The sequence below is a fragment of the Nonomuraea typhae genome, from assembly GCF_009760925.1.
Taxonomy (GTDB): domain Bacteria; phylum Actinomycetota; class Actinomycetes; order Streptosporangiales; family Streptosporangiaceae; genus Nonomuraea; species Nonomuraea typhae.
In genome coordinates, this window is sequence record NZ_VRLV01000021.1 from 1 (window position 1) to 53,973 (window position 53,973).

Here is a 53,973-nt window from a genome sequence, read left to right on the forward strand (position 1 = left end):
CGCTGTCCCTGTCGTCCTCGGTCGTCGACTCCTCACCCTTCTCCACCAGCGGCGCCCTCGTCGTCGCCAACTCCCAGGAGAGCGAGCGGGACTACATCTTCCGCGGCCTCATGCGATGGGGATTCAGTATGATCGTCTTGGCGCCCCTGCTCACGTGGCTGCTCTTCCTGGCTCCCCAGTGGTCCTAGACGAGGCGTCGTCAACGCCCATCGGCCCTTGGAGACGGCGGACATGTCGGAACCGCGCTCGAGCAACGGCGTGCAGTCGCTGGAACGAGCGTTCGGGCTGCTGGAACTGATGGCCGAAGCAGGCGGCGAGTTACCGCTCAGCCGCCTGTCGGCCCTGTCCGGGCTGCCGCTGCCGACCATCCACCGCATCATGCGGACCCTCATGGCGTCCGGCTATGTCCGGCAGCTTCCCTCGCGCGGCTACGCGCTGGGACCACGCCTGATCCGGCTCGGTGAGACCGCCTCCGGCATGTTCGCCACCTGGGCCCGGCCGATCCTCGCCGACCTCGTCGACGTGGTCGGCGAGACCGCCAACATGGCGGTGATGGAAGCGGACCGGGCCGTGTACGTCGCGCAGGTCCCCTCGACCCACTCGGTGCGCATGTTCACCGAGGTAGGCCGCCGGGTCTACCTTCACTGCACCGGCGTGGGCAAGGCCCTGCTCGCTCAGCTCCCGCCCGAGGACGCGCGGGCGATCGTCGAGCGCGCGGGCATGCCGGCGCAGACCCCCAACACCATCACCGACCCCGACCGGCTCATGGCCGACCTGGACGGCATCAGGCGGCGGGGCTACTGCGTGGACGATGCCGAGCAGGAGGCCGGGGTGCGGTGCGTGGCCGTGTCGGTCGCCGGTGCGCCCACGCTGTCGGCGATCTCCGTGTCGGGTCCGCAGGGGCGCATCGGCGCCGAGGCGACCGAGATCATCGTGGCGCAGCTGCAGGCGGCGGTACCCCGGCTGCTGGCGGAGATCGTCTGACCCCGGCTGACGTGCCTGTTTCGAGGCCGCCGGGCCCGTCCGTGGTGATCGGCCTCAGTTGAGGAAGTCCCGCAGCGGCATGGCACGGCTCGGGTGCCGCAGTTTGCTCATCGTCTTGGCCTCGATCTGCCGGATGCGTTCCCGGGTGACCCCGTACACCTTGCCGATCTCGTCCAGGGTCTTCGGCTCGCCGTCCGCCAGGCCGTACCTCAGGGCGATGACGCCCGCCTCGCGCTCGGTGAGGTTGCCCAGGATCTCCCGGAGCTGTTCGCGCAGCAGCTCGTGGCCGATGATGTCCGTGGGGTCGCCGGCTTCGGCGTCCTCGATGAGGTCGCCGAGTTCGGTGTCGCCCTCGTCGCCGAGCTGGGTGCTCAGGGAGACCGGCGTGCGGGCGTAGCCCTTGATCTCCTTGACCTTCTCGGCGGTCAGCTCCGCGCGGAGGGCGATCTCCTCGTCGGAGGGTTCGCGGCCGAGTGACTGGAACAGCTCGCGCTGTGCCCGGCTCACCTTGTTGATCAGCTCGTTCATGTGGACCGGGATGCGGATCGTGCGGGACTGGTCGGCCAGCGCCCGGCCGATCGCCTGCTTGATCCACCAGGTGGCGTAGGTGGAGAACTTCAGCCCCAGCTTGTGGTCGAACTTCTCCACCGCCCGCATCAGCCCCGTGTTGCCCTCCTGGATGAGGTCGAGCAGGGGCAGGCCGCGTCCGGCCTGGCGCTTGGCGATCGAGACGACCAGGCGCAGGTTGGCCTCGATCATCTGGTCCTTGGCCAGGCGGCCGTGGGCGGCGATCCACTCCAGGTCGGCGCGGTCCTGCGGGGACAGGGCGTCGCGCTCGTGGTCGAGGCGTTCCTGGGCGAACAGCCCGGCTTCGATGCGCTCGCCGAGCGCCACCTCCTGCTGGGCGTCGAGCAGCCGGATCTTGCCGATCTGCTTGAGGTAGTCCTTGACCGGGTCGGTCGTCGCGGTCGTGGTGGTGGCTGCCATGGGGACCTCCCGGTGGTGAGCGGACGTGCGGCGGGCGGCGGTGGTGCGGGTGACGGTCAGTTCGGCTCCTGGTGGGCGGGGGTCAGTACGAGGCGCGGCGCGGGACCGCGGTGGATCGCCGCGTGAGGTACGGCCGGGCCGCAGGGCTCAGGTCACGAGCCGGTACGGCGGAGCGGCGCGGTGACCGCGGGCCGTCGAGACGGGTGGTGGTGGCGCCGGTGATGGAGGTGGGCAGTTTGATCGGGATTGACTCTTGCATGCGAACCCTTCAGCTGTGCGAAACTTGCGACGATGGTAAGATTAGGTCAGAGTCATCAACTCGTCAAGAGGAAATTTATGTCGGACGTAAAAATGCTCGGCCTGAGGGAGCTGAAGAAGCGGGAGACCCGCCAGGAGATCTCCGACCAGGCCACCCGCCTGTTCATCGAGCGGGGCTTCGAGGTGACGACGATCGCCGAGATCGCCGAGGCCGCGCGGGTGGCCAAGAAGACCGTCACGAACTACTTCGCCCGCAAGGAAGACCTGGCCTTCGACCACCACGAGGAGTTCGTGGCCACCCTGGCCGGCATCGTGGCCGGCAGGCAGCCGGGCGAGTCCGCCCTGGCCGCGCTCGAGAGGGTCTTCCTGGAGGCGGCCGAGCGGCAGGACCCGATGCTCGGCTTCACCCGCGGCGGGTTCGCGGAGATGATCGTGCGGTCGCCGACGCTCGTGGCCCGCCTGCGCGAGCTGATGGAGCAGCGGGAGGAGGCGCTCGCCCGCGTGCTCGCGGCGGAAACGGGCGATGAGGGAGCCGTGCCCCGGGCGGTGGCGGCCCAGCTCGCCGTGCCGTACCGGATCTTGCTTCAGCAGATCATGGAGCTCACGCTGGAAGGGGTGGACAACGCGCGGATCGCCGAGATCGTGGCGGCGTCCGGGCGCGAGGTGTTCGCGCTCATGGAGCCGTCGTTCGGGAGCTACGCGGTCCGGTGAACCGGCTCCGCCGCCGTCCGGCCGCTTCGGCGGGTAGGTTGGCTGACGGCCGGTTCGGGGGTCACGGCCGGTCGGGAGACGTGGTGAGACAGCGGCCCTTCCTCGCCGCCCGGATCGACCAGTGGGCACGCCGGCATCCCCGGCGGCTGGATCTGGCGCTGGCCGTGCTGCTCTGGCAGGAACGCCAGCCGCGGCTGCAGGTAGCCGCGCCAGCCGACCTCTTCGGCGAACGCCAGGATCGGGCCGGTGACGCAGACGGCGAGCACCGATTGCGGCCAGTCGCCCTGGACGGAGAACCGCTCGAAGCCGAGCACGACGGCGGCCGTGGTGGCGAGCAGGCAGACCCCGGCGGTGGTGACGGCCGCGACCGGCCACGTCCGCAGGCCGAGCCGTCCCAGCCCGAGCCGCCGCCAGCCCTCGCGGGAGTACCCCTCGCGGGTGACGACGAGCCCAGCCTTCCCGAAAGCCTGGTCCGGGCCATCCACCCCCGATCGGAACCGCATGCTCCCGGGACTAGTACCGCGGTCGCAGAGGTTCTAGCACTCGCCGCGCCACGTCACGCTCTGCACCCAGCCGCCGCCGTTCGGCACCTCGTCATCAAGGGAGAAATTCTCCTTGCTTCCGTCGTAGTAGTAGTGAAGACAGGTGCTGTGCCGCGTGCTGCCCGTGTACCACACCACCTGAATGTGGTCCTGTCCCGGATCGCGGTTGCCGTTGTTGACCAGGTAGCGGAAAGACTGCGCGCCCGACCAGTTCCCTTCCGATTTGCGGATGACGCTGTAGGGCGTGTCATAGGCGCACCAGTTTCCGGCCGGGCAGTTGGGCACGTTGCCGCTGGCCGACGCCGGGGCGGTGGCGGACAGAAGGGTGGCGGCCATGACCGCGGCCATGGTGAGAGAACGGCGCATGGGGATCCTTTCGTGGTCGGGGTTCAGCATTCGCCGCGCCAGGTGACCGACCTCAAACGGGCGATGCCGGGTTCGAACTGCCACTCGCCGGGGCCCGGGTTGTAGTGCAGGCAGCGGGAGTGCCATTGGCCGTCCTTCACATAGCCGACCTGGATGTGGTCCCGCCAGGGGTCGTAGTTGCCGTTGTTGATGATTCCGCTGAACTCGACGTCGCCGGTCCAGTTGCCCTCACTCATGGGGCCGTAGCCGTACCCCCAGTTGTAGGCGCACCAGAAGCCGGATTTGCAGTACGGCAGATCGGGGCCCGCCTGCGCGGGGGCCGAGGCGCCGGCCACCAGGACGGCTGCGAACGTCAAGGCCGCAGCCACACGGCGAAGTTTCATCGATGGCCTTTCCTGTCGAATCCTCGCGGCTCACCCTAGGAAGCACTTCTGGCGCCGCCCATCCTTTGCGTTGTGCCGCAAATGATCTCGATGAGAGGGTGACGGCGTGATCCGCATCCACCTGTCCCAAGGCGACCTCGGGAACGTGCGCGTGAGCGCGCGGGCCGACCTGCGCAACGAGTTGCTCCTGGGTGCCGCCCTGGTCGCCGGGCGCGCTCCCGCGGGCCGGCTGGCCGAATGGCGGCGCGGTGCGCTCGGCGGCCTGGGCAGGGGCGTTCTTCCCCTCACCACCCTGTGCCGGACGTTGCACACCCTCCCGGACTTCTACTGCGGTCACGCCGAAACCGATCTCACCGTCAGCGACGAGTCCGCGGCTCACTACGCCGATCGCATGCTCCGCCGGCGGTTCGCCACGCCGTACATCATGGCTTTGGCAGACGGCAGCCCGGTCGCGCTCGCCGCGCTCAACGACGCCGTCGCCGCCTTCAGCGCCGCCGCCATCGTCCCCTGGGAGAGCCGCATCGCCTCGGCGGTGAGCGCCGCGGGCGCCGAGATCGGCGGGCGGATCGCCCGCCTCGGCGTGACCGGCGCGCTCAACACCCTGCACCCGGCCATCAGCGCCGATCACACGAGCGTCTCCGTCGGGACCGTCAGCGACGGCGACCTCGACCTGGACGGCCGGATCCTGCTCATCCAGCCCACTTCGCTCGCCGTACGGCCGGCCGTCTGCGTCAAGCACCTCGGCCACCTCGTCGTGCACGTTCCCGCCGGGCGGGACCTGCGCCAGGGACGTCCCCCTCGGGCGCTCGCCAACCTTCTGGGGCCCCAGCGGGCGGCGGCGCTGGTCACCATCGCCGCCAACCCGGCCATCACCACCGGCGAACTCGCCCGCGAGCTCGGCCTCTCGCCCGCCGCCGCCTCCAGGCAGGCAGGCGTGCTGCGTGAATCCGAGCTGATCACCACGGAACGTGCGGGGAAGACCGTCCACCACGCCGTGACGGCTCTGGGCGCCGCGATGATCGGGGTTCCTGGCGGTGTTCCGTCACCCTCAACACCCTCATAACGAGCCAGTCACGAATCCCCGCAAAGCTAGCCGAACCGGAAAACGACCTTCACATTGACGGCGAGCTCTTTCCGTCACACGGGAGGTTTGCGTGAAACGCGTCATCATGGTCTCGGCAGTCGCCTTACTCGTCGGCGCCGCCCTGACCTCACCGGTGCAAGCTCAGCCGCAAGGCCAGGAAACCGAATACGTGGTGCTGTACAAGGAGGGCGCCACCGGCGGACGGCAGGCGGTCGAGGCGGCGGGCGGCGTCGTCCTCAAGGAGAACACGGCGGTCGGCCTGGCCACCGTGCGGACCGGGCGGGCGGACTTCGCCGCCGCGCTGGCGAAGGACGGGGCGATCGAGGGAGTCGCCGGGAACCGGGTCATCGGGCAGGCGCCGCCCCTGGCAAAGGCCACGGGTACGGCCCGCCGTACCGACGCCGTGGAGAAGGAGGGGCGAGAGGCCGGAGGCGCCCGGGGAACGGCCGGAAAGCCGCGGCCGGACGCCGAGCCGCTGGCCGAGCTGCAGTGGGACATGAAGCAGATCCACGCGACCGCGGACGGATCCTACCGATACGACCAGGGGAGCCGCGGAGTCACCGTGGCGATCCTGGACACCGGGGTGGACGGCACCCATCCGGACATCGCGCCCAACTTCAACGCCGCGCTCAGCCGCAACTTCACCACCGACATCCCGGCCGACGCCAACGGGGCGCCGGTCGACGGGCCGTGCGAGGCCGAGGCCGACCGTTCCTGTGAGGACGCGGCCAACGTCGACGAGAACGGGCACGGCACGCACGTGGCCTCGTCCATCGGCTCGCCGATCAACCGGCTGGGCATCGCGGGCGTGGCGCCCAAGGTGACGCTGGTGAACCTGCGCGCCGGGCAGGACTCGGGGTACTTCTTCCTGCAGCCCAGCGTGGACGCGCTGACGTTCGCCGGCGACCACGGCATCGACGTGGTCAACATGAGCTACTACATCGATCCGTGGCTGTTCAACTGCACGGACAACCCGGCCGACTCCCCGGAGAACCGGGCCGAGCAGGGCGTGATCATCAAGGCGACCCAGCGGGCCCTGGACTACGCCCACCGGCGCGGGGTCACGTTGGTGGCGGCGGCCGGCAACCAGGGCGCCGACTTCACCAAGACCTTCGTGGACACCACCAGCCCCGACTTCGCCAGCGAGCCCGGCGAGGCGCCGTACTCGCGGACCGTCCCGCCGAGCTGCGTCCATCTGCCGGGGGAGGGCAACCATGTGATCGCCGTGTCGGCTCTGGGCATCAGCAAGCGCAAGTCGTACTTCTCCACCTTCGGCAACGGATACATCGACGTGTCGGCGCCCGGCGGTGACGTCTACGACACCCCGGCCAACACCCGCGACGTCACCAAGGCCACGCTGTCGGCCTACCCCGAGCAGCTGGCCAGGGAGAACGGCGAACTGAACCCCGACGGCACGCCCAACGTGGACTACGTGGTCAGGGACTGCAGGGGCACCACGTGCGCCTACTACCAGTACCTGCAGGGCACCTCGATGGCCTCGCCGCGCACCGCCGGCGTGGCCGCGCTGATCGTCAGCAGGTACGGTCACCGCGACCCCCGGCACGGCGGCAAGACGCTGGCTCCCGCGATCGTGGAAAAGGTGTTGAAGGGCACGGCGACCAAGACCCCTTGCCCGACGCCGCCCGCTTTCACCTACACCCGGCACCTCCCCAACGGGACCACGGTGACGGCCACGCACCTGTGCGAGGGAAACCGGGGCGGTAACGGCTTCTACGGCGCCGGTCTCGTCGACGCGCTCAGAGCGGTCCGCTGAAACAATCCCGGCCGGGGCGCTGTTTCGCGCTCCGGCCGGGTAAAAATACCCGAATAGAAGGTTTGTGGCGCTTGACGTTTGCCTGCGGCGGCGAGTCAGGATGAGAGAAACAAAAGAACGGAGAAACAGCGGGAGGATCTTATGCTTAAAGAAGCGTCCGCTGTAAGCGCCCTGGTGGTCGCCGTCGCACTCTTCCCTTCGACGGACGCGCCGGTACAAGCCGCCAAAGTCAGCGCCGCGCCCTGCAGCCAGGCATTCGCACACGCACCGAACTGCCAGTGGTGGGAGAAGGACGGCCAGAAGTGCCTGTACTGCAAGCAAAAGAAGAAGAAGGGCGGCGGCTGGAAGAAGAAGTACTGCGAGTGGAAGGGAAAGGAAGACGCGGACACGATCGACTGCACATGGGCGGCGTCACCGACCCAGACCAAGCCGAATCGCTTCTGCAAGACCTGCGTCAACGAGAGGACCGGGAAGGTGGTCTCCAGGGAGTGCTCCTGACGGTCCGGCGCCGGGCCGAGGGCCTTCCGTCTTCGGCCCGAGGGCTTCCGGACTAGGACGAAGGGCCGAGCCGTACCGAGGAAGTGTGCTTGTCCCGCCGCGGTTAGCGTGGACATGACTTCAACTCCGGTTCCGCGCCACGACAGCGTCGTCCACTACGAGATCGAGGGCACCGGGCCCGGCCTGGTGCTGGTGCACGGCGTGGGCGGGGGCGCCGCCAAGACGTTCGGCAACATCGCCGGTGAGTTCGGCGGGACGGTCATCCGGCCGGACCTCAGCGGCAGCGGCCAGACCACCGACGACGGCGGCGAGCTGACGCTGGACCTGCTCTCCGCCCAGGTGATCGCCGCCATCGAGGCGTCCGGCAAGGGCAGGGTGGATGTGCTCGGATTCTCGCTCGGCGCGGTCGTGTCGGCGGCGGTCGCGGCCGAGCGTCCCGACCTGGTGCGCAAGCTGGTCCTGGTCGGGGGCACGGCCACGACGACGGGCCCGCGTGACAGGTTCAACTTCACGCTTTGGCGCGATCTGCTCGCGGCCGACCCTGAGACGTTCAAGCGGTTCGGCACGTTGCAGGCGTTCAGCCCGGCGCTGCTTGACGCCTTCGGGCACGAGGGGCTGGCGCAGTCGCTGAAGGACGACTGGGCTCCGGGCACCGGGCGGCAGCTCGCACTGTCGATCGGGCTGGACATCCGGCCGCTGCTGGGGAAGATCGAGGCGCCGACCCTGGTCGTCGGGCTCGCGGACGATCAGGCGATTCCGGTGGAGGGGTCGCGGGCGCTGCACGCGGGCATCACGGGCAGCCGGCTGGTGGAGGTGCCGGGCGGGCACATGGACTGGCTGGTTCAGCCGGGCCAGGTGCTGCCGCACGTGCTCGACTTCCTCGGGAGCCGACACCCCGACGCCGAGTAACCCGCAGGGGAAGCCGGCTGAGGGCACGCGTCACGCACTGGCCGGCGGTTGCGCGAGCTCGGCCGCGACCTCGACGGCGATGTCGATGGCTCGGCCCGCAAGCGGTGAGTGGGTACGGCCGGCCCGCCAGTGCAGATAGATCTCCCGCGGCGGCGGGGACGGCCGCAACTCGTGGACGCGGAGCCTGTCGTCGGCCTGGACGCCGGCGCCGCGGATGGCGAGCCAGGGCAGCACCGCCGATCCCAGGCCGGCGCGCACCATCGACAACAAGGTGTCGTTGACCGCCGAGCGGAACACGATCTGCGGACGGGCGCCGCTCCGGGCGATGGCCTGCTCCATCCCGGGCTGGGAGCAGATCAGCGGCCAGGCCACCATCGGCGCGCCGTCGAGCAGCTCCAGCGGGACCGGGCCGTCGGGGAAGGCTCCGGCGCCGGCCACCAGCAGGTAGGGATCGTCGAGCAGCTTGAGTCGCTCGACGTCGCCGTCGACGGGGCCGTCGTAGAACAGCAGGTCGAGGTCGCCGAGCTGCGGCTGGTCGGGTTCCTCCTCGGACAACCTGATGTCGCAGCCCGGGTGCTCGTCCCGCAGCCGCCGTACGACCGAGGGCAGGATGACGTTGGACACACTCTGAAACGTGCCGATGTCGATCCGGCCGTCTCCCGCCTTGAACCGCTCCACGGCCTCGGCCAGCGCCTCCGCCTTCGCCAGCAGGTCACGGCCGTGGTCGAGGACCACGGCGCCGAGCGGGGTGAGCCGGACCGACTTGGGACCGCCCGGCCGGTCGAACACCAGGCCGCCGACGGTCCTCTCCAGCGCGGCGATCTGCTGGCTCACCGTCGACTGGGTGTATCCGAGCCGGGCGGCCGCCCGCCCGAACGACCCTTCCTCGGCGATGGCGGCCATGGCGGCCAGGTGGCGCAGTTCGATGTCGGTCACGACTCCCAACCTAGCATCGCTTCTAGCGATCGCATCGATCGAAAATAATCGCTTTTCACGATGGAGTCGGGCGGCTTAGCGTTCCGAGTCCCTGGCATCCTGTCCGCCGCCTGGTCCGGCGAGCCGGTGCGCCATCACGGCGAGCACTACACCGTCGACGACCTGACCTTCCTGCCGCGGCCGGTGCAGCGGCCCGGCGTGCCCGTGTGGGCCGCCGGATTCCCCGGCAACGTCAAGCCGGTCCACCGGGCCGCCCGGCTCGACGGCTTCTTCCCGGCCAACCTCGACCACCCCGACCAGCTCGCCGAAGCCGTCGCCACCCTCACCGGCCTGCGCCACGGCGACATGGCCTCCTACGACGTCGCCGTCGGCCTGCCGCTGACCGCCGACCCCGAGCCGTACGCGAAAGCCGGCGCGACCTGGTGGCTGCCGGAGTTCGAGCCGGGTGTACGGCCGGCGGTCGTCCGCGGCGTGATCCGGGACGGCCCGGCGAGATGAGAAGGCCCTTTCCTCCTGGGGAACAATCCGCTAGTGGCCGGCATCGGCCACACGGCCTGCGGAACCCCTGGGAGCTCACCCATGAACCTCGAACATGTACTGGTCACCCGCGACGCCGACTTCGTGACGATCACGATGAATCGGCCCCAGCGACGCAACGCCCTGTCGCTGGCCCACCTGCACGACCTGACTACCGCGTTCGGCGCCGCGGGCGACAGCGACGCCGCGGGAATCATCCTGGCCGGAGCCGGCCCCGTCTTCAGCGCCGGTCACGACTTCGCCGACGTCGCGGAAGCCGACGAGGCCGCGGTACGCACCCTGCTGGACACCTGCCTCCACCTCATGGAGCTGATCGAATCCGTACCGCAACCGGTCATCGCCCGCGTCCACGGCCTGGCCACCGCGGCGGGCTGCCAGCTGGTCGCCACCTGCGATCTCGCCGTCGCCGCCGATTCCGCCGGATTCGCCGCACCCGGCGGTAAGGGCGGCTGGTTCTGTCACACCCCGATGGTCGCCATCGCCCGCAACATCGGCCGCAAACGCGCCGCCGAACTGGCCTACACCGGTGACACCATCACCGCCGCGCAAGCTCTGGACTGGGGGCTGGTCAACCACGTGGTGCCGGCCGCGGACCTCGACGCCGCCGTCGACGACCTGCTCAGCCGGGCCACCCGCGGCAGCCGCGCCTCGAAGGCCCTCGGCAAGCGCACCTTGAACCGGCAACTGCATCTGCCACAGGCCGACGCCTACCAACTCGCCACCAAGGTCATGGCCGAGTCCTCGCAGTCGGCGGCGGCCCGCGAAGGGATGGCGGCGTTCCTGAACAAACGGCGGCCGGAATGGAAGGACTGACGTCTACTCGCGCTGACGGCGCAGCCGTGTGTTGAGCCGGGCGGCCTGGCGGGTGAGGTGGTCGCGTTCGGGGAGGCTGGTCGCCGCTTGGGCGGCTTCGGCGTAGAGCCGTGCCGCGCTCGCCAGGTCGCCGTCACGTTCGTGCAGGTAGGCCGAGACCGCGGCGTGGCGGGGGAGGGCGGGGTCGAGTTGGGCCAGGGCGATCAGGCCGGCTCTCGGGCCGTCGGCCTCGCCGACCGCCACGGCTCGGTTGAGGCGGGCCACCGGGTTGTCGGTGAGGCGGACGACTTCGTCGTACCACTCGACGATCTGCACCCAGTCGGTCTCCTCGGCCGTGCGTGCGTCGGCGTGGAGGGCGGCGATGGCGGCCTGGGCCTGGAACTCGCCCAGGCGGTCGCGGGCGAGGGCGGCCTGGAGTACGGCGACGCCCTCGGTGATCAGGCGGGTGTCCCACAGGCCGCGGTCCTGCTCGGCGAGGGGGACGAGCCTGCCGTCGGGGGTGGTTCGCGCCGGACGGCGGGCGTGGTGGAGCAGCATGAGCGCGAGCAGGCCCGCCACCTCTTCGTGCTTGGTCTTGGCGGTCAGCTGGCGAGTGAGCCGGATCGCCTCGCCGGCGAGGTCGACGTCGCCGGAGTAGCCCTCGTTGAAGACCAGGTAGAGCACGCGCAGTACCGTGGCGAGGTCGCCGGGCTGGTTGAACCGCACGCCCGAGATGGTCCGCTTGGCGCGGCTGATCCGCTGAGCCATGGTCGCTTCCGGCACGAGGTAGGCCCGCGCGATCTGACGCGTGGTCAGGCCGCCGACCGCGCGCAGCGTGAGCGCGACGGCCGAGGCCGGCGTCAGGGAGGGGTGCGCGCACAGGAAGTACAGCTGGAGCGTGTCGTCCACCGCCTCCCCAGAGCCGGGCGGGGGCTCGGCCTCGACGCGTACCTCGCGCTGCCGCCGGGAGGCGTCGGCGCGGGCGGCGTCGAGGAACTTGCGCCAGGCCACGGTGACCAGCCAGCCCTGAGGGTCGCGCGGCGGGTCGTCCGGCCACACGCGCACGCCCTCGACCAGGGCCTCCTGCACCGCGTCTTCGGCCGCCGCGAAGTCGGCTCCGCGACGGACGAGGATGCCGATCACGGTGGGGGTCAGGCTCCGCAGCAGGGCCTCGTCCGCCACCGTGTGCACGTTCATGGCAGAAAACTACCCGAAGGGGTCACTCCGTGATGGTGGGCGGCTCCGCCAGGAACGGCCGCACCTCCAGCCACTCGTGGATCGGCTTCCCGCCCGCGCCCGGAGCCGCGGACAACTCCGCGGCCAGTTCGAGCGCCCGCTCGTAGGTCTCGACGTCGATCACCATCCAGCCGGCGATCAGGTCCTTGGTCTCCGCGAACGGGCCGTCGGTGACCGGCGGCCGCCCTTCGCCGTCGTAGCGCACGAACGTCCCCTGCGGGGCGAGCGCCTGGCTGTCGACGAACTCGCCGGTGCCCTCGAGCTGGGCGGCGAAGTCCTCCATGTACTGCACGTGGGCCGTCAGTTCCTCCGGCGTCCACTGGTCCATCGGCACGTCGTTGACCGCTGCCGGGGCGCCCCGGTAGTGCTTGAGCAGCAGGTACTTGGCCATGGTGTTCTCCTTCGTGAGCTACGTACCGGTGTTCACCGCGGGGACGGAACCGGGGCCGGGATTTCGACGCCCTCGACTTCAAGAACATAATTCTAGTCGTTGGCTCTTCGGCCGGCGCTCTTGATGCGATCGAGCAGGGGCGGGCTCCAGTGGGTGCCGTAGGCCGCTTGGAGCTGGGGGAGTCGCCAGTCGTCCCCGGTCACGATGCTGCGGCAGAGGCTGCTGCCGCAGCGGCAGTTCATCGACCACGTCACAACGCCGGTGTGGGTGGCGTAGTCGATGGTCAGTTCTTCGCCCGGGGTGATGTCGCGCCGGGCGATCAGGGTGGTCGCGCCGCGGTGCCAGAGGGTGGGCGCGCAGGAGTGGTTGCCGTAGCGGACTGGATGGGCGGGGTCGAGCAGCAGGCGGACGCCAAGGGCGTCTCCAGGTTGACGATCATGCCGACCTCGTGAACATGCGCCAGACGAAGAAGCGGGGGTCGTGAACAGACCCGAGAGGTGGTGCGGTGTCACCGCCTGGAATCGCACCAATCCACCTATACCACCGCATTAGGCATCTGGCTCCTAGTGCTTGAGGAAGGCGGCGAGCAGCGGGTTGACCTGCTCGGGGGCGTCCTCGTGAACGTTGTGGCCGGCGCCGGGGACGACGTGCACCGCGGCGCCGGGGATGCGCCTGCCGTACTCCTCCGCGTAGGACGCGGGCAGCCACTGGTCGGCTTGCCCCCAGATCACGAGGGCGCGGGCGCGGAGCCGGGCGAGACCGGCGTCCGTGGCGGTGTAATCCTGGCTCCGGACGAGCCGGACGAACGCCTCTCGCCGGTCCGGGCGCGACATCCAGTGCCAGGTCTCGTCCACGACCTCGGGGGTGACGCGGTCCTGGTGGGCGAAGGCGGTGCGCAGGCTTTTCTCGAAATCGGCGCGGCCCATCAGCTTGACCGCGAGCTCGCCGACGACGGGGACGGAGAACAACGCCGTCTGCGCGGCGAGCGGCTTGTCCAGACCGGGGGAGTCGAGCAGCGCGAGCCGATCGACGCGGTCCGGGTTCTGCTCGGCGTAGTACAGCGACCAGGCGCCGCCCCAGGAGTGCCCGACCAGGGAGACGGTGGACAGCCCCGCCGCATCCAGGAACGCGCCGAGCGCCCGGGCCATGGCGGGGACGTCGTAGGCGAAATCGCCCTTCACCGTGGTGTATCCCTGTCCGGGCAGGTCAACGGCGTAGACCGTGTGGTCGCGGGCCAGCGCCGGGATCGTGTCGCGGTAGGAGTAGAGCCACTGCGCGCCGCCCGCCACCAGCACCACCGGCGAGCCGCTGCCCGTCTTGCTGTAGTGGAAGCGTGCCGTGGGGGTGTCGAGATAGCTGCTTTCGTACGGCGAGCGGTAGCCGTCAACGGCGGCCGGCTGCCAGCCGTACGCGCCGAACACCGTCACGGCCGCCAGCAGCACGACTGTCGCCGCCACCCACCGCGGCCAGCGCCGGCGGCGCCGGAGCGGCCGGTCGGGAGAGGTTGGGGAGGTCTCGTCAAGATGAACCATGATCGTCCCTCGTCGTTGGGAAGCCGTCACCGGCCAGGACGGGGCGGGCGGCGGGTTTGTGACGCCGGCGGCGGTGCTCTGCGTCACACGTTCGGCGGCATCCGCTTCGAGCCGGACGCGTACTCACACCTGGAGGTGGTGTTCCGGTTCCACCTCGTGGCCCCGTTGTCGATCAGCACCTCTGCCCGTCACCCTCGGGGCGACTCGGACTGGCCCAAGGTCGGCAGGATCCATGAAGTCTCAGGCTCGGCACTCAGTCTCAAAATCAAATCTCACTATCTTTAGATTTTGAGATGGCGATAGACGGTCGCCCTGGAGACGCCGAAACGGGTGGCTATCTCCTCGGCGCCACGGCCTTCGGCGTGCAGGGAACGCGCCTGTGCGATCTGCTCCTCGGTGAGGATGGCGCGCCGCCCGCCGTTGCGGCCGCGGGCGCGTCCGACCGCCCGGGGGGCGGGCGGGGCGTCCAGCAGCGCCCTGGCGCCGTCGAGGATCAGCTCCCTGAGCCGTTCTGCCGGCTCGTCGCGGAACAGCAGCACCGGATCGGCCAGCCCGGCGACCACCTGGCAGGCGCGCACCCGCTCCTCCAGCCCGCGGCCGGGACCGGCCACCAACTCGTTGGCCAGGGCGATCGCGGCGCGGAAGCGGTCGGCGATCGGAGCCTGCGCCAGCAGCGTCATGTCCTTGACCAGCATGGTGAGGGTGTGGCGGTGGCGCAGGTGCACATCGACGTAGCCCTCGATCGCCCGCCACCGCACCTCCTCGGCGCCGTCGCACGACTCGGCGCCGGCCAGGACCTCCTCCAGTTCGTCCAGCAGCGGCACGGTGAGCCGGCGGAGGATCTCCTCCTTGGAGTCGAAGTGGTAGTAGAGGGCGGCCTTGGTGATGCCCACCTGGTCGGCGATGGCCTGCATGGAGGTGGCGCGGTAGCCGCGGGCGGCGAACAGGGTGCGCGCCGCCTCCAGAATCCGCTGGGGTGTCATGGATCTCACTTACCTACGGTCAGTTCATTCGCTAGGCTGCTTACCGATGGTCAGTCTAGTGCTGTGGGGATGATCTGTATGCGAACGACGGTGTCCTTCACCGCCGACGGCGTCCGGTGCGCCGGTTACCTCTATCTGCCCGATGATCCCGGACCGGCGGCGTGCGTGGTGCTGTGCCACGGTTTCAGCGGGACGATGGACCGGCTCTTCGACTACGCCGAGCGCTTCGCCGCGGCGGGCTTCGCGGCGCTGGTCTTCGACTACCGCAGCTTCGGCGAGAGCGACGGCGAGCCTCGCCTGCTTCCCGACATCGACGGCCAACTCGCCGACCTTCGTGCCGCCGTGGAATTCGCCCGCGGGCATGAGCGGGTCGACCCCGACAGGGTGCTGCTGTGGGGCAACTCGCTGGGCGGCGCGCACGTCATCACCGTGGCCGCGGGCGATCCCCGGATCGCGGCCGTGGTGGCGCAGATTCCGTTCAACGGCTTCCCGAAGAAGGTCGAGGGCCGCTCGACCGGCGACACGCTGCGGCTGCTGGCCGCGATCGGCTGGGACACGATCCGGGGGAAGCTGGGCCTGCGGCCGTATTACATCCCGATGGTCGGGCATCCGGGAGAACTCGCCGTAACCGCCACCCCCGAGGCCGACCACCACATCGAGACACTGACCGGCGGCCAGAGCTCGACTTTGTGGCGCAACAGCGTCGCGCCCAGAGGGCTGCTGACGATGATGCGCTACCGGCCCGCCGCGGCTGCAGCCCGCCTGACCTGCCCGTTGCTGGTCTGCGTCGCCGCCGACGACCGGGAGACCCCGCTGGAAACCACCCGGGAGCTGGCCGAACGTGCTCCCCGCGGCGAACTGCGCAGCTACCCCGGCACCCACTTCACCTTCTACACCGACCCCGGGCTCCGGGATCGCGTGGTCGCCGACCAGATCGACTTCTACCGCCGCGCATCGGCGAGAGTGTGATCGGGGACGGCCAAAAACCAGATGAGGCTAGCCGGTGGTGCTTTCCCACACGGTTCCCGTGAAAGCGAGTGTGGCGGACTTGCCTGACGGGAGTTTCTTTAATGGTCTGGACTTGGGCTCCATTCTCTCCCGAATGTGTGGAGGCGGTGACGCTGATGTCCGCCCCTGACACCTGAGAGTTTAGCCCGTTGTTCCCGTACCATTCATCGAAATCGAAGGCAGCATTGCTGTCGGAGGCACTTTCTCTGACGTATTCGATGCCAAAGTTTCCGTTGTGCAGAATCTTTGGGCTGTCCTTTGGTGGTGGCGTCGATGCCGGCTCAGATGCCCTATTCGAGGAAGGTGTCATGGCGGGCTCGGCCGTTGCGGTGATGGTGGTGGTGACGGTAAGGGAGGATTGGGGTGACTGAGTGCTCGATCCGTCCGAACCCGTTGTGTCCCTCTGGTCCGCGGGGGGTGAGCTTAGCGTCGAAATCGCTCGACCACTGGTCTTTTACCGCCGACAAGGTAGAGAGTGCCGGGGCACTGCGCCTGCAGGGTTTCGGCCGCACCTGTCTCCAGCGTCAGATGGCGCAGGCCCTTGAGCAGACGGAAGGCATGGTCACGATCGGATCTGCGCCCGCGCCGCCGTACCGCGATGCCGGCGCGACGGACATGGCCGACGACGAAACAGTGCTGGTCAAAGTCGTGAGCGGGCACGCCCAGCGACCGCCTGTACGGGTGATCAACCAGCAACTTGCTTTTCTAAGTTAGCATGTTAAGTTAAGGGGGTGGAACGCAACCTGAGTTTCAACCTCCACGTGCTCACCGCTCGCCTGGACCGGGCGGCCGACCGCCTCCTGCGTGCGGAGCACAACGTGTCCTACCAGCGCTTCCTGGCGCTGACCCTGGTGGGAGAACTGGGCACCTCGACCCAACGATCCCTCGCCGACGCGCTCGGCGTGACCGAGCCCTCGGTGAGCCGGATGACCGCCGTCCTGGCCGCCGACGGACTGCTCGACGTCCAGCCCGACCCGGCCGGGGGTCGCCGACGGCGCCTGAGCCTCACGGACGAGGGCAAACGGCTGGTCGTCTCGGTCCAGCGGGACTTCGAGGAACGGCTGGCCGTACTCGTGGAACACAGCGGCGTGCCGTACGACGAGTATGCCGAGCACACCGCGCGGCTGCTGGAGACGTTTGAGCGTGCGGAGAAGGGGAGAGCCACGTGAAGATCCTGAACCCGCCGGCGCACCGGCACACCGTCATGTCGGCGGATGGCACACCGATCAGCTATCAGACGATGGGGGAAGGGCCCGGCCTCATCGTGCTCGGCGGTGCCCTGCGCACCTCGGACGACTATCTGACGCTGGGTTCCGCGCTGGCCCGCGACCACACGGTGCACCTGGTCGACAGGCGGGGGCGCGGCGCCAGCGGTCCCCTGGGCCCCCACTATGACCTGAGCAGCGAAGTCGCAGACCTTCGTGCCGTCCAGGCGGAGACCGGTGCGCGGCTGGCGTTCGGCCACAGCTACGGCGGCCTCGTCGTCCTGGAGACCGCCCGGCGGTTCCCGTTGTTCGAGCGCGTCGCGGTCTACGAGCCGGGAGTGCCTGTCGCGCCCGTCCCCACCGGCTGGATGGCCCCCTACCGGGAACGGCTGGCAGCAGGCGACCCCTACGGCGCGTTCGTGCACTTCATCCGAGGCTCCGGCGGCGCGCCGGCCTTCCTGACCAAGATGCCCCACTGGTACCTGCGGCTGGCGATGATGGTCGGCTTCCGCGGACCCGCATGGCAGCGGATGCGGCCGCTGCTCGCGGCCAGCCTGGCCGAGCACGAGCAGGTGGCGGCCCAGCAGGGTCGGCTCGCCGAGTTCGCCGCCGTCACCGTACCGGTGCTGATCCTCTGCGGCGGACGCAGCCTGCCCGCGAGCAGGGCCGAGTTCGACGCCCTGCGTGCCACCCTTCCCGGCGCCACGCTCGAAACCCTGGCTGGGCTCAACCATTTCGGACCGGAGGAGAAGTCAGGCCCGGTCGTGGCCGGACGGGTACTGGCGTTCCTCTCCTGAGGCTCCGGCCCTCAGGATCCTGATGGCCAGAACGGCCGGCGTGCCACGCCCGGCTCCTTTGCCGGGCTGTGGTTGCTGCCGATGAGCGATCGGGCCAAGCACGTCGAGATCCTCGCCCTGCGTCGTCAGATCACGCTAGCCAATCCACGCCCAACTAGTCAGCCCTCGGCGACCCTTACACTCAAGCGCGACCACCACCCCAGCAAGCAGTTCCACGCAGCGACATTTCCTAAAGAGCCTCGTATTCAGCCTCCAGGCCGAGTAGGGGATGATGGCCATGCCTCAGGGAAGTCCGCTCCCACAATTTCTGGCTGAGCTCAACTGGCGAAGGGGCGGTGCTGCCGCGGCTGCGCAGCCCGCGGGGAGCAATCTGCGGAGCCCGCCGCGTCAGGCTTAGTAGTGCTCTTCCCGCCAAGTCGGGTTTCCTGCCCACGCGGAGCTGATGAGGGAAATGACTATGCCTGCTGCTCCCAGCCGCGATTCGCGTGCAGCCAAGGGCTGAGGGAACGAAGATGTTGATGGCCACGCCGATCGGGATCGAGAGCGCCACGCATAATCCCGGCTATGGCCGGTGATCATCTGTGTTAGCGTCGGAGATCCAATCCCTTCCAAAGGATCTCCAGTCATGAGTGCTTCTCAGGTACACAGTTACCTCATCTTCCTGGACAGCCCCGAAGCCTTTCCGCTGGACTTTCACGCAACCGTTTCCGGTCGGACGCCGGAAGAGATCCGGCAGTTGGCGCTCGACAAGGCCCGCGACTTCTACGGCCCGACCCTGGAAGACACCGGGGTCCATGTGCTGAGCACCCATGTGATGGCTGTGCCTGATTCGGAGACGCACAGGGGGGCCTACCAGGCGACGATCGTCTTCCGGCAGGTGACCGACTGATATCAGAGACGCCGGCCGAACGCAGAGGGGCCGGTGAACGCCGAGTTGCTGCTGGAAGCGCGACGATCTCACGGCGAGGTGTTCAAACGGCGGCTTGAGGTCAAGGCAGCCAAGACAGGCCGTGAAATCGCGCTGCGGTCGATGGCCCGGTGGGCGGATCGCTAGGGGCAGAAGGCTGAGTCGATCAGTTTCTGGAAGGCGGCCATGTCGGGTGGGGTCGTCTCGTTGGCTGACAGGGCCAGCTGGGTCTTGCCGTCGGTGGTGGTGAACATGGCTGTGAGGTAGCCGGGGATTCCTCCGGTGTGGCCGATGATCTTCCGGTGGCAGGTCGTGGTGATCACCCGGACGCCGAGGCCGTAGGCGCCGTGCTGGTCACTGATGGGGACGGTCTTGGTCATCTCGGCGAGCTGGGCGGGCTTGAGCAGCCTGCCGGACTGCACCGCGGTGATGAAGGTGGTCAGGTCGGCGGTGGTGGTGATCATTGCGCCGGCGGCGCCGGCGATGCTCGGGTTGAGCCGGGTGATGTCGAGATAGCCCTTGGTCGTTTTGATGTATCCGTGTGCGTGCGGACCGGGCAGCCGGGTGGAGTAGCGGGGGGCCGAGGTGTGCCTGAGCCCGAGTGGCTTGATGATGCGCTTGGTCACCTCGCTCTGCCAGGTGTTGCCGGTCACGGCCTTGACCAGCATGCCCAGCACCAGGTAGCCGGTGTTGGAGTAGGCGAAGCGGGTGCCGGGCTCGAAGTCCAGCGGTCGCTTGAGAGCGGCGGCGACGAGTTGCTCGTCGGTGAATGCGGTCCAGCGGTACTTCAGGTACGGCTCGCCCGCGGTGGGAATCGGCCGGGAGTCGGTGTAGTTGGGCAGTCCGGAGGTGTGCTGGAGGATCATCCGCACCGTGATGTCGTCCTGGCGGGGCAGCAGGCCGGGCAGGTAGGTGCCGATGGGCTCGTCCAGCTTGATGCGTTTCTCGCCGGCCAGGTGCAGGATGGTGACGGCGGTGAAGGTCTTGGTGGCGCTGCCCATGCGGAAGGAACCACGACCAGCTGCAGCACGACCACCGATGCGCACCTGACCTCGCAGGCAGCCGGATCCTCCAGATCCGGGAGCCCGGCCGCGACCGCGTTGATGTGGGGGACGGTACGGCAGTCCACCTGCCAGGCGCGCAGATCCGTCGATCGCGGTGGGGTGCGCGCCGAGCTCCTCGCCAATGGCCTGGAACGTCAAGGCCAGGGCGCCGCCCCGTTCGGACACCGGAAGGCCGCCGGGCTCCTTCGAGATCGCCCTGCGCCGGCTGTCCCGCTGATCCATACGGTGGCCGTCGTCGTGGCTAGCCGGTCATCAGCTGGGTCAGGCGGTCCCAGGCCGGCGACGAGGCTCCGGGCTGGGATTGGGCGGCGAGGCGGGCGATGGCCGGGTTCTGGGTGGGGCGGGTCTCGGTCGGGCTGGGGTGGTCGGTGAACCACTTGCGGGTGCGCTCCGCGAGGCCGGGCAGCCGGGGGTCGTCCGGTGACCAGTCGTAGGCGGCGTCGTATTCGAGGTAGAGGGCCCGGAACTCGGGATCGGAGATGAGCCTGAGTTTCTCGGCGATCCACAGGGAGGCGTCCTCGGGTGAGGCCGTTCGCATGAGGATCCAGCCGCCGCGTTCCACCTGGATGCCTCGCTCGCTGACGCCGAGTTCCCGCAGGTCGTCGAGGTAGTCGGCGACCTCGGGGGCGACGAAGAGGCGGTCGCCGCCGCGCAGCTGGGCGAGTTGGTCGCGGGATTGCCGCAGCTGCGCGATGCGGTCGTCGAGGTCGTGATCGATCTCGGTGATGGCGGCCGCGAGCGTGTCCGGGTCGGCGTCCAGGAGCTCTTTGACGCGGGCCAGCGGTACGCCCGCACTGGCCAGAGTCCTGATCTTGACCAGGGTGATGGCGTCTTGGGCGTTGTAGCGCCGGTAACCGGAGGAGTCGCGGTCTGGCTCGGCGAGCAGACCGCGCGCGTGATAGTGGCGGATGGCCTTGATGGTCACTCCGGCGTAGTCCGCGAGCTGGCCAATCGTGAGCATGCTGGGCATCCTTCCACCCGTGGGAGTGATCAGGCCCTTCGGGTCAGGCGGCCGCCGCCGTTGCGGAAGCGCGCCTGACCGTCGCGGACGTCGTGGAAGGAGACGAGCAGCAGCCGCAGGTATCCGTTGAACGCCTCCAGCGGGTAGCCGGCGGGTGCGAACAGGCCCGGCCGGATCGGCACATAGCGCTGCGGTGGCGCGGAAGTGGTGCCGCCGGCGAACTCGGTGAAGATCCGCTCCTGCGACGCGTCCGCCGGTTCGTACGTCGTCGTCTCCTCCAGTTGGCCGTCGACGACGGTGATGTCGATGCGGAGCTGGTTGGAGCGGTAGGTGCCCGCGTACGGGGTGAGGTCGACGTCCTGCTCGATGTCGTCGATCAGGTCGGGGATCCGGACGCCGAGGTGCTCGCTCAGCAGCCACTGCAGGAGCTGGTCCTGCAGCATGATCGCTCCGGGGTTGTTGCCGAAGGCGGTGAAGACCAGATCGTGTTCGGGCACGACGCACAGCAGGGAGACGCCGCCGGGCGAGGCGCCCGACATGGCCAGGACGGTCGTGCCGCCGAACGGGTACAGCACCCAGCCCAGGCCGATCGGCGGGGTGTTGGGACTGCCCATGTCATAGGAGACCTGTTGCATCAGGGCGGTCGATTCGGCCGACAGGACGCGCGCTCCGGAGGGGGAGACGCCGCCCGCGAGGTGGGTGCGTCCGAAGGCGAGCAGGTCGGCGATGGTGCCGATCGGCGTGCCGCCGGCCGGTCCCCAGGTGTCGGGCAGCGTGAACATGTTCGTGGGCTTGGCCGTCATGGTCTCGGGGTCCAGGAAGTGACCGATCGCCGTGCCGCGCAGGATGGCCTGCTCCGCGGAGGTGCTGGAATCCTTCATGCCGACGGGGCCGTAGATCTCGCGCGCCAGCAGGTCGGGGAAGGACAGGCCGGTCACCACTTCCAGCAGCCGCCCCGCGACGATCATGCCGCCGTTGGAGTAGCTGAGCTGCTCGCCGGGTTCGAACAGGCTGCCGCCGCTGCTGGCCAGACCCCGGACGTAGGCGGTCAGGGCGTCGCGGCCCTTGTCGTCGGGAAAGTACAGGTCCGCGTCGATGCCGTTGGTGTGGCCGATCAGCTGCCGGACCAGGATCCTGTCCGCAGCACCCGGTACGGCCAGCGCGAAGTCGGGCAGATACCTCACGACCGGCGCGTCGAGATCCAGCAGGCCGCGCTCGACCTGCTGAAGGACCAGCGTGGTGGTCAGGACCTTGGTGACCGAGCCGAAGAGGAATCCGGTGTCCTGCAGCATCGGGGCGCCGGTGGTGGCGTTCGCCGTGCCGTACGCGACGATGATCTGCTCGCCGCCCTGGTAGACGCCGGTGACGAAGCCGGGGACGCCGTTGGACGCGCAGTAGGCGGCGATCTGCTCGCGGATCGGGGCTTCGATGGTGTGCAGTGCGTTGTCGTTCATGCAGAGCATCCTCGAACCTTGCCCCTGGGGCAAGGTCAAGGCGGAAGACGGAAATCGGTGACCGTGCGGGCACTCCGGGCCGGGCAGGCCATAGCGTGATGCTCTTCTAGCCCTAGAGCAACGCTCCAACGCCTAAGCCGGTTGTCGGGTCGGGCGGCATGCTTCGAAGGGGCGGCTTAGGCGAGAATGCCGGGTGTGATTGTGGACAAGGCGATCTACTGTGACGGCGTCCGAGAGACCATCAGCGGCGACATCAGCGATGCCTTCAACGCCGCTCGCACGCGAGGTGACTGCTTTCTGTGGATCGGGTTGCACGAGCCGACGCAGGAAGAGTTCGACCTGATCACCAGCGAGGTGAAGCTGCACCCGCTCGCGGTGGACGACGCCATCCACGCTCACCAACGGCCCAAGCTCGAACACTACGACGACACCCTGTTCATCGTGCTGAAGCCCCTGGTGTACGTCGAGGAGAGCTCCGACATCGAAGTGGGTGAGATCAACCTGTTTCTCGGGGCCGACTTCGTCATCAGCGTCCGCCACGGGCAGGCTGGCCCGTTGACCGGGGTCCGCCGCCGACTCGAATCCGACCCCGATCTCCTGGCCGCGGGCCCGGCCGGGGTGCTGTACGCGATCTGCGACAGCGTCGTCGACACCTACTCCCACATCTCTCGCGAGATCGAAAGCGACCTCATCGCGCTGGAGCGGCGGGTCTTCAGCGGCGAGCACGAAGACGTCACGGAGGACATCTACTCCCTCAAACGGGAGGTGCTGGAGTTCCGCACCGCTCAGGATCCGTTGGTCCCGGTCCTGGAGGAGATCGTCAAAGGCAGGGTGCGTCTGTGCGCGGGCCAGCGGGAGCAGTTCCGTGACGTCCTGGACCATCTGCTGCGCGTGGACGCCCAGGTCGACGAGCACAACGAACTGCTCACCAGCGCGCTGAGCGCCCACCTGGCCCTGGTGGGCCGCCAGCAGAGCGCAGTGGCCACGCAGCAGAACGCCGACATGCGCAAGATCTCCTCCTGGGCGGCCCTCATCGCCGTTCCCACCATGATCGCCGGAATATACGGCATGAACTTCGACCACATGCCCGAACTGCACTGGCTGCTCGGCTACCCCCTGAGCCTGACCGTCATGGTCATCGCCGTGATCATTGTCCACAGGCTGCTGCGTAAGAGTGGATGGCTGTGAAGCGACCCAGATTCTCCGTCTCCAGGCTCGTTCTCTCCGCCATTGTCGCCTGGATCATCTTGGTCACCGTCCTCATCCTGCTCGACTCCCGCACGTCTGGTTGAGGGTCGGCGTAATTCCGCCGGACTTCTGGTGCGCAGCGTGACCCAGATGGGCCCTCAGCGCTCAGCGTCCGTGGTGTTCATGGTTTCCGGGGACGGGGATCAGGCGGCGTCGAGGGCGGTGGTGATCTTGCGGATCATGTCGGCCAGGGTGGGGCTGGGGGTGCCCTGGTGGGTGCGGGCGGCGGCCTGGATGGCGACGTCGACGGTCGTCCGGAAGTTGTCCGCTTCGGCGGGGTTCTGCCGCTTGAGCAGGGTCATGGCTTCCGTCAAAGCGGGCAGCACCTGGTCGGCGAGTTCGGCGACGGTCTTGCCGTACTTCACGCCCTTGGGGGCCTTGCTGAGGACGTGGCCGATGGGGCCGGTGGCGGAGGTCAGGGCGATGGAGCCGTGGGTGGCGACCTTGTGGGCCGATTCCGCCATGCCGGCGGCCGACATGAGGGACACGGCGCCCCAGGCGGCCAGGCGCAGGGTGGTCTTGTCCTGGTCGGTGAGGGTGAGGGCGGTGGTGGTCATGCTGTGCTCCTTGGCGTTTCGTTCTTGCTGATGCATGAACCATCGCGGAGCTTGCTGATAGCCGGCCGTCACCGCCCTGACACGGCCGCTGATACGACGCCGCGAGAGCGGAGCCGGTGCAGCCGGGACCGAGTGACGCCGGCCTGCTGGACGATGCCGTTCGGAAGGCGGGGCTCGAGGACGAAATCCGCATGTCAATCTGCGTGCACGCGTCATCGCGTTCAACCAGGTGCCTGGCCCATGATCGGCGAATCCAGGTAACTCCCATGGTCGGCTCTGGTCACGTCAGTGAGCGCACCCCCGCGATGTCGTATTCGGCGACTGAGGCGGCCAGCATCTCGGCGCTCTGCTCGTCATCGGGGCCGTCGCCGCGGAACGCCTCCACGGCGGCTCGCGATTCCCACCGTTCGAAGATGTTGATGCGCCCGGCGTCCACCAGGTCCGCGGTGATGGTGAAGTCGAGGCATCCCGGCGTGCGGCGGGCCTGTTCGATGACGTTCACGCAGCCCACAAGATAGGACTCACGCTGTTGAGGGTCGACAACGATGTGCCCTGCGACGATCACCATCTGCACTCCTTGTTTTGTCTGGACCGGCCGTCGCCGGCTATGACCTTCGAGCGAAGCGAAACTCATCGGTCCGCGCCGGGTTTGCCATCGCCGCACACCCTGCACGCCGATCTGCGGTAACGCTATAAATATGTCCGATCACGTTATGGCGTTGACCGTGTCGACGCGCGCAACCCCTCTCCGCAAACCTAAAGTGGAATCCTCCGGCCGGACGTTTCACGAACCGCCGCGTCGGCGATATTGGGGGCCTCGGGTTTTTGGGGGGATCCGCATGCGCGTTTTATTTCTGGGGCCGGTTGAAGTCCAGGGGGACACCGACAAGGTGAACCTCGGCGGCGCCAAGCTCAAGGCACTGCTGGCCGCGTTGACACTCCTGCCCAGACAGGTCGTGTCCATCGAGCGGCTCATCGACCTGATCTGGGACGAATCACCGCCCAGATCAGCTACGGCACTGGTGCACACCTACGTTTCGTCGCTGCGCAGGGAGTTCGCCTCCATCGGCAGGCAGGCCGTACTCCTGACTCGTTCACCTGGCTATCTCCTGGACATCGAACCGGACGAGAGCGACCTTGAAGTTCACGGGCAGTACCTCGGCCTGGCCAGGCAATCCGAGCGGCTCAACGACTACGCCGAGGCCGTACAGCATTATGAGCAGGCGCTCGGGCTGTGGCGTGGCCCCGCGTTCGGGGGAGTCGACGCCAAGTTCGCCCGGGCCAGGGCCATCGCACTGGAAGAGGACCTCTTGACTGTCGAGGAGGGGCTCGCACGATGTGACCTCGCCCTCGGCAGGCCCTCGGAGGGCGCCGCGCGCTTGGCCAGGTTGACCGCCGAGCATCCGCTACGTGAGGAGGCCCGGGCCCTGTTGATGCGCGCGTTGTACGAGAGCGGCCGTCCGGCCGACGCCCTCGCGGCCTATCGGGACGGTCGTCGGCACCTACTGGACGAGCTGGGGGTCGAACCCGGCGAGAAGCTCAGGGAGCTGCACGGGCGCATACTCAGCGGGACACTCGATCCGCTTGCGCCCGCCGCCCGTGTCACGGCCAAGGCAAGAAGTGTCCACAGCACAGGGCAGGGTACGGCGGTGCTGGACCAGTACGCGGTCCCCCGGCACCTTCCTCCTGACATCGGCGACTTCATCGGGCGGACGGAACAGTTGGACAGCCTGCGCCGGCTCACCGAGCGTGCTGCCGGGGCCTGTCTTACGGCGACGCCCACCGTGGTGATTTCGGGGTTCGGCGGAGTGGGGAAGTCGGCGCTGGCCGTACACGCGGCTCATTTGCTGCGCGGGAACTACGCCGACGGCCAGCTCTTCGCCGACCTGCGCGGCGTGGATCAGGACCTCGGCGTCCGGCACGTCCTCGGCCGGTTCCTCAGCGCGCTCGGCGTGCACCGAGCTGAGCAGCCGGACACCTCGGAAGACCGCGTCGAGCTCTATCGGCGGAGGGTCGCCGGCAAGAGCCTGGTGATCGTGCTGGACAACGTCAGCAGCGAACATCAGGTCCGCAAGTTGTTACCCGGCTCGCCCGGCTGGCTGGTCATCATCACGAGCCGGTCCAGGTTGACGGGGCTTGAGGGCGCCGAACTGGTCGAGCTGGATTACTTCTCCGTCGATTCCTCATTGGAGATGATCAGTAAGATCATCGGCGCGGAACGGCTGGCCGCCGACCCCGTGGCCGCGGCGACCATCGCGCAGTTGTGCGGAGGCATTCCGCTGGCGCTCCGCGCGGCGGCCGCCAAGTTGCTGGCCAGGCCGCACTGGCCGTTGCAGGCGCTGGCGACCAGGCTGTCCGACGAGCGGCGCAGGCTGGCCGAACTGGCGGTGGGAGACCTGGCGATCACCTCGAGCCTTGGGCTCAACTACGCCGAGCTCGACGACCTGCACCGGCGCGCTTTCCACCTGCTCACGCTGCTTGACCTGCCGGACTTCGGATCCTGGCTCGCGGCGCCGTTGCTCGACGTGCCGCTCGACGACGCGGAGGACGTCGTCGAGCACCTGGTCGACCTGCGGCTGCTGGACGTGGCGGGTGTCGACGCGATCGGGCGGGTCCGCTACCGCTTTCACGATCTTGTGCAGCTCTACGGGGCCGAGCAGGCCCGGCACGAACCGATGCACGAAGCTTTACACCGCATGCTGAACACCTGGAGGGCGCTGGTCGAGGTCGGCGCCGGCCAGATGCCCCGGGTGACTCTTGGACTACGGCGTCTACCGGCCGCGAAGGCCGAGCTCGATTCCCGGCTGCGCGATGAGGTGGAGGGAAACCCGAGCGGCTGGTTCAAGTCGGAGACGGCCGCGGTGGTCAGGGCCGTCGAGCGCGCCCACGAGCTGGGGGCCGACGGGATGACCATGCTGCTGATCGCCTCGTTGTTGTCCTCACCGTTCGCGGTACGCAACGAGTTCGACAGCTGGCAGCGGACACTCGATGTGGCTCTCTCGGCGGCCAAGAACTCGACCGATCCCGGATATGAGGCGATGATCCTCGCGGGCCTTGGCCAGCTCTACTACGAGAAGGACGAGTTCGCCGAGGCGATGCGCCACTACCGGCAGGCGTGGCGGCAGGCCGAGGCGGTCGGGGACGCGGCCACCCAGGCGGTCGCCCTGGTCGGACTCGGTGCGGTGCACCGGGATCTCGGCGAGCTCGACCAAGCCGTCGAGGAGTTGAGCGCGGCAGCCGCGTTCGCCGAACAGGCCGGTGATCGCGATACGGCTGCCGCCGCGCTCTACGGTCTGGCCGCGATCAGCCGGGACACCGGTGACGTGGCCGCCGCGGCCACCTCGCTCGAGACGTGTATGAGGCTCTATCAAGAGCTTGGCGACAAACGTGGCGAGGCGCTTTCCCTGCGTGGTCTCAGCCTCTGTCATCGAGCGAGGGGCGAGGCCGAGCAGGCCGCTGAGCTGAGCCGTTGCGCGGAGCTGATCCTTGACGAAGCCGGTGACCCGCTGGGCGCCGGGTACGCTCGCCAGTCGCGCGCCAAGGCCATGATCCGGTCGGGACGTACCGCTGAGGCGTCGGAGTTGCTCGACTCGTGCATGCGCGTCTTCACCGAGCAGCGCGACCGGTTCGGGCTCGCGCTGGCCACCAGGACGTTGGGTGAACTGGCGCTGGCGCGAGGGGATGACGTGTCGGCGCGCGAGCTGCTCTCCGACGCGCTCAGCCTGTGGAGTGAGCTGGGGCTTCCGCTCTGGCAGGCCCGTACGCTCCGCGACCTCGCCGCCGCGGGGGCGATCTCGGACGCGGAGGCCGCCGGACGCCACTGGAGCAGGGCGATCTCGATGTTCACCGCTCTCGGGGCCAGGGAGGCGGTCGAACTCGCGCGGATAGATCCGCGGGCCTGGCTGGATCACGTACGGTTGCCGTAGTCGTAGAGGAGCTCCTGGCGAGTGCGACCGCCAGGAGCTCCGACCGGGTGGGGTTAGGCGAGTTTGTAGTTTCGGCTGGTGAAGCCGGTGGCGATGATCGCGTCGGCGTTCCACGGCATGGCGGCGAAGCCTGCGCCGTTGTGCCACGCCTTGACTTCGCCGCCGGGCAGGACGGTGGTGAGTTCGGCCTTGCCGTCGCCGTCCAGGTCACCGAACTGCACGTTGTCCTTGGTGAACCCGGTGGCGATGATCGCGTCGGCGTTCCACGGCATGGCGGCGAAGCCTGCGCCGTTGTGCCACGCCTTGACTTCGCCGCCGGGCAGGACGGTGGTGAGTTCGGCCTTGCCGTCGCCGTCGAGGTCGGCGAACTGCACGTTGTCCTTGGTGAAGCCGGTGGCGATGATCGCGTCGGCGTTCCATGGCATGGCGGCGAATCCGGCCCCGTTGTGCCACGCCTTGACCTCGCCGCTGGGCAGGACCTGAATGATCTCAGCCTTCCGGTCGCCGTCGAGGTCGGCGAACTGGACGTTGTCCTTGGTGAAGCCGGTGGCGATGATCGCATCCGCATCCCACGGCATGGCCGCGAAACCGGCGCCGTTACGCCACGCCTTGACCTCGCCACTCGGCAAGACCGTGATGAGCTCCTTATCGCCGTCACCGTCGAGGTCGGCGAACTTCACATTGTCCTCGGCGAACCCGGTGCCGACGATCGCATCCGCATCCCACGGCATCGCCGCGAAACCGGCGCCGTTACGCCACGCCTTCACCTCGCCACTCGGCAGAACCGTGATGAAGTCAGCCTTACCATCACCCGACAACGACGACCCGGCCGCGATCGGGGTGTTGAAGCGGTACAGGTTCCAGTTGCGCATCAGGGAGATGACCTTGTTGGCGTACTGCGGGTCGGTCGCGTAGTGGGCGCCGATCTTCCGGATGAACTCATCCGGATCGTTCAGATGCTGGAAGGCCGGCGCGTAGACCGGATTGCTGTTCAGCAGCCTTCCGTAGTCTCGGAACGAGTCCCGCATCGAGGCGTACACCCGGAAGTACGCGTCCACCGTGTGGCAGGTGGGCGTGCATTCCGTGGTCGAGTACTTGTGGCAGCCGATCGCGATCGGGCCCGGGGCGCCTGGGCTCGTACATTTGAATCCGAAATAGTTCTTGTCGTTCACCGATAATGTGCTGCGACCCCAGTTGGATTCCAGGATCGCCTGCCCCGTGGCCACCGAGGCGGGGACACGGAATTCAGCTTGGACCGCTTGGGCTGCGGGTCCTGCGGCGTTGATGAATTCCTCCTGGTAGGCGGCCAGGCTCCGCTGCGTGGAGGAAAGCGCCGCTTCTCGGTTCTTTTGCTGGGTCGACTGGTCGACGGGCGGCAGTCCGTCAGGTGACCTTTCCGCCTGCGCGGAGCCCGTGAACAAGGCTCCGGTGAACAAGGCGATCAGGGCGACGGCGCCGGCCTTCTTCGCCATTTTGGCGCTGTTCATGGTTTTCTCCTCGATGCAGTCAGGCGAGTTTGTAGTTTCGGCTGGTGAAGCCGGTGGCGATGATCGCGTCGGCGTTCCACGGCATGGCCGCGAAGCCTGCGCCGTTGTGCCACGCCTTGACTTCGCCGCCGGGCAGGACGGTGGTGAGTTCGGCCTTGCCGTCGCCGTCCAGGTCACCGAACTGCACGTTGTCCTTGGTGAAGCCGGTGGCGATGATCGCGTCGGCGTTCCACGGCATGGCGGCGAAGCCTGCGCCGTTGTACCACGCCTTGACTTCGCCGCCGGGCAAGACGGTGGTGAGTTCGGCCTTGCCGTCGCCGTCCAGATCGGCGAACTGCACGTTGTCCTTGGTGAACCCGGTGGCGATGATCGCATCCGCATTCCACGGCATGGCGGCGAATCCTGCGCCGTTGTGCCACGCCTTCACCTCGCCACTGGGCAAGACCTGAATGATCTCAGCCTTCCGGTCGCCGTCGAGGTCGGCGAACTGGACGTTGTCCTTGGTGAAGCCGGTGGCGATGATCGCATCCGCATCCCACGGCATGGCCGCGAAACCGGCGCCGTTACGCCACGCCTTCACCTCACCACTCGGCAGAACCGTGATGAAGTCAGCCTTACCGTCACCCGACAACGACGACCCGGCCGCCGCGTCCTCGGCGATGTTGTTGTAGCGGATCGGGGTGTACGTGTTGGCGGTCGCCGCGCTCCACGTCCGCTCCGTGGTCGGAGCGCCGTTGGGGCCCGCCTGCTCGCGGACGACCGGCTTCGTCTTCGCGGCGTCCGCCCAGCGCAGGAAGAGCGCGACGTGGTCGCCCGGCCGGTTGAGTGCGTCGCCTGGACGGAGGTCGCTGCGGGGGATCTCGTGGGTGACCTGGTAGAGGGTGGCGGTGGTGTAGGAGTGGCGCAGGCCCCACGCCATGGAGACGTAGCCCGAACAATCTGTCCGGTATTCGCCGTACTGGTTTCCGTGGCAAGCCGATTGGCTGTACGGCACTCGCGCGTCGATCCAGGTCTGCGCCCGCACCAGGGCTTCGCTCCGCGAAGTCGTCCTGTTCGCCGCATAGGTTGCGCAGTTGAACATTAAACTGACTTCGGGCGAGGGTGAGGGCGTGGGTTTGGCACTTGCGGACGCCGTGGTCGCGGCGGTGCCGGCCAGCGTGGTGGCGGTAGCCGCTACAAACAGGCAGAGCTTGGTGAAGGATTTCATGCTCGTCTCCTCATGTGATCAGAGCCGCAAGGCACTTCGCACCTTGTCGTTTCGGGTGGTTTCACCGTCACGACAAGGTTTGCGCGGGCCGCTGCAAAGCACCTGCAACCTGGCTATAGGGAGGCGAGTCCCGCCTAGAGGCCGCCTATAGGCCCCGGCTCAGGAATTGGCGGTAGAAGTCGAGCTTGATTGGAGAGGACGGTTCGCGCACCGCCGTACCCACCTTTATGCGGTACGCCTGCGCGCCGAGCAGGAGCGCAGCACCAGGCGCGCCGTCGCGGCCGAACGCGCCCGCATCGCCCGCGACCTGCACGACCTGATCACCCACCACGTCAGCGTCATCGCCATGCGGTCCCGCTCCACCGCCGAGACCCTGCCCGGCGAACCGGGCCTGGCCGTCATCGGAACCTCGGCCGACACCGCCCTGACCGAGATGCGGAGGATGGTCGGCCTGCTGACCGACGAGCACGACGGCCCGCAACCGTCGCCGGCGCACCTCGACATCCCTTTGACCGCCGGCGGGGGCCGGATGGAGATCACCGTACCCGGCAGCCTCCACACGCCGGACGCCTTCCAGATCGCTGCTTACCGCATCATCCAGGAGGCGCTCACCAACGTCCTCAAGCACGTCGGCGCCCTCACCTGGCAGGAACCATGACCCCGATCCGGCTGCTGATCGCCGACGACCAGGAACCCATCCGCGCCACCCTCACCCGCCGCCCCGGCTTCACCGTGGTCGGCGAGGCCCCGCTGACGGCGAGCGAGCCGTCGCTGCCACCCTCAGCCTGCGCCCCGACGTCGTCCTTATGGACGTGCGCATATCCGGCCTCACCGGCGTCGAGGCCACGCGCCGCATCGTGAGTGCCTGGCCACACCCCGAGCGTGCTCATCCTGAACACCCCCGACCAGCTTGCCGAAGCCGTCCGCGTGGTCGCCGCGGGTGAGTCCAGGCCGGCTCCCACCGTCACGCGGCGCCTCATCGCCGCCTTCGCCGCGACCCCTGGGCCCGCGCCCGAGGCACTCGCCGCCCTCACCGAACGTGAACTCGACGCTCTGAAGCTGCCGGCGCGCGAGCTGTCCAACGCTGAGATCGCCCAGGCGCTCAATCTCACGCAGACCGGGTGAAAGGGCCGAGCTATGCCTGCGAAACCGCCATGTTCGCCCTTCGTGCTCGCTTGATTACTGATAGAGAAGTGGTTGAGCCGGCTGTTCGAGGACGGTGCCGGTTTCGTGGGGGAGTACGGGCGTCTGGGATGGAGTCTGCCGTTCTTTGATGCCCGTACTCGCCCCGATCGCATAGATCCGCCGCACGGGCAGACAGCAGGACCGCAGGGGGCGCCTGTTCGAGGTCGGCCAGGTCGATGTCGAGGCGGGCTGGCTCGAGTACGGCGGCGCAGCAGTCCAGCAGCATGGTGCGGCCGCCGTCGAAGCGCTGCAGAGGGCGGTCGCCTCCATCCGGGACTGCCCACCAGGTCCGACGCCTGCCCGTCATCGACGGACACGACCTGATCGGCATCGTCGCCCTGACCGAGGTCACCCAAGGCCGTCCCCGACACCCCCGCGGGCGACCCGCTGATTGACCTGCACCCACTCCGCCAGGTCGGCGAGCCCCTCGGCCAGCGGCTCGCTACGCCCGCGACCGAGACGACCTTGACGATGCCTTAAGTGCATGGCTCATGGCGACGCGTCAGCGGTGGCTATGTCCCAGAGGGCACTCGCACGAACCGCCACTGCTGATTGGGGCCGGTCCAGCACCTTGCTTGGATGACGTCGGCGCCGTGCGCGATGCTGAGATGGGCGACGTCGAGACACATGTTGCTCACGTGGCTGGGCCGGATCTCGACCAGACGTCCTATCGCTGGGACGCGCTGGCCTCTGAACATCTCGGTACTTCCCCGGAAGGTCCAGGCTTGGTTGGAACGGCGAGTACAGCTTCCAGCTTGCAGGACATTTGCCAGATGGGCCCGGCTGAAGTGCGCGACATCCATGCATGTAGTGCTTTCTGTGTGCCTGGGCCGGACTTCGAACCGATTGGCACCCAGTGACACGATGCTCCAGTGCTGGTTTCGATTGCGGGGCGTGCAGCGAGCTTGGATGATGTCGGCACCATGCGCTTGGCTGGCATGGGCTACATCCAGGCACATGAAGCCCCTGGCGTGATCGGGCCGGATGGTGAAGAAGCGGTTTATGCCTGGTATGACTGGTGCCGCATACGCGGGTGCCGTCAGGCCGCTGGCGAGGGTGAGGAGAGCTGTGCCAGTGATTGCCGCAGCGCGAAAGCTTTGACGTTTCTTGATATTTCGCATGATATCCCCCGGGTTGTGAAGCATGCACGACTGCATGGCCTTTTGTGACGGGTTGTGATTATCTGCGATTACGCCGTTACGCGACGAGGTGGCGCCGCTCGGCTGGTTGAGATATGAGAACGCGTGCTGACTGCGTCCGAAGATGGCCGGCACGTCGATGTGCGGCAGAGTGGGCACCTATACATGCGATAGGCAAGAGATGCTGAGCATCACTTATGGGCCCCTAAATCCAATCCTACGACGCCCGGTCATAAATGAGAAGTGGCGTTGTCGCAGCTCAGCGTCATGCGAAGTCGGGGCCGGGCTCTATCGGATCATGCGTGCCACGGACGTCGAGTATCGCGCGCCAACTGTGGCATCTGAGGGCCGCCGAGGCGATCCGCCTGATGAAAGCGGCATAAGCAGCGTCCAAAACGCTGAGCCGCCTCGTCGTGCCGTGCGAAGGCCGCGACGGCAAGGCAGCTCGGCCGGTCAGCATGCCGAAGCGGACCAGCACGACCCGGAACGAGGACGGCATCGCCTTTCCACCGGATACGCAACCAGGCGTGCTCCCTGCGTTCCTGTCGCTGATGCGCTCGGGCCGGCCGCGCAACACCAGCCCGGCCACGGGCCCGCTGGCCACCCTCGTCGCGGACGGCTCCAACCAGGGGCTCGCCACTGACCCGGCCCTCGCGGACGGCATGCTGCCCCTGGTGTTCCCGCTCCGGGGCGGTGGAGACGAGTTCAAGTCGAGGCCCGCGTTCGAGGACCCCGCGCACGCGGTCACGGCCGGCGGTCTTCACCACGGGCTCGGCGTCCCTCCCGGCTGGCAGCCGCCGCCGGCGCTGCTCATGCGCAACAACGGCAGCCGGGGCGACGGGCGTGAACACGTCACCCCGACCAACGAGCACATGCGTACGGTCACTACAACCAGGCACCAGTCGCTCGTCACCGCGCCGCCCGGCCTGCCCCTGCCCGAAACGCTGCTCATGGCGTACCACGGCAACGGCCGCACGCAGAGCGTGCATGAGCCCCTGAGGACGATTCCGACCCTCGACCGGTGGGCGCTGCTCACCCCGGACAGCCAGATCGACGTGTCATCCATCCTGTTCCGGATGCTCCGGATCCCGGAGCTCCAGCGCACCCAGTCGTTCCCGGACCGGGATGTGTTCGATGCCGACACCGCGCGCGACAAGGTTAAGGTGATCGGCAACGCGGTCCCGCCGCCCATGGCCGAGATCCTGACCTACGCGCTGATCGAGGCATTCCTCGGCATCGAACTGTCCCGCTTCGAGTACGACCTCGCCGCTTGATCCGCTAATTGCGGTCCGTTGATCGCAGCCTCCCAGACACCCTGAATACCTCAGACCGGTCTGCTACGTCGCCCTGGTCAAGCGCCAGTTCGTCTCCCTGTTCAGCCTCGCCCCGGCGCTGAAGAGGTCGGTCCACGTCGCTACCCGTCCTCGGTCCGGGTCCCGACGCGGGGCCGGCTTCGATTCCGGTTCCGCTTTCGCTTCATCCTCCCGGAGTCGAGATGTGCTGCGGATCTTTCCTCCGGGGCATTGTGCACTCCGTGGCGGTGGCGTCCTGTGGCTGGATGTCGATCTCACCGTATTGGCTTCATGTCGCTTTGTCGCATCGTCGCCCGAGCTAGGTTCCTTACCGCAGGTGATCTGTGGGCCTCCTGGGTGCGCTCCAGGATCCATGGCCGCTCGGGTCGCCGCTGGTCCTTGACGTGTCGACCGGCTTCGCACTGCCCAGACATCACCAAACACCCCATTGGCTTGTTGTTGCCTAGGAAGAACTACAAGAGTCCCAACATGGGGCTAAACGTTACCGACGGAACGGATGTTACAAAGGTTCTGAAAGAAGGCGACCGAAAGTGAACGGCGAAGATCTATGCGAAACATGTCAAGATGATCGTTATCAAACTGTTGCCGCAAGAGGCCGTATTCTCGGCGAGCCAACCGTTTGAATGATGCCCTCCGTCCACCGGACTGCGAGGCGTGACCAAATGTCTAAGCGCATCCAGGCTCTAATTTCGTTTGTGTCGTCCCTGGCGGTATTCGCTATTGCGTGGTTGCTTCTTGAGAAGCTTGTTGGTCTTGGCAGGGAAAACTCCGTTGCTGCTGGCGCGGCTATTTCTGCGATCGTATATCCATTTGCTGTGGCACTTCTCGAATCTAAACCTCAGACAGAGTCTCCCGCTGAATCCACTCAATCGAAGTTGCGAAGGTTCGTGCAGCACATTCCTCGGTGGTTGCCGTCGGTGGCAATTGCGCTTCTTGCTATTGTATTTGTTAGCAGCCAACGCGGCGGCGAGAGTTCAAGTGGCGGACTATGCGACAATGGCAATGCTATTCCTAGTGTGCAGGAAGATAAGGATCAAGAGGCGCCTGGGCATATTGCCCATTGGAGGTTCGACGGGACGGCTCCAAGCGGATCTCCGGATGAGTCATCCCTGCGCATGCACGGCGGTGCATCGTGCACAAGTAATGCACCGGACGGGATTACCGGATCACTCCGGCTCGATGGAAAGACGGGGTACGCGAACACTAGCGGCCCACTAGTTGATACCACCAACAGCTTTACGGTCATGGCGTGGGCCTATGCTGTAGGCAACGCTGACCAGTGGGCGGCGGTTGTCAGCCAGGAGGGCTACGCTAAAATCTCGGCTTTCAGCCTTCACTACATGAAGTGCCCTGGCTCGCCTAGTCAGGATCCCTACTGTCCAATTGAGCCAGGAAACTACTGGGGATTTACCATGCATCGGAGTTCAGACAAAGAGGCTGTTCGTGCAGTCTCAACAACGCAGCATGCAAGTCTCCGCAGTTGGGTTCATCTCGCGGGAGTCTATGACGCAGATCGCCGTGAAATACGGATCTATGTTAATGGGGTTCGTCTCGCGAAACGGGTTTTCACTGCTCCCATGGATTCTGACGGCTCGCTCTCTGTCGGCCGATCAGCCTGGTATACGGTGTCGGACTACTGGCCGGGGAGTATTGCTGATGTTCGTATTTGGAATCGCGTCCTTTCGGACGGCGAGATTGAGCAACTTGCCTCATGAGGCTGCCAGGAGTGCCGGTTTGGGTCACAGGCTAGCGAATTGGAGATGACCAAATGCGGGGGATGACATACCCAAGATGAGCTCCGTAATCGACAGATCGCATACATGGCCGAGGAGTAAGAGCGGCAAGGGCGGTTATGGTTGGAGGTCGCTGACCGGTTCGAGACGCAAACGAATGGCTGCACCGCTACGTCTTCACCACCCGAGCCAAGGCAAGACGGCGGGTCATCCGCTACATCGAAGGGTTCTACAACCACCGGCGCCTGCACTCGGCACTGGGCTATCGGCCACCCTTCGAAGTTCTCAAAGAGTCCCTTCCAACCCCAACGGCCGCATAGGCTACGCCCGCAAGGCGAGTGTCCGGAATCACCGTGGTCCCCACTTCCGTCCGGATCGCGAATCCGGACACCCATCGCGCCTACGCCTCCGCCGTCGACCGCACAGTCGCCGCGCTCGGGCGCGAGCGGCTGCTGGCTGAGGTCGGCGACGACGAGGTCGGCCAGGCGCTCACCGATCTGTGGATGGGTGCGCGGCCGCGACCTGGAGCCGCTACCGGGCCGCCGTCTCTTACTGGCTCGCCTGGTGCCGCACTGTGAAGCGGTGGGGGCGCCGTCGGTGCCGGCCGAGGCCGAACGCAGCAAAGAGCATCCCGATGAGACCCGGGCGGTGGCCAAGACCACGCTGCACCGCCTGCCGTCGCGCCGGGACATCCCGGTGCGGGAGAAGACGCTGTGGCGCATGCTTTACGAGGCGGCCGCCCGGGCGGCGGAGCTCCTCGCGCTCAACGTGGAAGACCTCGACCTGGACAACCGGCGGGCACCGGTGCGGTCGAAGGGCGGCGCGCTCGAATGGGTGTACTGGGGCAGCGGCACCGCCCACCTCCTGCCGGACGGCAGCACCCGCACACACGGGGCGCTGTTCCTGGCCGAACGCCGCCCCGTACCCCGCCCGCCAGCCCGCGGCCGCCGACATCTGCCCGCACACCGGACGCCCCCGCCTCGGCTACGACCGCGCCCGCGTCCTGCTGAACAAGCACTCCGGCCTCGACCTGCACCAGCTCCGCCACAGCGCGCCACCCATCTCGGCGAGGCCGAAGTCCCGCTGCAGCTGGTCATGGGCAAGACCCGGCACAAGAACCCCCGCACCGCCCTGCGCTACGTCAAACCCGGCTCCGAGGCCATCACGAAGGTCACCGAACACCTCGCGCCATGCCGCCGCACACACTACACGCGCAGCTCAACCCTGAGGTGGCAGCGAGTGGAAGCCGCGTTAACGGCACCCCGTATACGGCCGCTGACCGGAGCCACAGTCCTTGACATGAATCGTCTAGTGCGGTGACCACGAACGTTCACCGGCTTGAGTGATCAGGCTGCTCGGACGAGTGGTCGGCCCCAACGTCTTTGTTTCTCGCTGCGGACACGGGCGCGTTCGCGGCGTTGGGCGGCCAGCACGTCGGGATGACGGGCGTTGGCGTTGCGCCAGCGGAGGTAGGCCTGCAGCTTGCGGGTCTGCACGGTGTGGCTGGGATGGTGAGAGTTGCTGATCACGAACGTGCGCAGCGGCCCGAACTGCGCTTCGATCGGGTTGGCCCAGGAGGCATAGGTCGGCGTCAGGCACAGCTCGACCTTGTTGCCGGCAGTCCAGGCGCGGATGACCGGGGTGGTGTTGGCCGACAGGTTGTCGCAGATGACGTAGATCGGCGCGCCGTCGGGGCGGGCCTTGCGGATGCTCTTGAGCGCGGCCAGCGTGTTGGCGCCGCTCTTGCGCGCGCGGACCACGCCCCACAGCTGGTCATCGCCCAGGCTGTAGCAGCCGTGGAAGTAGCGCACGCCCTGGTCGCGCCGGTAGGTGGCCGGCCGGCGTTCGGGTTTGCCCTCGCGCGCCCAGCCCGAGCCTGGCTGCGGCCGGATCGACAGCGGCCCGAACTGGTCGAAGGCAAAACAACGGTTCGGAAAGCGGGTGGTGACCTCTTCGATCCGGTCCAGCTTGGCCTCCCGACGGGGGTCGGTGGACTCCTTCCAGGTCCGGGTGCGCTGGAAGGAGATCTTGTGCTCGCGTAAGTACTGACGCAGCCGCTCCCGGCCGATCACCACGACGCGGGTCGGGTTGTCGGCCAGGTAGGCGGCCAGTTTGCGGATGCTCCACCGGGTGAAGGGCCGGCCCAGCTTCTCGGGCCGGGTGGCGGCCGTCGCGACGATGAAGTCCTCATCGCCCGAGGTGATGCGGCGGGGACGGCCTCCCGCCCAGTTAGGGTCCAGCGCGGCCAGGCCTCGCTCGTTGAAGGCGTGGATGACATCACGCACGGTGTCTTCATCGGCCGCGACCAACTGGGCGATCGCCCTCACCGGTGTCCCACTGGCCGATGCCATGACCATCAACGCGCGGCGCACGCGGACCGAGTCGTGCCTTCCCCGCCGCACCAGCCGCACCAGCGTCTGTCCTTCATGGTCGGACAACCGCCGCGCCCGCACAGGCTCGGCCATGGTGCTCCTCCTCCATCGATCGCTTCAGTGCCGATACGACAGTGGAGGGCACCCAGGACGGCCAGCGCAAGCAGTACAGCACCGTTCCTCAACCCGGTGAACCTATGCGGTCACCGCACTAGCCATGCGCCTGCTCAAGCTGGTCAAGGAAGCGGGTGATAGGGCTGGCACCCACCCCGGCATGCGGGCAGAAACGCGCAAAAGAACACCCACGACCTCAGCGATGTGTCCGACGAACTGTGCGATGTCGTCATCACCGCTCGGATCGCTCTGGCCGCTGTCACTGGTGGAGCAGCCTCCGCATGCGCCGCCCTTGCTGACCCCTTCGGCGCCGCCGACCGCGCCTGATCGCGTCTCCGAGCGAGGATCAATCAGCTGCCTTCTCGAACTTGCAAATGGATCATGATATGGCCGGGCCGGAGCACTGTGCTCGGTTATTTCGAAAGCCAAAGCGCATGCATCCGTATTATTCTACACGCAGGCCGGGTTCACCAAGACAATGCGGCAAGTCGCGCTCCGCGACCGCTTATTCGCCGCCGCCAAGAATTTGCCATTGACGGCATTCGCGAGATTGTGTTTCATAACGTCTGGCGCGCATTAATTCTGGGGCGTAGGGCCATTGGTCCACCCAATGCGCGCCATCGCCAGTGTCCTCTACGCGAAAAGGGGAAAGATGTCCGTCCTCAAAACACTCATTCTAGGCTGCGTGACCACCATGGTCGCGCTGCTGCTGGGGCTGGTGTTACCCGGTGCCGCCATGGCCGACAACCCGAGCCTGAAGGTGACGCCCGGCAACGCCGAGACGACTGTAACAATCCACGAAAGCGAGCCGGGCATCCTCAGCGCGACCGGATGCACCCGCGATGCCATCGGCCGGGCGGTCGTGTGCATCTACGTCAACGGCGAACGCCTGGTCGTCCGCTACGCCACCGTAAGCAACCACAGGGCTCCAGCGGGTAGGGGCTATATTTCGGAGACCTTCACTGGATCAACCTATGTCGGCCCTCGCCTGCCGCAAGGGTCTTCCTGGCGCAAGGAAATCAACCTGTCCATGTACGACGGCGACAAGGTGTGTGGCTCCGTTGAGGGGCTCTGGGTAGCCTGCGTTAATATCTCTTCGTAGCACATCAACGTCGGCAATCCGATAGAGAAAACGACTGGCTGGATGTCGCTCACACACCCAGCCAGTCAGCTCTTGGGATGATCGGCTACGGGCGATTCCTCAGTACACCCATCGCATCGAGACGCTCGATGATTTCGTCTCTGATCATCGCAGGTGTGAGTCCGAGTCGACTCAGCACACCGTAGGCATGTCCTCCTTCACGCGAGGCGAGCGCCAGCAGGATGTGCTCTGATCCAATGTGCACGTGGCCGATCTTCCTGGCCTGACGGGGGGTCTCTCGGAGAACCTCCGCAACCGAGATGCTGAACGGGGAGTTCTCTCCGGCAGACGGCTCTTCGACATCAATAGATGCGAGCTCGGATTCGACGTCTCTGATCGATGTGTGGCCGTCAAGAATTCGTTCGGCGTGGCCGCCCATCTGTTCGTCAAAAAGGGCACGTAGCAGGTCGCCCGTTTGCATGATCCGACCAGACAGTTGCGCGGCCTCTCGTGCTGCCGAGACGACGTGACGAGCCTGATTGCTGAATCCGTCAAGGCTTGGCTGCTGCCAGCGCTGCTGTACGGCTTGCTTTGTTCTGTTCATGGCGTCTCCGATCTGGCTCCATGAGCACCCTTCGGCACGTGCCTCCCCCACGAAAAGGCCGACAACCTGATCTCCCGTGACCTCCAGCTGGCGAGCAAACTGCTGGGCGGCGGCGACCCGGCCTAGTGGATCGGTGTCTTTGGTGATTTCCCGAAGGTAGGCAACGAGCTCGTTGACGTTCGGTGGCCGCGTGTCCACGTGTGGATAGTCGCTCCAAACCGGAGTTGCGTCAAGTTGGAATTGACGATCCGGGTGAATCCTGCACTGGCCGCGTTGGCGACGAGGCCGTCAAACCGCCCTGGAGCACCTTGGCCGCGAGGCTCCAGGCCCATTCACCTGCATGCCGCAACCCGTCGTGCGCTTGTCCTGACCCATTCCGCTCCGCCCCGGCGCCTGCTCATCCTCCGGTGCCGGGGCGCTCGCATGCTCAGGGAGACCATGGCATGACTCACCACCTATTGACCGGCCAGCTGGAATTGGCCCTGCGCCTGGCCGTCCACGGCTGGCACGTCCTGCCTCTGTCACTAACCAGCAAACGCCCCCTTGCCAACTGTCGGCGATGCCGAACGCCTGGTCGACCCCACGCGATCAACGTCTGCCCATGCCTGCCCGCAGGGCGCTGGTGTCACGGCGTACGCGCCGCCACCACCCAGCCGCAGCTGCTGACCACCTGGTGGCGCGACAACCCCCACGCCATACCCGGCGTCGCCGCCGGCCCCTCCGGCCTGATCCTCATCGACCTCGGCACCCACAGCCCGACCCCACCGGCCGACCTGGCCACCGGCCTGCTGCCCGGCATCGACCTGACACAAGAGCCCCTCCCACCAGGTACGGCCTGGCGCGACCCCGGCCAGTGGCGCATCGGCATGGACACCCTCACCCTGCTCGCCACCCTCCGCGGCGGACCTGCACCCTGGCCCACCGACCCGGCCACCAGCCCATCGTCGTCGCCACCCGGAGCGGCGGCCGGCACCTGTGGTACCAGGCGCCGCCCGGCAGCCACCACCGTCAGGCCATCGGTGAACTCGGCTGGCATATCGACATCAAGCCGGCTGGAACTACGGCATCGCCCCCGGCGCCAACACACCCGCCGGCCCCTACGTGCCGTGCTCCGGCGACATCACCCGGCCCGGCCGCATGCCGACTGGCTCGCCCAAGAAGTCACCCGCGTCGCCCCCCACGCCCCGCCCAGCGCCGCCACCCCTACCAGCCCGCCCAGGGACACCGGCCGGGCCGAGGGCCCGCCAACTACCTCACCACCGTCATCAACCGCGGCGCCGCCGGATCCGGCCTGCCCGAACACCAGATCACCGGCTGGCTCGTCGCCGCGGGAGAAGCCAGCGGCCTACCCGCCCGCCTGGCTACCCGCATCGTCACTCGCGCTCTCGCCCGAGGGACGCGATCACCTCTGTCACCGCCCACGGCCCCCGCAGCCTGAAGGAGTACCCACCATGTCCGGAACGCGATCAGCGAAGTACGAGTGGCTCACGGTCGAGGAGGTGTGCAAGGAGCTGCGAGTCTCACGTCGATCGTGGGATCGCTGGCGTGAGCGGCGCACCGGTCCCAAGGCCGTCCGGCTCGCGCGAAACGGGCCGATCCGCGTCCGCCGGGACTGGCTCGACGCCTGGCTTGAAGCCCAGGCGGCTGCGTGAAGAGTTACCAGGTCAACATCTGGAACATTCAGGTCAGGAAGGGCCGTCGCCGTCCCCACATCGTGCGCTGGGTGGTGGAAGGCTTCGAGTTCAATAAGGCCTTCACCACCTCTGGCCTGGCCGACTCCTACCGCACCAAGCTCGTCACCGCCGCCCGCGCCCGGAGAAGCGTTCGACACCGAAAGCGGCTTACCCGACTCGATGCACCGCGAAAAGCAGGCCGTCACGTGGCTGACGCATGCGGTCGACTACGTCGAGACGAAATGGCCCAAGGCATCACCCAACTCCCGGCGCTCCATCGTCGAACCATGCAGACCGTCACGCCCGCGCTCGTTCGAGACAAGCGCGGCGCGCCCACCCTCAGGTTCTCCGAGCCGCCCTCAAATGGGCTCTCGTCCCCGCCCGAGACGAGAAGCAAGCGCCAGAGGAACTGCAGACGGCCCGGCTGTGGCTGCGCCGGAACTCGGTGGCGATCACCGAGCTGAACAGCCGCCGCACCCTGGACAACGCGTTGACCGCCTGCAGCACCAAGCTCGACGGCAGCCAGGCGGCGCTCGAGTACCACCGCAGGCTGCGCCGCGTGTTCTACAACAGCCTGCGCTTCGCGGTCAGCCGGGAGCGGCTGCGGGACAACCCGCTCGACTCTGCGACGATCAAACAGGAATGGGGCCAACCCAACCTGGACGTCGCCGTTGATCCACGCGTCGTCGGCAATCCGCGCCAGGTTGGCCAGGCACTCATCGCCTGCAGTTACGTCGGCCGGCGTCAGGGCGGCCGGTTCGTCACCTTCTTCGGCTGTATGCACTACGCGATGATGCGGCTGGCCGAGGTGAGCAGGCTGCGTGACGTGAACTGCACTCTCCCGAAGAGCGGCTGGGGGAAGGTCATGCTTGAGGCCACCACACCCGAGGTGGGCAAGGACTTCACCGACACCAGCCGGCTGCACGATGACCGCGGGCCCAAGAACCGGCCCAGGAAAACCGTCCGGGCCATTCCGATCCCGTCCGAGCTGGTTGCCCTGCTGCGCCGGCACATCGAACGCTACGGCGTCGCCCCCGACGGCCGCCTGTTCCGCTCCGAGAGCGGCAAGCCCATCCCCAAGTCCACCTACTCCAGGCTGTGGGCGAAGGCGCGGCTACTCGCGCTCACGCCCAGACAGGTCACCTCCCCGCTCATGGCCCGCCCGTACGACCTCCGGCACGCCGGCATTACGTGGCGGCTGTCGGCCGGCGTCCCCGCCTCTCAGGTCGCGGAGCGGGCCGGCAACAGCGTGGAGATCCTGCAGCGGATCTATCACCTGTGCATGGCGGGCTACGACGACGTCTGGATCGACCGCATGAACCAGGCCCGTGACGACCGGGCTTGATCTCTGCCCGTGGCGGCCGTCATTTAGCGTCTGCGGCTGTCACGGGGTGGCATGACCGATATCCCGGCCGATCAAGCAAAAAGCCAGGTCAGACGGTGTCTGGCCTGGCTGCTGAAGTGTGCCCCCTGTAGGATTCGAACCTACGCACCCGGCTCCGGAGAGGATTGCAGGTTCCCGTAGCTGCTAGGCCCTGACCAGGCATAACAAGCCTGAACGGCTCGACATCGACTCCTATGGCCCACAGCCAGCCCACAAGATTTGCGATGGTTCCAACTCCGGCACGCCTTCCTTCTGCTTCCGGGCATGTGGGTAACGGGACCTGCCAAGGGGTCCTTACCGGATGCGCTGAGCTGCCCAAGAAGCGTCGTCGTCGGTTGTCATCTGTCAGTAGAGGCCAACCTCGGACGGCCCACAGACGGCCCGATAGCGGATCGGACGCAAACGCCCTCCGGCAGGATTCGAGCCGGCGAGCGCCGGATTAGAAGTCCGAACCACATAGCCGCCGCTCAGTGGCGCCAACCTGCGTACACATACCTTCATGTGGAGGCATGAGCCAGTCTAGATACTCCCGAAGCCATCGCCGGCCCTTCGCTTCAGTTCCGGCAAAAATTTCGCGAGCATGGATTCTATGCCTGAGCCTCTCGTCATGGTACAGAACCTTGTAGCGATCCGACCTTGGTAGCAGGTGCTCGGAAAACAGCGGGCAAGACACTGTAGAGCAGAGAACTGCAAGTGGTCAGCGCGAAGCCGCACTGCCAACCTTAGATCCGCGGCCGTGAAGCGTGAGCTTGAGTGGCGCATTTCGGTTTGGACTCAGCTGCAAACCTTGTCGCATCTACTTAGGCATATTCGAAAGTATCTCGTTCTGCAGATCGAACCATGCCAAGACATGACTCTGCTTGCGAAATTTTACGATCGTATCCGCAATCTTGGCGCGAGCGGAAAAAATCGCGGCAGACCCCGCACCAATTATCGGCTTCCAATGTGGCGGCGCATACTCCGATAGCGCCCCAGCAATTCCAATGCCACTCACAATAAGGAACTTCTGCTCTAGGCTTTCTCTGCGCTGCCTCATTCTAGTCACTTCTCTTCTGGTGGACGCTACCAGTTCATGCAAACGCGCTGTCCATTCATGAATAGCTCCCGGCGCCGATGCTGCTAAGGCGGAATCAAGTTCTCGTAGCGTCCGCAACCAGTCGTCTGCTGAAACGCAGCCAGCTTGGCTCAGGTCAGTCCGGGGATCTATCGGGAGGTTGCACAGAAGAGCCCTCCCGACTTCATAGGGCAAATAGGAACTCTTATCTGGTCTAAGCTCGACGGGAAGCAGGTCGACCTCTTTGGCAGGCAGAACATTAATGCCGTCAAGCGAATTCATGTAAGGGTAAATGCGGAAGCGTGAATAGATGTGAAGCCAGTCGTATGACACTGCTGGATCGCCAGTTAAACTGAGCGTCCGTTCGACTATTCTCTCCGCTTGTCCTACGCCGCAGTATGTAGCCACTAGTGCAAATTTGTCCGAGACAACATCTGCGAACTGTGGAGGCGTGAGCCAGTCTAGATACTCCCGAAGCCATCGCCGGCCCTTCGCTTCAGTTCCGGCAAAAATTTCGCGAGCATGGATTCTATGCATAAGCATCTTGTCATGGTACAGAACCTTGTAGCGATCCGACCTTGGTAGCAGGTGCTCGGAAAACAGCGGGGCAAGATACTCTAGAGCAGAGAACTGCAAGTGGTCAGCGCGAAGCCGCACTGCCAACCTTCCTTGCTCTATGAGGTCGATAAATTGGCGGACAGTAAGGCCATACCTGGATTCAAAGTGCTCCGATGTCGGCAGGGGGCGCAAGTCGGTAATTACTGTATTGAAGAACGGCAATAGATCTACCGGTCTTATCGACCCTACGCAGTAGGTGTAGGGGGACGTGAGGGCTAGCTCGGGATATAGGTCTCGCGATGAAGCAATATCCCTCTGAGCGGAGAGCCTGGTCGCAATTTGGTGCGCCTTCTCGATCTCCGCTTCACGCATCTCAGTGAGGCTCGCCCTGTCCATTTTACCAATGTCCGAATTATTCCTCTTGATAAGCTGCTTCAGCTAGAATGGGATCCTCCAAGGAGACGGCCGGAGTCCACGCTAGTTCCTTCCGAGCCAAACCCCAGTCAACGCACCCATTAGAGCGCCCCTGCGCGGAAACGTGTGATAGCTCCTTTCCGCAAGCGTGAGCGATGGACGTAGCCAGCTTAGGAAGGATGGTAAGCCTGCCTGAACCAAAGCAGAATATCTCATTCTTTCCCGTGTAGCCCAGAGCGCGGATTACGCCGTCTACGACGTCGTCTACGTGAATGAAATCCCGGCACTCGTCGCGGACCATGATCCTGGAGCCAGATTCCAAGGATTCATAGAGTCTAGCGATGAAGCCATTTCGGTCGCCAGGCCCATAGATAAAGGAAGGGCGCAAGATTGCATATGGAATACCACTGGTGACGATAACCTGCTCACCGAGATACTTCGTGAGCGCATACGTCGAGCTTGGCCCAATAGCGCTCGATTCGGCTATCAGCGGGGCTGGCGCGTATACCCCAACCGTTGATACGTAGATAATTCTCTCAATTTGATGCTTGCTCGCCCAATCGGCCACCACCATGGTGGCATGAACATTGTCTGTCACGTACTCATGCCGAGTTTGTGCGTTTATTCTTCCCGCGAGATGGACGATTTGACTGATGGGCACGTCTATTTTGTCCAAGATCTCGCTAGACGTAATATCGCCGCAGACATATGGCAGGCCAGGTGACCTGGAATCATGTCCACGACGCCCCACTCCTATCGTCTCAATGCGAAGGGCGTCAAGCGCGGCCGTAAGACGTCTTCCTATAAATCCAGCAGCTCCCGTTACGAGAACGCTTCTACCCTCAAGGCTGGTGAAGTCTGGTATAGTTTGGATCAACGAAACGCTCCAGAAGTTCGGTATAAGCCGCGAAGCAATAGCCGCCGGTGACGGAATGCCCGGCGTGCACTACCTATCGACACGCCATCACATCGCAGCGTCTCGTGCAATGGTCTCAGTCGTTCTCATACCAAGAAGTTCCTGACCTGTGCATTGCTCGGTTGACCAGCCTTCGGAATGCGCCCTACTTCTCCGCGAGCACCGGCTCGGGTGCGAGCACAGGCGCCGTCGGGTGGACACCCTCGGTGATCTCTTGCCGGACCCCGCTGTGACCTATCCTGCAGGCAGATGTTTGGCACCTTGTTGGCGGTCTGGATGGGTTCGCGACCCGTAGTCACTCAGCGGATCACGTGCCTTCATGTGCTGACCACCCGGCTGGGTGGACATGCGGGCATTACCTGCCGGACGCAAGAACCCAAGGAAGCGCTCCTAGGGTCTGTCTTCAAATGATCACAGCCAGAGCAGGAGTGAGGCGATCGTGACGGTGGCGGTGTAGGAGGTTGCGGTCTTGTCGTAGCGGGTGGCAAGGCCGCGGAACTGCTTGAGGCGGTTGAAGCAGCGCTCGACGACGTTGCGTCGCTTGTAGCGATCACGGTTGAACCCGGGTGGTCGACCGCCGCGGCTGCCTCGCCGCCGGCGGCCGGCTTTCTGATCGGCCCGCTCGCGGATGGTGTGGGCAATGCCGCGTCGGCGTAGGTAGGAGCGGATCTCGCGGGAGCTGTAGCCCTTGTCGGCCACCACGTGGTCGGGGCGGGTGCGGGCCCGTCCCGGCCCGAGGCGTGGCACGTTGATGGCCTGGAGTAGCCGAGGCAGGCGGGTGCAGTCGTTGACGTTGCCGCCGGTGACCACGAAGGCGAGAGGGCGGCCGCTCCCGTCGCAGGCCAAGTGGATCTTGGTGGTCAGCCCGCCCCGGGATCGTCCGAGGGCGTGATCGGTCTCCTGCCGGTGGCGCCCCCTTTTCGGGCTCCGGCCGCGTGCTGGTGGGCGCGCACGATGGTGGAGTCCACCGCGACCAGCCAGTCGATGTCACCGGCGGCATCGGCCCGCGCCTGAACCGCGCCGAGCATCGCGGTGAAGGTGCCGTCCAGAGCCCAGCGCCGAAACCAGGTGTAGAGCGACTGCCAGGGGCCGTACCGCTCGGGCACATCCCGCCAGGCCGAACCCGTGCGGATCTTCCACACGATGCCGTTCAACAGCCGCCGGTCATCCTCGCGAGGACGACCACGCCGGCCCGCGGGCAGTAACTCCTTGAGCGCGTCCCACTCCTGATCAGTCAACTCATGACGGCGAATCACCAGAGCATGATCCCGCACAATCTAGATCATTTTGAAGACAGACCCTAGAGTGGCCGCCGGCTTCGCCTTCGCCTACGTGGTCTGAGCGAGCGGGGCCTACAGCCTCGTTGCTGTCCCCAGAATGGCTCGAATGCGCCCTGACGCCGACCACGTCAACACTTCCATGGCCGCCATCATGTACCAGAGCGCCCCGGGTCGATGCCCTGCGTTGGGGTCGCATCGCAGGCGCCCAGCCCCTGCCGCGCGACCACCCGTTCCACACCCGTCCAAGGTCTTGGTCGCGCCGCGCCTGACATCGGAGATGCTGGGAAGCATGGCATAGGCTGACTCAATGCGAGAGACTCTCTTCCATGGCTGGCGAACTGGCGATGACCGCCAAGCGATGGGATGAACTCACTGCGCTGTTGCAGGATGAACAGCTGCTTCAGGCCGAGTATCCCAAGGTGGCCGAATACCTGAGCAGATGCGGCGCGCCTTCCTGGTCAACGAGTGACCGCCGCCCGCCGGCGAATCCGGTGGAGCGTTGAGGCTGCGCTGGTCATGCGGGCATTGCCCGCCAGGTTGCAAGACCAGGTGCCTGACCTTGTGACCGAGCTGGCCACAGGCCAGATCCCGTCGAATGCCATCCCCGACCTCGACGTCCCCGATTGCTATCAGGTCGTGGCCAGCGAATTTACGATGGTTTGCGGTGTCTACCCAGATGAGGCGTGGACCTGGCTGTTACGGCCCAACACCTGACCACGCGGCCCGCCTGGCTGCTTGCTGGACCACATCCCGATCCTTTCGCGGGATGCCCTGAACACCCTAGCCTAGAGAGCACTGTGCCGCCGCTAAGGGAGCACAATGAGTCAGGTGAAGGACACGCCCGCCTACGTTCGCATTGCCGAAGACATTCGCGCCCGTATCCGTCGAGGAGACCCACCTCCAGGAGGCATGCTCCCTTCTGAAGCCGACCTCATCCGTCGGTACAGCGTGGCACGAGGTACGGTACGGCAAGCTCTGGCTGAGCTGGAGCGTGAGGGCCTGGTGGTTAGCCAAACGGGCAGAGGCCGCAAGGTATGTGGGGAGTCGTTGAAGGAAGCCCCACCGAGCACTCGCTATGAAGATGTGGCCCATCAACTGCGCAAAGACATCAACGGGGGCGAATTTGCGCCAGGCGTACGTCTTCCCGGGGAACCAGCCCTGGCGCAGAGATTCCAAGCAGCCCGCGTCACCGTACGAAAGGCTCTCGAAATTCTCCAGCATGAGGGCCTAATTATCGCTATCCCGAGCAAGGGACGCTTCGTCGCCGACCAGAGCCCTCGACAGAGTGGCGAGGACTAATCATATGACAACTTCCGCTGGTGGTTTCACGCCCCACGACGCCCATCGTGCCCTGATCGCCGCTTGCACGGATGTTGACCTGGAACACAGAGACGCCGAGCCTATTAGGTTTGGGGAGAATGCGCTGTATCGCCTTAAGTCGGCCCCCATTGTTGTGCGCATAGCGCGGAATGCCGACAAACTTCGCGATGTCGAAAAAGAAGTAGCGGTAGCGCGATGGCTCGAATCTGCCGACTTTCCCAGTGTGCGCCTTCTTCTGGATTATCCTCAGGCTGCGGTCTATGACGGCAGGGTGGTGACTTTCTGGAAATATATAGAAAGCAAAGCCCCCAATCCCGACTCCGTTGACCTTGCGGATATCCTCCGCCGTTTGCATGCGCTTGCCAAGCCCGCAAATTTGACTCTGCCGCCGCTTGATCCGCTAGCTCGTGTATCCGCAAGACTGGATAAGGCTGTCAATGTTGGAGATGTAGATCTTCAATTTCTTCGTAACCACACGAAGGACCTCTATGCGGAGTATGGCACCCTTAGCTTCGTATTGCCGGAAGGTCACATTCATGGCGATGCCCACAAGGGAAATCTCCTTCGTTTCAAGGATGGACGAACAATCATATTTGATTTTGAAATGTTCGCGTTCGGGCCTAGGGAGTGGGACCTAGTGACGGGCGTAGGTATGCCGTATGAAGGATTTCGATGGATTGATAGAGAGACTTACGTCCAAGCGTCTCGCGCTTATGGTTTCGATGTCATTGAGTGGCCAGGCTTTCATACTCTTAGGAGAATTCGTGAAATTACCATGACAACATGGCTCATGCAGAATGTAGGCCATTCATGCGAAATTCAAGCTGAGTTTGAGCGTCGTATGATCTCACTGCGGAACAACGACCTACCACGCCGGTGGCGAGCTTTCTAGCACCCTACCGAGCGTCCCAGCGTCCTTGGGCAAGCCGGGCCTCTGCAAAGCTTCTAAACTCACGCACGACCGGATCGTTGCGGTAGCGTGCAAGCTCCTTCATGAAATCTCGCACGTATCGGCGAGTCCGAGCCGAACGGAGATCCGCCACCGTTGTCACGACTTCGCAGGCTACTGCAATACCTCGCTCAAGGTCTCCTTCAATGACATGACTGGAAGCCAGGATCGTGCGGACGAAAGAGAGGCTCCGTACATAGAGACTTTCCGAGAGCTCCATACTTTCAAGAACTTTGTCACGTGCCCGATTAGCGTGCCCGAGGTCCCGAAAGCAATGCGCGAATTCCGCCGCAAGTTCGGCTTCGTCGAAGTACTTCAACCAGGTGGGATCTTCATCAGGGTTGCGACTCTCGAACCACCGTTCCGCATTCGAGAGCGCTCGGCTACACCCGGCCTCATCGCCTTGCGACGCCAACGCACGGGCTTCCATCGCATGGAACAACGCCATAGCCGTAGGGGTGGCGGCGCCATTGGCCCCCTGTTGTGCCGCCCGTGCGAGGTTCGCCGCCGCCGCGTACTGGCCAAGGTAGTTGGCTTGGTGACTCATTCCAGCAAGTATGCGGCCTCCAAGCATTCGATTATCTGCCTCACAAGCCAAGGACAGTGCCTTGGTCATGTATCGCTGCGCCAATCCGTGCCGGCCGGTGTCGTAGGCCATCCATGCGGCAAGCCGCAGCATGGCTGCCGTCTCCGAGAGGAATGCTTTTCCAATTGGGGTCTCTGATGAGACGGACTTCAATAGTGGCTCGATCTCCATGGCTATGTACTGGACTACAGTTGACCGTGCGTGCCCACCGCCGAATCGATAGTCAAGCTGCGCGAACATCGCAGTTGTCTCTCGGATGGCCTCCACGCTTGTCGCTGTGATCAGCCCGTCATTGGAGGATTTCCGAGGGGCTGGCATAGGGCTCACCAACCACGTGACCATGGAGTTGTTCCAGGCATCTGGCGATACGTCACAGTCAATGACCTGGGGATTGGCAGACAAATCCCCTGCGACCAGAACGGTGACATCACCATCGAAGTGGTCGGATTGGGCGTGCTGCTGCGATAAGGGTTTAAGCGGCGCGGCTTCAGCATAGATCATCCCGATATCGCGGACGCTAACCCGCTCTCCGAGCTTGCGACTCAAGGCTTCAGCGATGAAGTGGGGAGTCACTCCACGGGGGTGCATTCCATCCAGCCAGCGCTTAACGGACACGTGATCGCATCGGATGTCTGCTCCGTGACTCGTGGCCACATCTTGCACCCGCCTGGCGAGCCCCTTGTTTGACACGCTGGCGCGTGTCATCACTGCAGCGAGCTGGTGGTTCGCCTCTCGAACCTTCATCGCCTCCCCTACTGCGCAGAGGGAGATCGGCCTTGCTTGTTAGGCCATCACAGTCAGCAATCGCCAGTGTGCACCCCTCGACCCTTTTGTGCACCCCTCAATGCCGAATTGCACCGGCTTTTGAACGCTGCCGCACCCCCTGACCCGCGCGGTTTTCTTGTGACCAGCAAGACAGCGAGCTCCTCGCTGGCAACCGTTGACGGAAGTCCTAACCTGTTCTATACCTGTACAGGAGCGGCGGACGGTGGTTGGCCGGCACCGCTCGCGCCACACCCCGCACGGCTCTACGCCCTTAGGGAGGGCGACGCGATCCAGCGTCCCAATGGGCTGTCGCACCTGGCACGACTTGAGAACTCAACAGTGGGATCGAGGGTTACCGCCTCCCGGAAAAGGCGGTCGGCGCAGCAAAGGCCCTGCGCCACGGTTGCCCATCTCCCTGCACGCCCTTGTGCACGGGAGCGCTCGGCACTCGGAAGCATCCACCCTCATCGCTGCCCTCGGCTCGTGAGAGCGCCACACGCGCTACCCCTGCTGGCAGGGCAGATCATGGCTCGATTCCCCGAGGAGAAACGCCGTGTACTCCGACCGCCGGCCGTTGCGCCGGTTCCTGCTGTATCTGCTCATCGCCTTCGTGATCATCTACGTGATCCGGCAGCCGGACAGCGCCGCCACGGCTGCGACGCAGCTCTTCGCCTGGCTGGTGACCGTGATCGACGCATTCGCGAACTTCTTCACCGGCCTCGGCTGAACCCCCGCACGTGCGAGCTGGCCGCGGTCATCGCTGCGGCCGGCCGACCCCTGATCCCCTGCCCGCGGATGCCAACCTGTTGGAGGTTTGGCTATGAAGCGTCGTAAGGCCGTCGAGTTCTACAGCCCGGATGGTGCCGAAAGGCACGTCGGTGACTGCCCGAACTGGATCGCCGCCATGCGCCGGTGCCGGGGCGATTTGCGCGAACGCACGGTCATTGTCTACGGCCTCGGCCCGTGGCCCTGCTGGGACTGCTGACCCCGCCTCTCTTCCTCTTCCTGCCAATCCACCCCCATTGGGAGTACTGATGCTGTCCATTCGTCTGATCGGCGCGCCCGCCGAGGTCGCCGACGCCGTAATGACCTTGCACGAGACGTTCTCCATCACCGACGTCAAGGGGCTGTTCTCTGCGGCCCCCGCCCAGTCCAGCGTCCGGGTCTACGTCGAGGTGAACCCCGCCGCTTGACCCGCCCCCCTTCGATGCCCGGCTGGGCAGGCACCCGATGTGCGCGGCCTGGGCGGAGACGACCGGGGCCGCCCTTCAGGGCGCATCCCCGATCAAAGGAAACAGAACCACGTTTCGTTCCATGCCGTTCGCCGGTGCCGGCGCGCCCGACCCGACCAAGAGCAGAGCGCGCCGCCGGCTCCAATGAGCAGGAGACCTCCAGCATGGCACAAACCCCGCATGACCAGGCATACGACAGAGCACAGGCGCGGCTGACCAGGGACGCCGCGCGCCGCTACCAGCAACCGGACTGGGGCGCGGAGGACCCGCGCGCCCGTGACGCCTACGACCGCGAGCTGGCCAGGACGATGCCCGTCCGCGGCCAGGAGCGCCGGTGATGGCGCTGCCACGGGTTTCCGCAGAGCAGCGTAGGCAGCATCAGGCGCGTGTGGATGCCCTCGCCGGTCTGCGTGATCAGCTCATCGCCCTGGGCCACCCGGCCGACGTCCGTATCGGGCTGTCCGGCGAGTGCTTGGAGGTCATCGCGTCGATGGCCTACGGCGAGACGGCCCGGCTGATCGTCTGGTTCGGCCACAGTGTCGCGCTGTACATCGACAGCCTTGAAACGCCCGGCCGCTACATGATCGACCAGCGGTACGAAACCGAGCGCGGTTTCGCCACCCTCACCAGCGCCGGCAAAGGTGCCGGCGATGTGGATGACGCCGGCGCGCTGCGCATCTATCGGCGGTTCCTAGCCCGCTACGGCCTGCCCGAGCGCGACTGCCCCGGCTGAGGTTCCGCTGCGACCTGTTCACCCATCCCCGACTGGGGGCGGCCGTTGATCGGCCAAGACTGCAGGCCGCCCCCTCCACTCCCGTAGAAGGAGTAGCCCCCATCATGACCGACGACCTGTCCGTACCTGCCCGGCGGGCGCGGACGCCGGCGCGTGAGCGCGCCCTCCTGTCCCTGCTGGCCGCACTGACCGAGGGCCTGCCGCGGCATCTGGCCGATGAGGCGGCCTGCAGGTTCGACCCCGAACTGCACACCGGCCCCGACGCCTTCACCGAGGAACCGGCCGAAGAGCGCGCGGCGCGGGAGCAGGTGGCCCGCGAGGTGTGCGCCGACTGCCCGGTACGCGTCTCGTGCTTGTTCTACGCCCTGGACGCCCGCCCCGCCGAGGGCGTGCTGGCGGGATTGACCCCCGCGGACATCGCCGCCCTCACCGCCCCCGAAAGCGCCGCCAGCACATCACCCCTGGAGGTGGCCTGATGCCCAGCACACCGACCCACACCACCGAGCCGCGGCGCCACAGTCGAGTCAACGCCGTCGTCAGCATCCACCACCCGCGCGCCGACGAGATGAGCCTGCAGACCAGCAGTAGCGACCCGAACGCGCTGTATCTGACCCTGTCGCAGGCCCCCGCGTGGTTCTGCCTCGGCCTGGCCAGCGCTGACCTGGAAGCCGAGATCGCCGCCATGCAGCGGTTGTCCGCCCTGGCCGCCGAGGCTGCCGACAAGCTCCGCGCCCAGCACGCGGCTGCACGCCAGAAGGCGGCGTGATGTCGAGCCCCCGCCCTGCCCGCCCGGCCTGTCGGATCACGTTCGTGCCGGCCGATGGCCACCCGGAGATGGACTGTG

At 66.3% G+C, this 53,973-nt stretch carries 61 protein-coding genes and 4 pseudogenes; 40 read left to right on the plus strand and 25 right to left on the minus strand.

Features of this window, described 5'->3' with window-relative positions; translation table 11 throughout:
* A pseudogene (locus FVE25_RS48135) lies at positions 1–188 on the plus strand (SLC13 family permease); the annotation flags it as partial.
* A 43-nt stretch (positions 189–231) separates the two neighbouring features.
* Positions 232–984: an IclR family transcriptional regulator gene (locus FVE25_RS48140; protein ID WP_157254265.1), complete on the plus strand. Its 753-nt coding sequence runs from the start codon at positions 232–234 to the stop codon at positions 982–984.
* 54 nt (positions 985–1,038) lie between these two features.
* Here FVE25_RS48140 and FVE25_RS48145 read toward each other — a convergent pair whose 3' ends face one another.
* A complete protein-coding gene (locus FVE25_RS48145; protein ID WP_157254266.1) occupies positions 1,039–1,971 on the minus strand; it encodes a sigma-70 family RNA polymerase sigma factor in 933 nt (310 codons plus the stop codon).
* Positions 1,972–2,053: 82 nt separating this feature from the next.
* On the minus strand, positions 2,054–2,230 hold the full coding sequence (locus FVE25_RS48150) for a hypothetical protein (protein WP_157254267.1): 177 nt from the start codon (positions 2,228–2,230) through the stop codon (positions 2,054–2,056).
* 77 nt (positions 2,231–2,307) lie between these two features.
* Between FVE25_RS48150 and FVE25_RS48155 the strand changes: the two genes are divergently transcribed.
* The gene (locus FVE25_RS48155; protein WP_157254268.1) at positions 2,308–2,940 is read left to right on the plus strand and encodes a TetR/AcrR family transcriptional regulator; all 633 of its coding nucleotides are present in this window, start codon (positions 2,308–2,310) and stop codon (positions 2,938–2,940) included.
* Here FVE25_RS48155 and FVE25_RS48160 read toward each other — a convergent pair.
* The 3 genes from FVE25_RS48160 to FVE25_RS48170 are packed head-to-tail and all read right to left on the minus strand — an operon-like array spanning position 2,925 to position 4,216.
* Positions 2,925–3,443 (minus strand): CPBP family intramembrane glutamic endopeptidase, encoded by a 519-nt coding sequence (locus FVE25_RS48160; protein ID WP_157254269.1) that lies wholly within the window; start codon positions 3,441–3,443, stop codon positions 2,925–2,927. The two genes, FVE25_RS48155 and FVE25_RS48160, sit on opposite strands and share 16 nt — an antisense overlap.
* A gap of 33 nt (positions 3,444–3,476) precedes the next feature.
* Positions 3,477–3,848, minus strand: a complete 372-nt coding sequence (locus tag FVE25_RS48165) for a hypothetical protein (protein ID WP_157254270.1) — start codon at positions 3,846–3,848, stop codon at positions 3,477–3,479.
* A 23-nt stretch (positions 3,849–3,871) separates the two neighbouring features.
* Positions 3,872–4,216, minus strand: coding sequence for a hypothetical protein (locus tag FVE25_RS48170; RefSeq protein ID WP_157254271.1), 345 nt, complete (start codon positions 4,214–4,216; stop codon positions 3,872–3,874).
* 121 nt (positions 4,217–4,337) lie between these two features.
* Between FVE25_RS48170 and FVE25_RS48175 the strand changes: the two genes are divergently transcribed.
* The 4 genes from FVE25_RS48175 (at position 4,338) to FVE25_RS48190 (ending at position 8,496) form a co-directional block, all read left to right on the plus strand.
* A complete protein-coding gene (locus FVE25_RS48175) occupies positions 4,338–5,294 on the plus strand; it encodes a helix-turn-helix domain-containing protein (protein ID WP_157254272.1) in 957 nt (318 codons plus the stop codon).
* A gap of 91 nt (positions 5,295–5,385) precedes the next feature.
* Positions 5,386–7,089, plus strand: coding sequence for a S8 family peptidase (locus tag FVE25_RS48180; RefSeq protein WP_246268672.1), 1,704 nt, complete (start codon positions 5,386–5,388; stop codon positions 7,087–7,089).
* Between the two features lie 141 nt (positions 7,090–7,230).
* Positions 7,231–7,587: a hypothetical protein gene (locus FVE25_RS48185; RefSeq protein WP_157254273.1), complete on the plus strand. Its 357-nt coding sequence runs from the start codon at positions 7,231–7,233 to the stop codon at positions 7,585–7,587.
* Positions 7,588–7,701: 114 nt separating this feature from the next.
* Positions 7,702–8,496 (plus strand): alpha/beta fold hydrolase, encoded by a 795-nt coding sequence (locus FVE25_RS48190; RefSeq protein WP_157254274.1) that lies wholly within the window; start codon positions 7,702–7,704, stop codon positions 8,494–8,496.
* 30 nt (positions 8,497–8,526) lie between these two features.
* Here FVE25_RS48190 and FVE25_RS48195 read toward each other — a convergent pair whose 3' ends face one another.
* On the minus strand, positions 8,527–9,432 hold the full coding sequence (locus FVE25_RS48195) for a LysR family transcriptional regulator (protein WP_157254275.1): 906 nt from the start codon (positions 9,430–9,432) through the stop codon (positions 8,527–8,529).
* 60 nt (positions 9,433–9,492) lie between these two features.
* Here FVE25_RS48195 and FVE25_RS48200 point away from each other — a divergent pair, with 60 nt between their 5' ends.
* Both FVE25_RS48200 and FVE25_RS48205 read left to right on the plus strand, forming a co-directional pair.
* Positions 9,493–9,930 carry an LLM class flavin-dependent oxidoreductase gene (locus FVE25_RS48200; protein ID WP_157254276.1) on the plus strand — a complete coding sequence of 146 codons (438 nt, stop codon included), beginning with the start codon at positions 9,493–9,495 and terminating at the stop codon, positions 9,928–9,930.
* Between the two features lie 81 nt (positions 9,931–10,011).
* Complete coding sequence (locus FVE25_RS48205; RefSeq protein WP_157254277.1) at positions 10,012–10,782, plus strand: enoyl-CoA hydratase-related protein; 771 nt, start codon at positions 10,012–10,014, stop codon at positions 10,780–10,782.
* A 3-nt stretch (positions 10,783–10,785) separates the two neighbouring features.
* Here FVE25_RS48205 and FVE25_RS48210 read toward each other — a convergent pair whose 3' ends face one another.
* From FVE25_RS48210 to FVE25_RS48230, 5 genes are all read right to left on the minus strand, one after another.
* On the minus strand, positions 10,786–11,958 hold the full coding sequence (locus FVE25_RS48210; RefSeq protein ID WP_157254278.1) for an RNA polymerase sigma factor: 1,173 nt from the start codon (positions 11,956–11,958) through the stop codon (positions 10,786–10,788).
* A gap of 22 nt (positions 11,959–11,980) precedes the next feature.
* On the minus strand, positions 11,981–12,388 hold the full coding sequence (locus FVE25_RS48215; RefSeq protein WP_157254279.1) for a YciI family protein: 408 nt from the start codon (positions 12,386–12,388) through the stop codon (positions 11,981–11,983).
* A 92-nt stretch (positions 12,389–12,480) separates the two neighbouring features.
* Complete coding sequence (locus tag FVE25_RS48220; protein WP_157254280.1) at positions 12,481–12,915, minus strand: SET domain-containing protein-lysine N-methyltransferase; 435 nt, start codon at positions 12,913–12,915, stop codon at positions 12,481–12,483.
* Between the two features lie 36 nt (positions 12,916–12,951).
* On the minus strand, positions 12,952–13,920 hold the full coding sequence (locus tag FVE25_RS48225) for an alpha/beta fold hydrolase (RefSeq protein WP_157254281.1): 969 nt from the start codon (positions 13,918–13,920) through the stop codon (positions 12,952–12,954).
* Between the two features lie 281 nt (positions 13,921–14,201).
* Positions 14,202–14,903, minus strand: coding sequence for a TetR family transcriptional regulator (locus tag FVE25_RS48230; RefSeq protein ID WP_157254282.1), 702 nt, complete (start codon positions 14,901–14,903; stop codon positions 14,202–14,204).
* Positions 14,904–14,981: 78 nt separating this feature from the next.
* Between FVE25_RS48230 and FVE25_RS48235 the strand changes: the two genes are divergently transcribed.
* The 5 genes from FVE25_RS48235 (at position 14,982) to FVE25_RS48255 (ending at position 18,802) form a co-directional block, all read left to right on the plus strand.
* On the plus strand, positions 14,982–15,872 hold the full coding sequence (locus FVE25_RS48235) for an alpha/beta hydrolase (protein WP_157254283.1): 891 nt from the start codon (positions 14,982–14,984) through the stop codon (positions 15,870–15,872).
* Positions 15,873–16,328: 456 nt separating this feature from the next.
* The gene (locus tag FVE25_RS48240; RefSeq protein WP_157254284.1) at positions 16,329–16,625 is read left to right on the plus strand and encodes a hypothetical protein; all 297 of its coding nucleotides are present in this window, start codon (positions 16,329–16,331) and stop codon (positions 16,623–16,625) included.
* 17 nt (positions 16,626–16,642) lie between these two features.
* Positions 16,643–17,080: a MarR family winged helix-turn-helix transcriptional regulator gene (locus FVE25_RS48245; protein WP_157254285.1), complete on the plus strand. Its 438-nt coding sequence runs from the start codon at positions 16,643–16,645 to the stop codon at positions 17,078–17,080.
* Positions 17,077–17,913, plus strand: a complete 837-nt coding sequence (locus FVE25_RS48250; RefSeq protein WP_157254286.1) for an alpha/beta fold hydrolase — start codon at positions 17,077–17,079, stop codon at positions 17,911–17,913. The genes FVE25_RS48245 and FVE25_RS48250 overlap by 4 nt, the downstream gene beginning before the upstream one ends.
* Before the next feature lie 625 nt (positions 17,914–18,538).
* Positions 18,539–18,802 carry a hypothetical protein gene (locus FVE25_RS48255; protein ID WP_157254287.1) on the plus strand — a complete coding sequence of 88 codons (264 nt, stop codon included), beginning with the start codon at positions 18,539–18,541 and terminating at the stop codon, positions 18,800–18,802.
* A gap of 161 nt (positions 18,803–18,963) precedes the next feature.
* Here FVE25_RS48255 and FVE25_RS48260 read toward each other — a convergent pair whose 3' ends face one another.
* From FVE25_RS48260 to FVE25_RS48270, 3 genes are read right to left on the minus strand one after another with little or no spacing between them, the layout of a single operon-like run.
* Positions 18,964–20,106 carry a serine hydrolase domain-containing protein gene (locus FVE25_RS48260; protein ID WP_281367984.1) on the minus strand — a complete coding sequence of 381 codons (1,143 nt, stop codon included), beginning with the start codon at positions 20,104–20,106 and terminating at the stop codon, positions 18,964–18,966.
* A gap of 19 nt (positions 20,107–20,125) precedes the next feature.
* Positions 20,126–20,845, minus strand: a complete 720-nt coding sequence (locus FVE25_RS48265) for a MerR family transcriptional regulator (RefSeq protein ID WP_157254289.1) — start codon at positions 20,843–20,845, stop codon at positions 20,126–20,128.
* Between the two features lie 29 nt (positions 20,846–20,874).
* Positions 20,875–22,299: a serine hydrolase domain-containing protein gene (locus tag FVE25_RS48270; RefSeq protein WP_219825984.1), complete on the minus strand. Its 1,425-nt coding sequence runs from the start codon at positions 22,297–22,299 to the stop codon at positions 20,875–20,877.
* Between the two features lie 186 nt (positions 22,300–22,485).
* On the opposite strand from FVE25_RS48270, the gene FVE25_RS48275 reads away from it, so the two are divergent.
* The gene (locus tag FVE25_RS48275) at positions 22,486–23,487 is read left to right on the plus strand and encodes a magnesium and cobalt transport protein CorA (RefSeq protein ID WP_181019955.1); all 1,002 of its coding nucleotides are present in this window, start codon (positions 22,486–22,488) and stop codon (positions 23,485–23,487) included.
* A gap of 203 nt (positions 23,488–23,690) precedes the next feature.
* On the opposite strand, the gene FVE25_RS48280 is transcribed toward FVE25_RS48275, so the two are convergent.
* Positions 23,691–24,104, minus strand: coding sequence for a hypothetical protein (locus FVE25_RS48280; RefSeq protein WP_157254292.1), 414 nt, complete (start codon positions 24,102–24,104; stop codon positions 23,691–23,693).
* Positions 24,105–24,384: 280 nt separating this feature from the next.
* Entirely contained in the window at positions 24,385–24,672 is a 288-nt protein-coding gene (locus FVE25_RS48285) for a putative quinol monooxygenase (protein WP_157254293.1), read from the minus strand.
* A gap of 271 nt (positions 24,673–24,943) precedes the next feature.
* Between FVE25_RS48285 and FVE25_RS48290 the strand changes: the two genes are divergently transcribed.
* The gene (locus FVE25_RS48290; RefSeq protein ID WP_181019956.1) at positions 24,944–28,030 is read left to right on the plus strand and encodes an AfsR/SARP family transcriptional regulator; all 3,087 of its coding nucleotides are present in this window, start codon (positions 24,944–24,946) and stop codon (positions 28,028–28,030) included.
* A 53-nt stretch (positions 28,031–28,083) separates the two neighbouring features.
* On the opposite strand, the gene FVE25_RS48295 is transcribed toward FVE25_RS48290, so the two are convergent.
* A complete protein-coding gene (locus FVE25_RS48295) occupies positions 28,084–29,517 on the minus strand; it encodes a glucosaminidase domain-containing protein (protein ID WP_219825985.1) in 1,434 nt (477 codons plus the stop codon).
* Positions 29,518–29,536: 19 nt separating this feature from the next.
* A complete protein-coding gene (locus tag FVE25_RS48300; RefSeq protein WP_157254295.1) occupies positions 29,537–30,724 on the minus strand; it encodes a C40 family peptidase in 1,188 nt (395 codons plus the stop codon).
* 166 nt (positions 30,725–30,890) lie between these two features.
* Between FVE25_RS48300 and FVE25_RS48305 the strand changes: the two genes are divergently transcribed.
* The 3 genes from FVE25_RS48305 to FVE25_RS48315 are packed head-to-tail and all read left to right on the plus strand — an operon-like array spanning position 30,891 to position 31,849.
* Positions 30,891–31,382: a sensor histidine kinase gene (locus FVE25_RS48305; protein ID WP_157254296.1), complete on the plus strand. Its 492-nt coding sequence runs from the start codon at positions 30,891–30,893 to the stop codon at positions 31,380–31,382.
* Entirely contained in the window at positions 31,379–31,585 is a 207-nt protein-coding gene (locus FVE25_RS54135) for a helix-turn-helix domain-containing protein (RefSeq protein WP_181019957.1), read from the plus strand. The genes FVE25_RS48305 and FVE25_RS54135 overlap by 4 nt, the downstream gene beginning before the upstream one ends.
* A 21-nt stretch (positions 31,586–31,606) precedes the next feature.
* The gene (locus FVE25_RS48315; protein WP_157254297.1) at positions 31,607–31,849 is read left to right on the plus strand and encodes a transcriptional regulator; all 243 of its coding nucleotides are present in this window, start codon (positions 31,607–31,609) and stop codon (positions 31,847–31,849) included.
* 572 nt (positions 31,850–32,421) lie between these two features.
* Here FVE25_RS48315 and FVE25_RS57240 read toward each other — a convergent pair.
* A complete protein-coding gene (locus tag FVE25_RS57240; protein ID WP_425489532.1) occupies positions 32,422–32,868 on the minus strand; it encodes an RICIN domain-containing protein in 447 nt (148 codons plus the stop codon).
* Here FVE25_RS57240 and FVE25_RS55920 point away from each other — a divergent pair.
* The 6 genes and pseudogenes from FVE25_RS55920 (at position 32,782) to FVE25_RS48345 (ending at position 37,414) form a co-directional block, all read left to right on the plus strand.
* Positions 32,782–33,078, plus strand: coding sequence for a hypothetical protein (locus FVE25_RS55920; protein WP_246268674.1), 297 nt, complete (start codon positions 32,782–32,784; stop codon positions 33,076–33,078). The two genes, FVE25_RS57240 and FVE25_RS55920, sit on opposite strands and share 87 nt — an antisense overlap.
* Positions 33,079–33,575: 497 nt before the next feature.
* Positions 33,576–34,322, plus strand: a complete 747-nt coding sequence (locus tag FVE25_RS48325) for a DNA cytosine methyltransferase (protein ID WP_157254299.1) — start codon at positions 33,576–33,578, stop codon at positions 34,320–34,322.
* Between the two features lie 701 nt (positions 34,323–35,023).
* Positions 35,024–36,076, plus strand: coding sequence for a LamG domain-containing protein (locus FVE25_RS48330; protein ID WP_157254300.1), 1,053 nt, complete (start codon positions 35,024–35,026; stop codon positions 36,074–36,076).
* A gap of 173 nt (positions 36,077–36,249) precedes the next feature.
* A pseudogene (locus FVE25_RS48335) lies at positions 36,250–36,414 on the plus strand (integrase core domain-containing protein); the annotation flags it as partial.
* 33 nt (positions 36,415–36,447) lie between these two features.
* The gene (locus tag FVE25_RS48340; protein ID WP_157254301.1) at positions 36,448–36,672 is read left to right on the plus strand and encodes a hypothetical protein; all 225 of its coding nucleotides are present in this window, start codon (positions 36,448–36,450) and stop codon (positions 36,670–36,672) included.
* Complete coding sequence (locus FVE25_RS48345) at positions 36,659–37,414, plus strand: tyrosine-type recombinase/integrase (RefSeq protein ID WP_157254302.1); 756 nt, start codon at positions 36,659–36,661, stop codon at positions 37,412–37,414. Before FVE25_RS48340 ends, FVE25_RS48345 begins: the two co-directional genes overlap by 14 nt.
* A gap of 26 nt (positions 37,415–37,440) precedes the next feature.
* On the opposite strand, the gene FVE25_RS48350 is transcribed toward FVE25_RS48345, so the two are convergent.
* Positions 37,441–38,559 carry an IS630 family transposase gene (locus FVE25_RS48350; RefSeq protein WP_157254303.1) on the minus strand — a complete coding sequence of 373 codons (1,119 nt, stop codon included), beginning with the start codon at positions 38,557–38,559 and terminating at the stop codon, positions 37,441–37,443.
* 631 nt (positions 38,560–39,190) lie between these two features.
* Here FVE25_RS48350 and FVE25_RS48355 point away from each other — a divergent pair.
* Positions 39,191–39,682 carry a hypothetical protein gene (locus FVE25_RS48355; protein WP_157249682.1) on the plus strand — a complete coding sequence of 164 codons (492 nt, stop codon included), beginning with the start codon at positions 39,191–39,193 and terminating at the stop codon, positions 39,680–39,682.
* Positions 39,683–39,767: 85 nt separating this feature from the next.
* Here the strand turns inward: FVE25_RS48355 and FVE25_RS48360 are convergent, their stop codons facing one another.
* Positions 39,768–40,463, minus strand: a complete 696-nt coding sequence (locus FVE25_RS48360; protein ID WP_157249683.1) for a Clp protease N-terminal domain-containing protein — start codon at positions 40,461–40,463, stop codon at positions 39,768–39,770.
* Between the two features lie 245 nt (positions 40,464–40,708).
* Between FVE25_RS48360 and FVE25_RS57245 the strand changes: the two are divergent.
* The 3 genes and pseudogenes from FVE25_RS57245 to FVE25_RS48370 form a co-directional block, all read left to right on the plus strand.
* A pseudogene (locus FVE25_RS57245) lies at positions 40,709–41,095 on the plus strand (bifunctional DNA primase/polymerase); the annotation flags it as partial.
* A 621-nt stretch (positions 41,096–41,716) separates the two neighbouring features.
* A complete protein-coding gene (locus tag FVE25_RS55925) occupies positions 41,717–41,917 on the plus strand; it encodes a helix-turn-helix transcriptional regulator (RefSeq protein ID WP_246267459.1) in 201 nt (66 codons plus the stop codon).
* A 466-nt stretch (positions 41,918–42,383) separates the two neighbouring features.
* On the plus strand, positions 42,384–43,283 hold the full coding sequence (locus FVE25_RS48370) for a tyrosine-type recombinase/integrase (protein WP_157249685.1): 900 nt from the start codon (positions 42,384–42,386) through the stop codon (positions 43,281–43,283).
* 835 nt (positions 43,284–44,118) lie between these two features.
* On the opposite strand, the gene FVE25_RS48375 is transcribed toward FVE25_RS48370, so the two are convergent.
* The 3 genes and pseudogenes from FVE25_RS48375 to FVE25_RS48385 form a co-directional block, all read right to left on the minus strand.
* Positions 44,119–45,330, minus strand: coding sequence for a hypothetical protein (locus tag FVE25_RS48375; protein ID WP_157249686.1), 1,212 nt, complete (start codon positions 45,328–45,330; stop codon positions 44,119–44,121).
* Between the two features lie 16 nt (positions 45,331–45,346).
* Positions 45,347–46,225, minus strand: a complete 879-nt coding sequence (locus tag FVE25_RS57250; RefSeq protein WP_157249687.1) for an NAD-dependent epimerase/dehydratase family protein — start codon at positions 46,223–46,225, stop codon at positions 45,347–45,349.
* A 450-nt stretch (positions 46,226–46,675) separates the two neighbouring features.
* A pseudogene (locus tag FVE25_RS48385) lies at positions 46,676–47,517 on the minus strand (IS5 family transposase).
* A gap of 353 nt (positions 47,518–47,870) precedes the next feature.
* On the opposite strand from FVE25_RS48385, the gene FVE25_RS48390 reads away from it, so the two are divergent.
* From FVE25_RS48390 to FVE25_RS48405, 4 genes are all read left to right on the plus strand, one after another.
* Positions 47,871–48,047, plus strand: a complete 177-nt coding sequence (locus FVE25_RS48390; RefSeq protein WP_157249688.1) for a hypothetical protein — start codon at positions 47,871–47,873, stop codon at positions 48,045–48,047.
* A 58-nt stretch (positions 48,048–48,105) separates the two neighbouring features.
* Positions 48,106–48,258, plus strand: a complete 153-nt coding sequence (locus FVE25_RS48395) for a hypothetical protein (protein ID WP_157249689.1) — start codon at positions 48,106–48,108, stop codon at positions 48,256–48,258.
* 105 nt (positions 48,259–48,363) lie between these two features.
* Positions 48,364–48,843 (plus strand): GntR family transcriptional regulator, encoded by a 480-nt coding sequence (locus FVE25_RS57255; RefSeq protein WP_157249690.1) that lies wholly within the window; start codon positions 48,364–48,366, stop codon positions 48,841–48,843.
* A gap of 4 nt (positions 48,844–48,847) precedes the next feature.
* Positions 48,848–49,756, plus strand: a complete 909-nt coding sequence (locus tag FVE25_RS48405) for a phosphotransferase enzyme family protein (RefSeq protein WP_157249691.1) — start codon at positions 48,848–48,850, stop codon at positions 49,754–49,756.
* A gap of 4 nt (positions 49,757–49,760) precedes the next feature.
* Here FVE25_RS48405 and FVE25_RS48410 read toward each other — a convergent pair whose 3' ends face one another.
* Positions 49,761–51,143, minus strand: coding sequence for an NsdA family TPR-like regulatory protein (locus FVE25_RS48410; protein WP_157249692.1), 1,383 nt, complete (start codon positions 51,141–51,143; stop codon positions 49,761–49,763).
* A gap of 574 nt (positions 51,144–51,717) precedes the next feature.
* Between FVE25_RS48410 and FVE25_RS48415 the strand changes: the two genes are divergently transcribed.
* The 7 genes from FVE25_RS48415 to FVE25_RS48445 all read left to right on the plus strand — a co-directional run bounded on the left by FVE25_RS48415 (position 51,718) and on the right by FVE25_RS48445 (position 53,895).
* Positions 51,718–51,891 (plus strand): hypothetical protein, encoded by a 174-nt coding sequence (locus FVE25_RS48415; protein WP_157249693.1) that lies wholly within the window; start codon positions 51,718–51,720, stop codon positions 51,889–51,891.
* A gap of 93 nt (positions 51,892–51,984) precedes the next feature.
* Complete coding sequence (locus tag FVE25_RS48420; protein WP_157249694.1) at positions 51,985–52,149, plus strand: hypothetical protein; 165 nt, start codon at positions 51,985–51,987, stop codon at positions 52,147–52,149.
* A 49-nt stretch (positions 52,150–52,198) separates the two neighbouring features.
* Positions 52,199–52,357: a hypothetical protein gene (locus FVE25_RS48425; protein WP_157249695.1), complete on the plus strand. Its 159-nt coding sequence runs from the start codon at positions 52,199–52,201 to the stop codon at positions 52,355–52,357.
* A gap of 203 nt (positions 52,358–52,560) precedes the next feature.
* Positions 52,561–52,734: a hypothetical protein gene (locus FVE25_RS48430; RefSeq protein WP_157249696.1), complete on the plus strand. Its 174-nt coding sequence runs from the start codon at positions 52,561–52,563 to the stop codon at positions 52,732–52,734.
* Positions 52,731–53,129 (plus strand): hypothetical protein, encoded by a 399-nt coding sequence (locus tag FVE25_RS48435; RefSeq protein WP_157249697.1) that lies wholly within the window; start codon positions 52,731–52,733, stop codon positions 53,127–53,129. Before FVE25_RS48430 ends, FVE25_RS48435 begins: the two co-directional genes overlap by 4 nt.
* A 104-nt stretch (positions 53,130–53,233) precedes the next feature.
* Positions 53,234–53,605: a WhiB family transcriptional regulator gene (locus tag FVE25_RS48440; protein ID WP_157249698.1), complete on the plus strand. Its 372-nt coding sequence runs from the start codon at positions 53,234–53,236 to the stop codon at positions 53,603–53,605.
* Positions 53,605–53,895, plus strand: a complete 291-nt coding sequence (locus tag FVE25_RS48445) for a hypothetical protein (RefSeq protein WP_157249699.1) — start codon at positions 53,605–53,607, stop codon at positions 53,893–53,895. The genes FVE25_RS48440 and FVE25_RS48445 overlap by 1 nt, the downstream gene beginning before the upstream one ends.
* Positions 53,896–53,973: the final 78 nt, after the last annotated feature.

Bases quoted from the DNA above. Each gene is read 5' to 3' on its own strand.
- FVE25_RS48330 (WP_157254300.1), top strand. From the start codon at position 35,024: ATGTCTAAGCGCATCCAGGCTCTAATTTCGTTTGTGTCGTCCCTGGCG.
- FVE25_RS48190 (WP_157254274.1), top strand. From the start codon at position 7,702: ATGACTTCAACTCCGGTTCCGCGCCACGACAGCGTCGTCCACTACGAG.
- FVE25_RS48265 (WP_157254289.1), bottom strand. From the start codon at position 20,845: ATGCTCACGATTGGCCAGCTCGCGGACTACGCCGGAGTGACCATCAAG.
- FVE25_RS48420 (WP_157249694.1), top strand. From the start codon at position 51,985: ATGAAGCGTCGTAAGGCCGTCGAGTTCTACAGCCCGGATGGTGCCGAA.
- FVE25_RS54135 (WP_181019957.1), top strand. From the start codon at position 31,379: ATGACCCCGATCCGGCTGCTGATCGCCGACGACCAGGAACCCATCCGC.
- FVE25_RS48390 (WP_157249688.1), top strand. From the start codon at position 47,871: ATGGCTGGCGAACTGGCGATGACCGCCAAGCGATGGGATGAACTCACT.
- FVE25_RS48445 (WP_157249699.1), top strand. From the start codon at position 53,605: ATGCCCAGCACACCGACCCACACCACCGAGCCGCGGCGCCACAGTCGA.
- FVE25_RS48205 (WP_157254277.1), top strand. From the start codon at position 10,012: ATGAACCTCGAACATGTACTGGTCACCCGCGACGCCGACTTCGTGACG.
- FVE25_RS48235 (WP_157254283.1), top strand. From the start codon at position 14,982: ATGCGAACGACGGTGTCCTTCACCGCCGACGGCGTCCGGTGCGCCGGT.
- FVE25_RS48200 (WP_157254276.1), top strand. From the start codon at position 9,493: ATGGAGTCGGGCGGCTTAGCGTTCCGAGTCCCTGGCATCCTGTCCGCC.
- FVE25_RS48145 (WP_157254266.1), bottom strand. From the start codon at position 1,971: ATGGCAGCCACCACCACGACCGCGACGACCGACCCGGTCAAGGACTAC.
- FVE25_RS48155 (WP_157254268.1), top strand. From the start codon at position 2,308: ATGTCGGACGTAAAAATGCTCGGCCTGAGGGAGCTGAAGAAGCGGGAG.
- FVE25_RS48285 (WP_157254293.1), bottom strand. From the start codon at position 24,672: ATGGTGATCGTCGCAGGGCACATCGTTGTCGACCCTCAACAGCGTGAG.
- FVE25_RS48160 (WP_157254269.1), bottom strand. From the start codon at position 3,443: ATGCGGTTCCGATCGGGGGTGGATGGCCCGGACCAGGCTTTCGGGAAG.
- FVE25_RS48440 (WP_157249698.1), top strand. From the start codon at position 53,234: ATGACCGACGACCTGTCCGTACCTGCCCGGCGGGCGCGGACGCCGGCG.
- FVE25_RS48290 (WP_181019956.1), top strand. From the start codon at position 24,944: ATGCGCGTTTTATTTCTGGGGCCGGTTGAAGTCCAGGGGGACACCGAC.
- FVE25_RS48350 (WP_157254303.1), bottom strand. From the start codon at position 38,559: ATGGCCGAGCCTGTGCGGGCGCGGCGGTTGTCCGACCATGAAGGACAG.
- FVE25_RS48230 (WP_157254282.1), bottom strand. From the start codon at position 14,903: ATGACACCCCAGCGGATTCTGGAGGCGGCGCGCACCCTGTTCGCCGCC.
- FVE25_RS48355 (WP_157249682.1), top strand. From the start codon at position 39,191: ATGCGCGCCATCGCCAGTGTCCTCTACGCGAAAAGGGGAAAGATGTCC.
- FVE25_RS48225 (WP_157254281.1), bottom strand. From the start codon at position 13,920: ATGGTTCATCTTGACGAGACCTCCCCAACCTCTCCCGACCGGCCGCTC.
- FVE25_RS48255 (WP_157254287.1), top strand. From the start codon at position 18,539: ATGAGTGCTTCTCAGGTACACAGTTACCTCATCTTCCTGGACAGCCCC.
- FVE25_RS48275 (WP_181019955.1), top strand. From the start codon at position 22,486: ATGCCGGGTGTGATTGTGGACAAGGCGATCTACTGTGACGGCGTCCGA.
- FVE25_RS57255 (WP_157249690.1), top strand. From the start codon at position 48,364: ATGAGTCAGGTGAAGGACACGCCCGCCTACGTTCGCATTGCCGAAGAC.
- FVE25_RS48150 (WP_157254267.1), bottom strand. From the start codon at position 2,230: ATGCAAGAGTCAATCCCGATCAAACTGCCCACCTCCATCACCGGCGCC.
- FVE25_RS48300 (WP_157254295.1), bottom strand. From the start codon at position 30,724: ATGAAATCCTTCACCAAGCTCTGCCTGTTTGTAGCGGCTACCGCCACC.
- FVE25_RS48140 (WP_157254265.1), top strand. From the start codon at position 232: ATGTCGGAACCGCGCTCGAGCAACGGCGTGCAGTCGCTGGAACGAGCG.
- FVE25_RS48430 (WP_157249696.1), top strand. From the start codon at position 52,561: ATGGCACAAACCCCGCATGACCAGGCATACGACAGAGCACAGGCGCGG.
- FVE25_RS48375 (WP_157249686.1), bottom strand. From the start codon at position 45,330: ATGGACAGGGCGAGCCTCACTGAGATGCGTGAAGCGGAGATCGAGAAG.
- FVE25_RS48270 (WP_219825984.1), bottom strand. From the start codon at position 22,299: ATGAACGACAACGCACTGCACACCATCGAAGCCCCGATCCGCGAGCAG.
- FVE25_RS48410 (WP_157249692.1), bottom strand. From the start codon at position 51,143: ATGAAGGTTCGAGAGGCGAACCACCAGCTCGCTGCAGTGATGACACGC.
- FVE25_RS48405 (WP_157249691.1), top strand. From the start codon at position 48,848: ATGACAACTTCCGCTGGTGGTTTCACGCCCCACGACGCCCATCGTGCC.
- FVE25_RS48280 (WP_157254292.1), bottom strand. From the start codon at position 24,104: ATGACCACCACCGCCCTCACCCTCACCGACCAGGACAAGACCACCCTG.
- FVE25_RS48210 (WP_157254278.1), bottom strand. From the start codon at position 11,958: ATGAACGTGCACACGGTGGCGGACGAGGCCCTGCTGCGGAGCCTGACC.
- FVE25_RS48295 (WP_219825985.1), bottom strand. From the start codon at position 29,517: ATGAACAGCGCCAAAATGGCGAAGAAGGCCGGCGCCGTCGCCCTGATC.
- FVE25_RS48425 (WP_157249695.1), top strand. From the start codon at position 52,199: ATGCTGTCCATTCGTCTGATCGGCGCGCCCGCCGAGGTCGCCGACGCC.
- FVE25_RS48185 (WP_157254273.1), top strand. From the start codon at position 7,231: ATGCTTAAAGAAGCGTCCGCTGTAAGCGCCCTGGTGGTCGCCGTCGCA.
- FVE25_RS55925 (WP_246267459.1), top strand. From the start codon at position 41,717: ATGTCCGGAACGCGATCAGCGAAGTACGAGTGGCTCACGGTCGAGGAG.
- FVE25_RS48260 (WP_281367984.1), bottom strand. From the start codon at position 20,106: ATGGATCAGCGGGACAGCCGGCGCAGGGCGATCTCGAAGGAGCCCGGC.
- FVE25_RS48215 (WP_157254279.1), bottom strand. From the start codon at position 12,388: ATGGCCAAGTACCTGCTGCTCAAGCACTACCGGGGCGCCCCGGCAGCG.
- FVE25_RS48165 (WP_157254270.1), bottom strand. From the start codon at position 3,848: ATGCGCCGTTCTCTCACCATGGCCGCGGTCATGGCCGCCACCCTTCTG.
- FVE25_RS57240 (WP_425489532.1), bottom strand. From the start codon at position 32,868: ATGTGCCTGGATGTAGCCCATGCCAGCCAAGCGCATGGTGCCGACATC.